We start from the raw sequence: 55,910 nt of genomic DNA, 5'->3' as shown, positions 1-55,910 counted from the left end.
TTCGAGAACGAGGTACTCGATGCCAGCGGCGAGGTGGTGGCAAGGGTGCGCAAGCAGGTCTATGTGCGACTCAAGCCGGACGCACGCAAACCGGACTGAGCCAAGACGGCAACACAGATTTCTCTGAACGCAGCCGCTCCAGCGTTCAGCGGCGCACATACGGAACACACCCGAACGCTACAATTCGCGGATGTCGCCCGAAGCCGTCTCCCCCGCCCCCCGCCCCTCCCTGCAACGTCTTTTCCTTACCGGCCTGCTGACCCTGCTGCCGATCTGGTTGACCTGGGTGGTCGTCAAATTCGTGTTCGTCCTGCTCTCTGGCATCAGCAGTCCGCTGATCGTGCCGTTGTCCGAGCGCATTGCCGCCTCGTTCCCCGATTATCTGGGCTGGATCAAGGTCGAATGGATGCAGGACATCACCGCCCTGCTAGCCACCCTCCTGGTGATCCTGCTGGTCGGCATCCTCAGCCGCCGGGTCATCGGCCAACAGCTGCTGCGCTGGTTTGGTGCAGTGATCCGCCGCATTCCGCTGGCCAGCATCATCTATGACAGCGCCAAGAAGCTGCTGGACATCCTGCAGACCAAACCCGGCAGCACCCAGCGCGTGGTGCTGATCGACTTCCCGCACCGTGACATGAAGTCCATTGGTCTGGTCACCCGGGTGCTCAAGGAACAGGGCACCGGCCGGGAACTGGCTGCCGTGTACGTACCCACCACCCCCAACCCGACCTCCGGCTATCTGGAAATCGTTCCGGTGGAGATGCTCACGCCCACCGACTGGACGGTGGATCAGGCCATGAGCTTCATCATTTCCGGTGGCGCAGTTGCCCCGGACAGCGTCCCATTCACCCGTTCGGTCGACCAGTAGGTCCATCCCATGCCTTGCGGCAGCCGCCGCAGGGCATGGGGCATAACCAAAGCTGTATCACCGGCGCGTGTTCATCCGCGCCACGGCTGGTCGTCTCCGCTGATATCGGGCAAGCTCCCGGGTCGATGTATTTGCGGAACACCTGATGCCTTACAGCCCGTTGCGCCTGCTCGCGCTTGCTATTGCCACGATCATGACGCTGTCCGTCGCGGCCCCTGCCGACGCGGCCAAGAAGAAAAGCCAGCGCCAGTCAGCGCCGCAGAGCCGCGCCGCCAAGCCCAAGCCGCGCAGCACCCCGCGCCCGGCCCCACGCCGGCCGGCAGCCGTGCCATTGCCGATCAAGCAGGACAACGCCGCCAAGCTCAACCGCATCTATGACGAGTACTGGGATGCCTCGATGCGGCTGAACCCGCTGCAGGCCACCTTCCAGGGTGATCCGCGCTACAACGACCAGCTCCCCAACTTCCTGTCCTCGGCCTCGCGCCAGCAATCACATGATTTCATGGTCGAGTGGCTGGGCAAGGTCCAAGCCGTCGGCGCCACCGGCCTGCAGGGCCAGGACCTGCTGAGCTACGAAATTTTCGTGCGCGACGCGCAAGTCTCCTTGGCCGGCGAGCAATACCCGACCTGGATGCTACCGATCAATCAGTACTACAACCTGTCCAGCATCATCGCGGTGTTGGGCTCCGGCGCTGGCGCGCAGCCGTTCCGCACCGTCAAGGACTACGAGAACTGGTCCAAGCGCTCGCTCGGCATTCCGCCACTGTTCGACCAGGCCATCGCCAACATGCGCGAAGGCAAGGCCGCAGGCGTTGTGCAGCCGCGCGCCTTGATGGAAAAAGTACTGCCTCAGCTCGACGCGGTGATCAAGCCCACCGCTGAGGAGAGCCTGTTCTGGGGCCCGATCCGCAATATGCCGGCGGAGTTCTCCGCGCAGGACAAGGCCAGGCTCACTGCCGAATACAAGCGCATGATCGAGAACCGGATCATGCCGGCCTATCGTTCGCTGCGCGGCTTCATCGCTACCGAGTACATGGCCGCCGCGCGCAGCACCGATGGCATGGCCGCCCTGCCCAACGGCAGCGCCTGGTATGCACACAATGTTGCCAGCAGTACCTCGCCGGCCCGCACACCGGCCGAGATCCACGCTCTGGGCGAGCAGGAGGTCAAGGACCTGCAGGCGCGCATCGATGCGGTAATGAAGCAGGCCAAGATCCGCGGCTCGCAGCAGAAAGCCTTCAATGCGATGCGCAACGACCGCCAGTTCGTGTTCCGCGACGCCAATGCCCTGCTGGCCCGTTATGCCGAGACTGGCGTTCGGGTACATGCCGCGGTGCCAGCACTGTTTAACGAACGGCCCAAGGCCAGCTTGGAAATCAAGGCCGTCGAGGCTGAACGCGCCGCAACTTCCAGCGCTGCCAGCTATCAGCCTGGCAGTGCCGATGGTCAACAGCCGGGTGTGCTTTACGTCAATACCAGTGACCTGCCCTCACGCAAGCGCTGGGCAGTGACCATGCAATACCTGCACGAAGCCATTCCCGGCCATCACTACCAGCTGGGTGCGCAGCAGGAACTGACCGCGTTGCCGCGCTTCCGACGTCTCGGTGGCGATGTGGCCTATGTCGAGGGTTGGGGGTTGTACGCCGAGTCCTTGGGCCAGGAGCTCGGCCTGTACAACGACCCCTACGACCAACTTGGCTATCTGCAGACCACCTTGCTGCGCACCGTGCGGCTGGTCGCCGACACCGGTCTCAATGCTGCTGGCTGGAGCCGTCAGCAGGCCACTGAGTACATGGTCAAGAATGCCGATATTCCAGCCGCCGATGCCGCCTCCGAGGTCGAGCGCTTCATGGCCTTGCCCGGCCAGACCCTGGCCTACCGCGTAGGCGAAATCAAAATTCGGTTGTTGCGCGAAAAGGCCAAGGCCGCGCTCGGTGATCGCTTCGACCCGCGCGAGTTCCATCACGAAGTTCTCAAGGACGGTTCCATGCCGCTGGAAATCCTTGAGGCCAAGATCGACCGTTGGATCGCCAGCAAGAAAGCCTGATCACCTGCCAAGGAGCCACCATGCCGCGCTGGAAACCCCGACTTGCCCTGCTCTGCCTGTTCGCGTGCTCCAGCCTTGCCGGGGCAGTGACCTTGGCTCCACCTGATCCGGGTATCGATGGTTTGATGCAGCGCTACGACGGCCAGGTGCCCGGCGCTTCGGTGCTGGTGTTGAAAGACGGCCAGCCCGCGTTCCGCCGCAGCTACGGACTGGCGGTACTGGAAGACGGCACGGCCGCAACTCCGGCCAGCAACTTCCGCCTGGCCTCGGTCAGCAAGCAGTTCACCGCCGCGGCGGTCCTGCTGCTGGCCGAAGACGGCAAACTGGGCATCGACGACCCAGTGAAGAAGTGGCTGCCCAGCCTGCCGGCAGTGGCCGATACGATGACCCTGCGGCAGCTGCTCAGCCACACCAGCGGCCTGCTCGACTACGAAGAGCTGATGGATCCGGCCGATACCCGTCAGGTCCACGACGTCGACGTGCTGCAACTGCTGCAGAAAGAGAACCGTACATACTTCACACCCGGCAGCGACTACCGCTACAGCAACAGCGGCTATGCCTTGCTGGCACTGGTGGTGGGCAAGGCCTCAGGCAGCGACTTCGCCAGCTTCCTGCGCCAACGCATTTTCCTGCCGCTGGGCATGAGCAACACCTACGCACATCAGGACGGCGTCGATGAGGTGCCCAATCGCGCCTACGGCTACAGCCAGATCGATGGTCGCTGGCAGCGCACCGACCAGAGCACCACCAGTGCCGTGCTCGGCGATGGCGGCATCTATTCTTCCATCGACGACCTGGCCAAGTGGGATGCGGCGTTGTACGACGAGCGCCTGTTGAAAGCAACGTCGCTGAAACTGGCCTTCAGCCCGGCAACGAAAACCAACGAACCCGACGTGCCGTTCTATGGCTTTGGCTGGCGCATCAATGGCGATGCGCTATGGCATAGCGGCGAGAGCATCGGCTTCCGCAATGTGATCGTGCGTTACCCCACGCAGAAGCTGACGGTGATCGTGTTGAGCAACCGCAACGAACCCGAACCCTATGCGTTGGCCATCGACATCGCACGGCGCTGGCTGGATGCCGCGCGATGAGTCTGCTTGGCATCCACCATGTTGCGGTGATTGCGGCGGATTACGCGCGTTCGCGGGATTTCTATGTGCGCATCCTCGGGTTGGAAGTGATTGCCGAGAACTACCGCAGCGAGCGTGACTCGTGGAAGCTCGACCTGCGCCTGCCCGATGGCAGCCAGCTGGAACTGTTCTCCTTCCCGAACCCTCCCGCACGCCCCAGCCGACCTGAAGCCTGTGGATTGCGCCACCTCGCCTTCCGCGTTGCAGCACTGGATGAAGTGGTCGCCCATCTGCAGCACGAAGGCGTTGCCTGCGAACCAATCCGCGTGGACGAATTCACCGGCCGCCGCTTCACCTTCTTCGCCGACCCCGACGACCTACCGCTGGAACTCTACGAGACGCCAGCCCGGTAGTGCCGAGCCATGCTCGGCAGAGGCTTTCCCCGCGAAAAGCCCCCCTCACCCCAACCCCCGCTCCGCGCCCCAGCCCTTGCGCCAGCGCAAGGTCGTTCAGAATGGGCACGAACCAGTGGTTCGTACACGCCCCTCCTTCACCCCGCGGGCGGGAGGGGGGCTTTAAGCAGGAGCGGGACCTGTAGTGCCGAGCCATGCTCGGCAGAGGCTTTCCCGGCAACACATCCGCGCAACGGATTGTATGACCGGCGTAAACCTCAAAGCCAAAGCAAGATCAACAGCGATAGAGCTAACCCCTCCCCAACCCTCCCCTACGCCTACGGCGCAAGGGAGGGAGCGTAGAACCATGCTCGGCAGAGGCTTTCCCAGCAACACATCAGCGCCTCAGATTGTGGGAGCGGCGTAAGCCGCGAAGCCAAGGCAAAAGATCAGAAGCGATAAAGCCACCCCTTCCCCAACCCTCCCCTTGGCCTTCGGCCAAAGGGAGGGCGCAACAACAGGTCACATTCCGACCGTAACCACGTCCCTGGTCCTAATGACTTCCGGCGCATTGCCCGGAACCCGGCTGTAGCTGAATGTGACAGCCATCATCCAAGGAGAGGTTCGGTCCCCATGCTGCAGATCCGAGGTTTGTCGAAGACCTACGCCAATGGCGTACAAGCACTGAAAAACGTCGATCTCGACATCCCGCGCGGCATGTTCGGCCTGCTCGGCCCCAATGGTGCAGGCAAATCATCCTTGATGCGCACCCTGGCCACCCTGCAGGAGGCCGATGCAGGCAGTGCCACGCTGACCACCGCCGATGGCGCCAGCATCGACATCCTGCGCGACAAGGACGCACTGCGCCGCAAGCTCGGCTACCTGCCACAGGATTTCGGCGTATACCCGAAAGTCAGCGCGCTCGATCTGCTCGACCATTTCGCTGTGCTCAAGGGCCTGACCGCGCGCAAGCAGCGCAAGGAAGTGGTTGAAGGCCTGCTGCAACAGGTGAATCTGTGGGATGCACGCAAGCGCAAGCTGGGCACTTATTCCGGCGGCATGCGCCAGCGCTTCGGCATTGCCCAGGCCCTGCTCGGCAACCCGCAACTGGTGATCGTCGATGAGCCCACCGCCGGCCTGGACCCGGAAGAGCGCAACCGTTTCCTCAACCTGCTGGCCGAGATCGGCGAGAACGTGGCGGTGATCCTGTCCACCCACATCGTCGAAGACGTCACCGACCTGTGCCCGACCATGGCCATCATGAACAAGGGCGAGGTGCTGCTGACCGGGCGCCCAGCCGACGCCATCGGTGCCTTGCAGGCACAGGTATGGCGCAAGCAGGTGGCCAAGGCCGCGCTGCCGGAGTACGAAGCCCGTTTCACGGTGCTGTCGACACGATTGGTTGGGGGCCATCCGGTGATCCACGTGTTCGCCGACAACTGCCCTGAAGCAGGCTTCGAACCGGTAGCGCCGGGTCTCGAGGACGTCTACTTCCAGCGCCTGCGTCTGCAGGCGCAGACCGCCTGACGGAGACGACCATGACCCTCGCCTTCCTGCGCTTCGAGCTGCGTGAGCAGCTGCGTTCTCCATTATTGTGGCTGCTTGCGGTACTGCTCGCGCTGCTCGCCTTCGGCGCTGCCTCCAGCGATGCCATCCAGATCGGTGGTGGCATCGGCAATGTGCACCGCAATGCACCGTCGGTTATTGCGTTTTTCCTGGCTGTATTTTCGATGCTGGGTTTGTTGGTTGTAACGTTGTTCGTCAGCAACGCCCTGCTTCGCGATTTCGATCTGAATACAGACGAGTTGATCTTTTCAAGTCCCATCAAACGTCGTCACTATCTTCTCGGCCGCATAGGCGCGGCACTGATTGCCAGCCTGATGATGTACGTGGTCATCGCCATCGGCACCTTCGTGGCACAGTTCATGCCATGGATCGATTCCGCCCGACTCGGCCCCGTGTCATTGCGACCGTATTTTTGGTCGTTCTGCATCATGCTGGTGCCAAACCTACTGTTCGCAACCTCATTGCTGTCACTACTAGCGGTAGTTACCCGCAGTATTCTCTGGGTTTACATTGGCGTCATAGCGTTCTTTGTGCTGTATTTCGTCAGCGGCAGCCTTCTGGCAGATGTCGACAACCGCCACATCGTTGCGCTGCTTGATCCATTCGGCCTGCGTCCTCTAGGGCTGGCGATGCGCTACTGGTCGGCGGAAGAGAGCAATACGGGCCTACCCGCTTTCAGCGGATATCTGCTGGAGAACCGCCTATTGTGGTTGAGCGTCACCGCCATTTTGTATGCCGCAACCTTCGCGCTGTTCCGCATCGAGCGCAGTGGCACCGGACGCAAGCGCGGCAACAAAATCGCCGCTGCGATCAGCTCCGAACGCAGGAACACCAGTGTCAACGTTCCAAAGACGACGCCTGCCTTCACAACAGGCACGGGCTGGCGGCAACTGCTGCAACAAGTTGCCTTCGATACAAAAGGCGTCTTCCGCGGCGTTCCATTCCTGGTATTGCTGGCCTTGGCGATGGCCAATTTCATCCCCACCGCCTTGCACCGTCGCACCATGTACGGCACACCCAGTTGGCCGGTCACTTCGCAGATGCTGGAGGCACTGCAAGGCAGCTTCAGTTTCGTACTGATCTTCATCGTGCTGTTCTACGCGGGCGAACTGGTCTGGCGTGAACGCAGCGCGCGTATCGCTGGCATCAGCGATGCCATGCCGGTACCGAACTGGGTGCCGCTGCTGGGCAAGTTCCTGACCCTGATCGCAGTGGTATTGGCGTTCCAAGCGGTCGGCGGAGTTACCGCCATCGCCATCCAGCTGAGCAAGGGTTATACCCAGATCGAGCCGCTGCTGTACTTCAAGACACTGGCGCTGGACTCGGTGGTCTACATCCTGATGGGCGGCATGGCGCTGGTACTGCAGGTACTGAGCAACAACAAGTTCATGGGGTACGCCCTGCTGATCCTGTTGCTGATCGGGCAGTCGGTGCTGGGCATGCTCGACTACACCCAGAACCTGTACAACTTCGGTAGCTGGCCGAATGCACCGTATTCGGACATGAATGGTTATGGTCACTTCCTGACCGGGCAGCTGGCCTTCCAGGGCTATTGGGCGCTGTTCCTGCTGGCATTGCTGTTGCTGTGCGCAGCCCTGTGGGTACGCGGTGTGGATTCGGGTTGGCGGCAACGCCTGCGTCTGGCCAAGCAGCGCCTGCGCGGTCCGCTGGGGGCAGGCCTGGCGGGCGCCACGCTGGCCTTCATCGCCTGCGGCGGCTGGCTGTACTGGAGCACCAACATCCGCAACGAGTTCGTCTCGCCGGACCAGCAGTTGGACCGCCAGGCCCGTTACGAACGCGAATACCGCAAGTACAAGGACCTGCCGCAGCCACGCATCGTCGCCATCGACAACAACGTCGACCTGCACCCGGAAACCCAATCGGTGCGCATCGATGGTGTCTACCGCGTGCGCAATACACATTCGGCGGCGATCCCCGACATCCACGTTGCGATGGGCGATGACCGCACACTGGCCAACATCGAGATGGGCGGTGCCAAGTTGAATACCCACGATGAGGAACTGGGCTACCGCATCTACCATCTGGATACACCGATGGCACCGGGTGAGGAACGTGACATCCGCTTCACCGTCGATATCCATCCCAACGGCATCACCGCCGACCAGGCGCAGAGCCAGATCGTCGACAACGGCAGCTTCTTCAACAGCCGTGTACTGCCGGCCTTCGGCTACGACAGCGGCGCAGAGATCGGCGACCGCAACGAGCGCCGCAAGCGTGACCTCGGCGAACCGACACGCATGCCAAAGCTGGAGGATCAGGCCGCACGCGCCAATACCTATATCTCCAACGATTCGGATTGGCTGGATTTCCGCAGCACCATCTGCACCGCACCGGACCAGATCGCCTTGGCACCGGGCTACCTGCAGAAGGAGTTCAAACGCGATGGCCGCCGCTGCTTCAGCTACGCCATGGACCGGCCGATGCTGAACTTCTACGCCTATCTGTCGGCACGCTGGACAGTGAAGAAGGCCACCTACAAGAACATCCCGATCGAGATCTATTACGACGCCAAGCATCCGTACAACGTAGACCGGATGATCGAAGGTGTGCAGAAGTCACTGGCCTATTACGAGGCCAACTTCAGCCCGTACCAGCACAAGCAAGTGCGCATCATCGAATTCCCGGGCTACCAGTCGTTCGCGCAGAGTTTTGCCAACACCATCCCCTACTCGGAGTCGATCGGTTTCATCGCCGACCTGCGCGACAAGGATGATGTTGACTATGTGTTCTATGTCACCGCGCATGAAGTGGCGCACCAGTGGTGGGCACATCAAGTAATCAGCGCAAACGTCCAAGGTGCGACGATGCTGACCGAGTCACTTTCCCAATACTCGGCATTGATGGTCATGGAAAAGGAATACGGCCGCAGTCAAATGCGTCAATTCCTGAAGACCGAGTTGGATCGGTACTTGTCAGAACGTGGCGGTGAATACGTTGAAGAGCAACCGCTCTATCGCAACGAGAACCAGCAGTACATCCACTATCGGAAGGCTTCGTTGGTGTTCTACCGCCTGCGCGAGGAAATGGGCGAGGAAGCACTGAACCGTGCGCTATCCCGTTTCATCCAGGCCAAGGCCTTCCAGCAGCCGCCGTACACCACCTCGGCCGAACTGCTGGACTTCATCCGAGCAGAAGCCAAGCCCGAGCAGCAGGCTTTGATCACCGACCTGTTTGAGAAGATCAGCTTCTACGACAACCGCGTGGTCGAGGCCAATGCCAAGAAGCGCGCCGACGGCCGCTACGAAGTGACCCTGCAACTGCACGCCGACAAACGTTACGCCGACGGCATGGGCAAGGAGACCGCAGGCACGCTGGACGACTGGATCGAGGTCGGTGTGTTCGCCAAGGGCGCCTCGGGCAAGGAACGCGATGAGAAGGTGCTGTACCTGCAGCGTCATCACATCACCGCCGCCGCGCCCAGCATCACGGTCACCGTGGACCAGCGGCCCGACGAAGCCGGCTTCGACCCGTACAACAAGCTGATCGACCGGGTTTCGGCCGACAACCGCAAGCGGGTGACAGTGCAGTAAACCAAAGAGGCGCAAAGTCCGCGCTCTTGCTCAAAGCCCCTCTCCCGTCTGCGGGAGAGGGGTTGGGGTGAGGGCCGCTTCCAGGGCATTACCGGGAAAGCCCCTGCCGAGCATGGCTCGGCACTACAGCCCCTGCTCTTGCTTAAAGCCCCTCTCCCGCCTGCGGGAGAGGGGTTGGGGTGAGGGCCGCTTCCAGGGCATTACCGGGAAAGCCCCTGCCGGGCATGGCTCGGCACTACATGTCGGAAATCTGCTGCACTGCGGATTCCGTACGGGACCGAATGCGGTTACATTCGGCTCGTAACAGCGCCACCGGCCGCTGACCAAACCCACCCTGGGAGGGGAAACATGCGTACTACCTTCAAGACCCTGTTGCTGGCCCTGCCGCTGCTGGCCGCCGGTTTCTCCGCCAGCGCCAGTGACAGCGCTGCCGGCCGCTGGCGCACCATCGATGACGAAACCGGCCGGGTGAAGTCCATCGTCGAAATCACCCAGGCCGCCAACGGCACCCTCAGCGGCAAGGTGCTGCAGGTACTGCAGTCCGAGCATGGCCCGCATCCGCTCTGCAACAAATGTGAAGGCGCCAACAAGGGCAAGCCGATCGAAGGCATGACCATCCTCTGGAACGTCCGCCCGGACGGCGCCAACAAGTGGGCCAACGGCACCATCCTGGACCCGGCCAAGGGCAAGACCTACAGCTCCAAGGTCGCCTTGGTGGACAACGGCCGCAAGCTGGACGTGTCCGGTTGCATCGCCTTCATCTGCCGCACCCAGACTTGGCTGCGCGACCAGTAAGCGGTTTGAGGCTTCTGCTTGAGGCTTCTGCTTGAGGCTTCTGCTTGAGGCTTCTGCTTGAGGCTTCTGCTTGAGGCTTCTGCTTGGGGCTTCTGCTTGGGGCTTCTGCTTGAGGCCCTTGCTTTAGCCCCTCTCCCGCCTGCGGGAGAGGGGTTGGGGTGAGGGGAAGCTTCTAGCTACGTGAAGTCAAAAGCCCCCCTCATCCGCCCTTCGGGGCATCCCCGCCTTCGCGGGGACAGGCTCTTCTCCCGCAAGCGTGAGAAGGGAAAGCTCTGATTCCGCTCCCTGTCTGGCAAGCGCCAGCCGAAGCCAAAGCCAAGCTCCAGCCCAAAGCCCCAGCCCCGGTCTCCCGGGGCTGCTTCTTTTCAGCCATGCGATAATCTGCAGTCCCCTGCTGCAAACCATCGCCATGACCCGCAACGCCTTAGTCACCAACGCCCTACCCTACGCCAACGGCCCGCTGCACCTCGGCCACCTGGTGGGTTACATCCAAGCCGACATCTGGGTGCGTGCGCGGCGAATGATGGGCGAGAAGGTCTGGTACGTCTGCGCCGACGACACCCACGGCACGCCGATCATGCTGGCCGCCGAGAAGGCCGGGGTAAGCCCGGAAACCTTCATCGCCAACATCCAGGCCGGCCATGAGCGCGATTTCGCCGCCTTTGGCGTGGATTTCGACCATTACGACTCGACCAACTCGGCCACCAACCGCGAGCTGACCGAGGCCCTGTACGCCAAACTCGACGCCGCCGGCCATATCAGCCGTCGCTCGGTGGCGCAGTTCTACGACCCGGCCAAGGGCATGTTCCTGCCCGACCGCTACATCAAGGGCACCTGCCCCAAGTGCAAGTCGCCCGACCAGTACGGCGACAACTGCGAAGTCTGCGGCGCCACCTACGGCCCGACCGACCTGATCGAACCGAAGTCGGTGGTGTCCGGAGCTACCCCGGAAATGCGCGATTCGGAGCATTACTTCTTCGAAGTCGGCCGCTTCCAGGACTTCCTGCGCGAATGGCTGGCTGGCGACGTGGCCCTGCCCGGCGTGAAGGCCAAGCTGGCTGAGTGGCTGGATGCCGAAGGCGGCCTGCGCGCGTGGGATATCTCGCGTGATGCGCCCTACTTCGGTTTCGAGATTCCGGGTGCACCGGGCAAGTACTTCTACGTGTGGCTGGACGCGCCGATCGGCTACCTGTCCAGCTTCAAGAACCTGTGCACCAAGACCGGCGACGACTTCGATGCCGTGCTTGCAGCTGACAGCAGCACCGAACTGCACCACTTCCTCGGCAAGGACATCGTCAACTTCCACGGCCTGTTCTGGCCGGCAGTGTTGAAGGGCAGCGGCCTGCGCACGCCGACCAAGCTGCACGTCAACGGCTACCTGACCGTGGACGGCGCCAAGATGAGCAAGTCGCGCGGCACCTTCATCATGGCCCGCACCTACCTGGATGCCGGCCTGGCACCGGAGGCGCTGCGTTATTACTTCGCCGCCAAGTCCTCCGGCGGCGTCGACGATCTGGATTTGAACCTGACCGACTTCACCGCCCGCGTGAACGCCGATCTGGTCGGCAAGTTCGTCAATCTGGCCAGCCGCTGCGCTGGCTTCATCGCCAAGCGCTTCGACGGCAAGCTGGCCGATGTGCTGCCGGACCCGGCCCAGTACGACCGCTTTGTCGCCGCGCTGGCACCGGTTCGCGAGGCCTACGAGCGTAACGACGCCGCGGCCGCCATCCGCCTGACCATGACGCTGGCCGACGAAGCCAACAAGTACATCGACGACACCAAACCGTGGGTCATCGCCAAGCAGGAAGGCGCCGACGCTGAATTGCAGGCGGTCTGCACCCAGGGCCTGAACCTGTTCCGCGTGCTGGTCACCGCCCTCAAGCCTGTGCTGCCGGCCACTGCGCTGCAGGCCGAAGGCTTCCTCAACGCCCCGTTGAATGGCTGGGACGACATCGCCAAGCCACTGACCGCACACAGCATCGCCGCCTACGTGGCGCTGTTCACCCGTATCGACACCAAGATGATTGACGCAATGACCGACGCCTCCAAGGACACCCTCGCCGCCCAGCCCGCTGCCGAAGCCAAGCCGGCCAAGGCCGAAAAGCCTGCCAAGGTCGAAGTGAAGGCCGAAGCCAAGGCCGAAGGTGAAGCCTCCGCGTATATCGGCATCGACGATTTCGCCAAGCTCGACCTGCGTATCGGCAAGGTGCTGGAGTGCGGTTTCGTCGAAGGCTCGGACAAGCTGCTGCGCTTCCTGCTGGACGCCGGCGACCTCGGCCAGCGGCAGATCTTCTCCGGCATCCGTGGTAGCTATGCCGAGCCGGAGGCACTGGTCGGCCGCAACGTGGTGTTCATCGCCAACCTGGCCCCGCGCAAGATGCGCTTCGGCCTGAGCGAAGGCATGATCCTGTCGGCCGGTTTCGACGGCGGCGCGCTGGCGCTGCTGGATGCCGATGGCGGCGCATTGCCGGGCATGCCGGTTCGCTGAAGCCGGGAATCGTGAATAGAGAATCGGGAGTCGTAGAAGCAGGAGCTTGGCTTCATGGCTTCCGCAGCTCGCCCGGCCCGGCCATAAGTGCAAAAGAACGAAAGCCGTAGCGATGTCGGGAATCACGGCCCTTCCGATTCCCTGTTCCCAACTCCCTATTCCCGGCACTCATGCAACTAGCGCTCTTCGACTTCGACCACACCATCACCGTCTGTGACACCTACAGCCGGTTCCTGCGTCGTGTGGCCACGCCGGAACAGCGCGCGCAGGGCTGGTGGCGGATTGGACCGTGGTTGCTGGCCTACCGGCTGAAGCTGATCTCCGCCGAGCGCATCCGTCGCCGTGTCACCTCACAGGTGTTCACCGGCCGCCATGCGGGTGAAGTCACCCAGATGGCGCGCGACTACGCACGCGAGCACCTGCCGGGCATGGTGCGCCCGGAAATGCTGGAGCAGATCCAATGGCACAAGGCGCAGGGCCACACCGTTGCTGTGGTATCGGCCTCCATTGATCTGTACCTGCAGCACTGGTGCGATTCGCTTGGCCTGAAGATGATCTGCAACAAGCTGGAAGTGCAGGACAATCGCCTCACCGGGCGCTACGCCGAACGCGACTGCGGGCGGCACAAAGTCGCACTGGTACGACGCATGTTCGACCTGGGGTCGTTCCAACGCATCCATGCCTACGGCGACAGCAGCGAAGACAAGCCCATGCTGGCGCTGGCACACGAGCGTTGGTATCGCGGCAAATGCTTGACCTGAGCCCCTCTCCCTCCGGGAGAGGGGTTGGGGTGAGGGCGAACAGCAGGACTCTCCAATGAATACCCAACCCTCATCCGACGCTGCACGCCACACTCTCCCGGAGGGAGAAGGAAGGGCTGCGCTGGTCGAACGTCTCGACCGCCTGCTGCCGCAGACTCAGTGTGGGCAATGCGGCTATGACGGCTGCCGCCCGTACGCCGAAGCCATGGCTGCTGGCGACGCCGGCATTGATCACTGCCCGCCCGGTGGTGATGCCGGTGCGCGTGCGCTAGCCCATCTTCTAGGTGTTGCCGCCCTGCCCTACAACCGCAGCCGTGGTGAGCACAAACCGGCGCAGGTTGCAGTGATCGTCGAGGCCGACTGCATCGGCTGCACCAAGTGCATCCAGGCCTGTCCCGTCGATGCCATCGTCGGCGGCGCCAAATACATGCATACCGTGCTGGCCGACCTGTGCACCGGCTGCGAGCTGTGCATCCCGCCCTGTCCGGTGGATTGCATTGAGCTGCAGGTTGTGGCGAACCCAGGTTTTGTAGGAGCGGCGTAAGCCGCGAAGCTCGTAGAAGCCCCGCGAGCGAAGATCCCAATTTCCGGCGTCAATCCATAACAGAACGTGCGTCGAAGCAGCCACTTCAGATCGTGTTGAACGCTGCAATCCAAACACTGTTGGCTTCGCGGCTCATGCCGCTCCTACAAACAGCTGCAGTGCTCCCTCAATACTCGTCATCCTCGCCCTTCGGCGCCAGCGGCGGCACGGTGTACTGCCGTCCATGCGCCTGGCAATCTGCAATCAAGGCCTCTGCATCGGCGCGCACTATCGCGCGCGTGCCCAGCGGATACCGGTTGTCCTCGACCAGATCCGTGTGCAGATCGGTAACCGGCGAGAACGATGCGGAAACCGCATACCGTTCCTCCGAGGTAGCCAGCGCGTCGCCGCCCCACCAACGGATCAGCCATTGCGCGTTGTCCCAGATCAGCACCGTTTCCACCGTGCCGCCGTCGAGCTGATAGCCAACCGCGCAGAAATGGTTGGGCACGCGGCGATCGCCAAATCGACGTACTGTGTTGCGCAGCTCGGCCTCGATCAGCTTGAACTGCGGATACTCCAACGGATCAATGCGCTGCGCGGGCACCCGCGCGTAGATCATCTTCGCCAGCGGCGCCTGCGCCGATGGAGCAGCAGACGCGGCCGCACTGGCAGCAGTCAGGGCGCAACACATTGCAAACAACAAACTTCCTTTCATTTCCTTCCCTTGCCTCCCTGCAAAGACAGCAACAACCTCAAAGCTTGATCTGCCCGGATGCCACGGCACCCTGAGCAGATCAGCAGTGGTCACTCGGCCCGCTTACGGCACCGCAGCGGTGATCACGATCTCGATCTTCCACGCCGGGTTGGCCAGCTTGGCCTGCACGGTAGCGCGCGACGGCGTTGCACCCTGCGGCACCCACTTGTCCCAGGCTTGGTTCATGCCCGCGAAGTCGGCAAGGTCGGCCAGGAAGATCTCGGCGCGCAGGATCTTGGTCTTGTCGGTCGGGGCCAGACGCAGCAGATCGTCGATGGCCTGCAGCACCTGCTCGGTCTGGCCAACGATATCGGCGCTGGTATCTTCCGGCACCTGGCCAGCCAAGTAGGCCACGCCGTTGTGAATGGTCATTTCCGACATGCGCGGGCCGGTATCGAAGCGCTGGATCATTGGGGTGACTCCGTGTTGTGGGTGTGCCTGCCATTGTGAGGGCAAGCGGAAGTTTCAGGCGTTTCTTTGCGTGAACGCCGCCATGCTGCCGACGCCACCAACAGCAGCCAGCCCACCACCGCGGCAATCACCAGCTTCTGCCCCAGTCCACGCGGGCTATCGCGCCACAGCACATGCAGCCACAGCCCGGCGAAGGCCAGCCATGCCCATATCCATGCCAGCCGGTGCAGGCGCTGCCACCGTGCGTCGCGATCGAAGCACCAGGCCTGCAGCAGCATCGCCACGGTCACGCACAGGAAAGCGGTCTGCGCAGCCAAGCCATGCAGCAAGGGCGCCAACAGCGGTGCATGCTGCGGCAACCAGCTGTCACCAATCGCCACACCGGCCAAACCGAGCCCGGCTACCGCAAACAAACTGGGCGGCAAGCCACGTCGCGCACTCCCATCCGCCTGCCGGTACAGCATCAAACCGAGCGCGGCGATGGCCAAGGCCAGCAAGCAGTAGGCGCCGCGCAGCAGGACACCATATGGGCCGTGCAGATACAGGCTGAGGGTGGCGCGCACCCAGTCCAGGTCGTCTCGGGCAAACTGCAGGCCGATCGCAATGATCAAGAACAGCAGCAACGCCAACACTACCGCCAATGCCGGTACGGCCGATTGTCCCTTTGCACTGCGCTGACTACCGCCCATTCCCACTCCCCAGCGTTTGAGCTGCCAAGTCTAGTCGCCTGCAGCCACCACGCCGACTGAAGCCGGTGAAAACGTCCCAGCGCGCGCATGCAGCCATCATCACGCATGAGGGCTAGTCTTATGCGTCCGCGCCGCGCCAGCGCATACCCCTCAACACCTGCATGACCGCGTCTTCCTCGTCTTCGGAACCTTCAACGCCGGGTTGGCGCCGTATCGCTGCCATCCTCGTCACCTTGGCCATCATGGCGATGGCACTGCATGCATTGGCCGGCGAGTTCAGCGACCACGGCTACCACCAGATCCGCAGCGCCGTACGCGGGCTTTCATGGTCGCAACTGGGCATGGCAACGTTATTGGGCATGGCCAGCTATGCCTGCCTGATCGGTTTCGATGCGATCGGCCTGCGCCGCGCCAAGCATCCGTTGCCGGCAACTCGCGTCGGCATCACCGCCTTCCTGGCGCATGCCGCGGGGCAGACGCTGGGCTTTGCCGCACTCACCGGTGGCGCCATCCGCGTACGCAGCTACGGCCAGGCCGGGCTGAGCCTGGCCGAGATCGGCCAGGTGGTGCTGATGAGCACCTTGGGCTTTGTGTTCGGCGCATGGCTGCTGCTCGGCCTGGCCTTGCTGCTGGAGCCCGGCGCCGCTGCGCTGGCGCTACCTATATCGGCCAGCGCGGTTCACGCATTGGGCATCGCCATGCTGGTTGGCTTCGCCGCGATGCTGCTGCTGGTGGGCCGCGGCGGCCGAAGCGTGGGTTGGGGCCAGCACCGCATGTGGATACCTGACCGGCGCACGGTGCTGGAAGTCACCGCGCTGAGCGTGGTTGAGCTGGGTCTGGCATCGGCCGCGTTCTACGTACTGTTGCCGGCGCAGGCCGAGGTCAGCTTCATGGGCTTCGTCGGCCTGTATCTGGTCGCAGTGGTGGCCGGGCTGGTGTCTACGGTGCCGGCCGGGCTGGGCGTGTTCGAGTGGAGCCTGCTCAAGCTGCTGCCACAGGTGGCACCGGCTGCCATCCTCGCCGCTGCCGTGGCCTATCGCGTCACCTACTACCTGCTGCCGCTGTTCCTGTCGGCGCTGCTCGCCGCCCTGGCCAGCGTGCGGCGCCCGCTGCGCAGCGGTGCTGGCACAGCCTGGTCGATAGTCCGGCCATGGTTACCGCAACTGATCGCGCTGGCGGTGTTCGCCGCCGGTGCGCTGCTACTGATCGACGGCACGCTACCCGTACCGCATCAGCGACTACTGCCGGCATCACTGCCGATCGTGGAAACCTCGCATCTGCTCGGCAGCCTGGGCGGTGTATTGCTGCTATTGATCGGGCAAGGCCTGCAACGGCGCAGCCACTCCGCCTGGATGCTGGCATTGGCGCTGTGTATTGTCCTGCCGGTGCCGGCCTGGTTGCGCGGCGGCCATCTGACCGTGGCGCTGACCTTGCCGCTGGTAGCGGTGGCGCTATGGGCGGCGCGACGCGAGTTCTACCGCGAAGGCGCGCTGCTGGATGAGGCGTGGTCGTGGCCATGGCTGCGCAATGTCGCGCTGGTGCTGGTGGCGACGGTGTGGCTGCTGTTCTTCGTCTACAGCCACGTCGAATACCAGAACGAGCTGTGGTGGCAGTTCGCCACCTCCGGCAATGCGCCACGTGCGCTACGCGCCTTGCTGCTGGTCTGCATCGCGCTGATCGTGTTCGGGCTGGCGCGCCTGCTGCACAGCACCCGCAGCCCACTGCCCTTGCCGGATGCAGCAACATTGGAGCAACTGCGCCCGGTGCTTGCCTTGGCCCAGGACACCCAAGCCTGCGTAGCAATGACCGGCGACAAGGCGATCCTGCGCAGCGAGGCCGGCGATGGCTTCGTGATGCTGCAGCGTTACGGCGGCTCGTTGGTGGCGATGGGGGATCCGGTTGGACCACCGCAGGTGGCAGCGGCCCTGATCTGGCGTTTCCGCGAGGAAGCCGACCGGCTGGGCCTGCGTCCGGTGTTCTACCAGACCAGCGACAAGTATTGGCAACACTATCTGGATCTTGGCCTGACCCTGGTCAAGCTGGGCGAGGAAGCGATGGTGCCACTGCAGGATTTCAGCTTGGCTGGCAGCGAACGCGCGGATCTGAGGCAGGCATGGAACAAGGGCAAGCGACTGGGTCTCAGCTTCAGGCTGGCCGATGCCAGCGAGGTCCCGGCCTTGTTGGGCGAATTGGCGGAAATCTCCGACGCATGGCTGGACGAAAAGGCTGGCGAAGAGAAGGGCTTCTCGCTGGGCAGTTTCGAGCCCGCCTATTTGAGTCGCTTCCCGGTGGCACTGGTCGAGGCAGAGGGCCGCATCGTCGCCTTCGCGAATATCTGGCAGGCACCAGCCGGGCATGAGCTGTCAGTGGACCTGATGCGACATCGCCCGGACGCCCCCAAGGGGACGATGGATTTCCTGTTCATCGAACTGTTCCTGTGGGGCGCGGCGAATGGCTATACCCGTTTCTCGCTGGGCATGGCACCACTGACTGGCCTGGCCCAGCACCGGCTGGCCGGTCGCTGGAACCGTTTTGCCAATCTGGTCGCCCGACATGGTGAGCGTTTCTATGGCTTCAGCGGACTGCGCCGCTTCAAGTCCAAGTTCGCACCGGAATGGCGGCCGCGCTATCTGGCCGCACCCGGTGGTGTGCATCTACCTGCTGCGTTGCTGGATGTGACCCGGTTGATATCGCTGGATCCGAGCCGAAGGTAGGTTTATTGAATTGTGGGGGGGGGGGGGGGGGGGGGGGGGGGGGGGCGGGGGGGGGGGGGGGGGCGCGCGGGGGGGGGCCGGCGCCGCCCCCCCCCCCCCCCCCCCCCCACCCGCCCCCCCCCCCCCCCCCCCCCCCCCACAACAGCCCAGATAAATCGCTACGGCCCCTGCACGTGCTGCAGGATCGCCTTGGCCAGCCCATCGTAATCGCCTTCAAAGTGATGATCGCCGGGCAGCTTGATCAACTGCGCACTGCCGACCGGCAACTTCGGGCACAGCGCATCATCGTCATCGGCGCCGTAGATGCACAGCGTGCGATCAGCAGCCATGCGACGTATCTCAGGTGCAATCGGCAGGCCGTCATCACTACCGCTGGAAATCCAGTTGCTGACATGGAATTCATAGTCGGCAGTTTCACCCACCGACATCAGCGCGGTCATCCGCAGCATCTGTGCGGTGGCCGGCGGCAGCTTGTTGATGGCCGCCGGCAGCACGTCGGCGCCCTGCGAGAAGCCGATCAGCATCAGCTTGGGCCGCTGCCAATGGTTGCCGTAGTAACGCGCAATCCGGTCCAGATCGACAGCAAAGCCTGCCGGTGTGCGCTCACTCCAGAAGTAGCGCAGCGAATCCACGCCGACTACCGGAATCCCTGCCTGCGCCAGCGCACCAGCCACATCCTTGTCCAAACCCGCCCAGCCACCATCGCCGGATACAAATACCGCGAAGGTATCGCCCTGTCCGCTGGCCGGCACCTCCACCAGCGGCAAACCGTCCAGATCCTGCGGCACCGCCGGCAGGCTGACGCCGCGCTGCGCGCCCAGCACCCGGGCCGCGGCAACTTCGCCAGGCACGGCACTGCCTGCGCGGGTACGTTCGAACTGACGCGCCCATGGCACTGCGTCAATGAAAGTCGTCACCGCCGTCGCCGGGCACGCCTGCCCCTTGCCTGCAGCCGCGTTCAACCAGGGGAAGCGCAACGGCTGCGGCAGCAGTGCCTGCCCCTTGATTGCATCGCCGCAGGTCATCGTCGCGTTGCGCAGCTGCGGGCAGAAACCTTCGGTCAGCAAGCCGGCAAATACGTCCGGATCAGCCTGGGTGGCGACCGCATACGCAAGCGCCGCACCGGCAGCATCACCGCCGAGGATAGGCAGGCGGTAAGTCGGCACGTGATAGTACGCCTGCACGTAGCGCGAGAAATTCTCCACATCGCCTGCGGAGAAGCCGCACTTGCCGCCCTCCTTGGCCAGTACCTGGTACAAATGCCGAGTATCTATATCGACCACCATCGCGCCGTCATCGCGCAGGGCCTGCAGCCGCGCCTGATGTCCGGCAGAGGCCACAGCATCACCGAACCACAGCACCACGCGCTGTGCCGGTCCACTGGGCAACAGCACCGGCACATGCTCGAATCGCCCATGGCTGACCTGCTCCACAGCCATTGCCGGCGTCGCCAACAGGCTCAGCGCCAGCACACCCATCCCCCACATCACACGTGCCATGTAAAGGCCTCTAGAAACATGCGGCAAAGCCTACGCCCATAGCGGGCAGAAAGATGTCGAAAGCGCAGGCTCCGGCCTGGCGCTGTTTACTCAAGCAACGCCGCGCCATCAAGTCCCGGCCTGCTGCGAACCTGTGGGAGCAGCGTATGCCGCGAAGTTGATGCTGTTCAAACCTCTCCGTCCGATGATGCCCTGGCTTCGCGGCTTACGCCGCACCCACAGAAGATCCGGCGCCAAGGGCCGAACTCAGGAGGACGCGAATGCTCAGCTGAACTGCATTGCCACTCAGGCCTGCGCTTCAGGGTGACGCGCAGTCCATTCAGCCAGTTTCTGCCGGTAGGCCAGCAACTCATCGGTATACAGATCGAGCACACACAGCGGGCAGCCGCTGCCACAGCATTCGTTCGGACCCGGCGCTTCCGGCGGTTGCGGACGCGGATCGGGATCAGGCGTGGCGGTGGCTTGGACGGACAGTTCGTTCATTACAGCGGCCGGTTCGGCCTGATCAGCAGCGGGACAACCCATATTTTAGCCAAAGCGCAGGCTCAGGCCGTGGTCCGTCGCAGGTTGGCACGCGCCGCCGCGTCGTAGCGTTCATGGAAGAAATCGCTGAAAAAGATGCGCGGCTGCACCAATAGCTTCTTCAGGAAACGCCGCCGGTTGAGCCGGAACAGGAAGCCCGGCACCTTGCCCTGGTATTCCTCGGCAATGCCACGGTCATAGGCATCGAAGACCGCCTCCGGTGCGCCCAGGATCGCCATATCGCTGTCCAGGAACAGCGCGGCATCGGCATCCAGCCCGTCACCGCTCAGGCTGCCATGACGCGCGGTGAGTTCAATCAACGCGGTCACCCGCCCCACATCCACTGCGGTATCCGGCAGCCAGCGCTCAATGCCGGACGCAGCCAACTGTGCGGAGCGCGCCTCGTTGTCGCCACGTCCGGCCTCGTAGATCGCATCGTGGTAGAGCACTGCCAGCAACACTTCCAGCGGCTGCTGCCAGCCGGGCCCGGCGGCGACATCGTGGTAGTGATGTAGCACCGCCTGCACATGACCGAAGTTGTGATACGCGCGCGGCGGCTGCGCGTAGGCGGTTTTCAGCTCGGCCAGCAGCGGTGGCGGCAGGGTCTGCAGCAAGTCATTCATGCCGGCATCTTGGCACGAAGCTGTGAAGCAAACGTGGCGTCGGGCAAACGCAAGAATCCGCAACGAAGCGCTTGCGCTGCTCGCGGCACAGCGCGCTCAGCCCAGCTGCCAACGGCCTTCGATCTGGTAACGCCCTTGCCCGAGGAAACTGCGCACCAGCACGAATTCACGCACGAACCAGCGCAGCGGCTGCACCGGCTGGATCGGCAGGCGGCGGCGGTCGTACAGCAGAGTCATATGCGGGGTGAAACGGGGGTCCAGCTTGCCGCCCACACCTTGCAGGCAACGGGCCAGTTCCTCGTGTAGGCCGTTCAACAGCTCGGCACCGTACTCGCTGCGCAGCACGAACGGGTTCTGCCGGCTGCCGGCAAAGCTGCCCACCTGATCAAAGCAGACCTCGAACTCGGGCATGCGCACCCGCGCTGCCGCCTGCCGCACCTTGGGCAACAGGCTTGGCGGTAGGCCGGCATAGTCGCCCAGATGATGCAAAGTGACGTGCAGACGCTCGGGGGCCAATGGATGCCCGGCCAGGCCATGCTCCTCGCGCAGGCCATCAGCCAACTCGGCCACCCGCTCAGCCGTGAGCGCATCAGGCATCACCGCGAAGAACAGGCGTTCGGTTGGAATGTCACTGCCCAGGCCCAGGGTCATCTGGGCCTCGGTGGAGGAAAGCTGCTTCGTCATGGTCTGGTATCGAAAGCCGGCTGCCGTACCCGCTCCGTCGCGGCGGCCACTACTGTCTTGGGCCGCGGATACTAGCAGACCACGCCGGCCGCGGCCCGGCCATGGCGAAAATTTAGCCACCGCCCGGCAAGCCAAGCCGCACAAGGGCTGCCAATAGTTATCCACATGTTTGCACAGCGCTGGTCCACACCCGCTGTGGATTTGTCCCCTGCCTGCTTCCATACCCCCGTAACAGGCCTACACTGGGCAGGTCGCAGCAAACTCCGGGTGATCGCCATGATCGGTTGGAACGCGTTGGTCCTGCTCGTTGCCAGCAGCGTGGCCTTGGCCGCGCCAACGCCAACGCCAGTCCCCGCTCAGGTCCCCAGCCCGGAACAAGTAATGGCGATCCCGCCGGAAGTGCGGGTGCTACTGCGGGATCGGGTCCTCAAGGTGGCCAATTCACCGGAGCAACGCCTGCAACGATTGGTCGAGCTGGTGTTCCGCCCGGAGGGACTGGGCCTGGAGTACGACACTGAAGCCACACTCACCGTCGCCGAGACCTGGCAACAACACCGTGCCAATTGCCTGTCCTTCACCTTGTTGTTTGTCGCCTTGGCCCGCGAGATCGGTCTGGACGCGCACATGCAGGAGGTGGGGCAAGTGGTGTCCTGGTATCAGGACCAGGGGCTGATCTTCAATGCCGGCCACGTCAATGTAGGCATGCGTGTGGATGGACGCCCGGCAACCCTGGATCTGGACAGCAACGTACTGTACGACCGCCGCGGCCCACAGCCGATCAGCGACCGCCGCGCGCTCGCCCACTTCTACAACAACCGCGGCGCCGAGCAGCTGGCCGCACACGACTACTCCGGTGCCCGCGCCTATCTCGACGCTGCGCTGCGCATGGACCCGCGTTTTGTACCGGCTTGGAGCAACCTTGGAGTGCTGGATTCACGCGAAGACGACCTCAGTGCCTCCGCCAGGGATCTGGAAACCGCGCTGTCGATCGACAGCTCGCACGCCCCGGCCCTGCACAACGCTACAAAGCTCTATCAGCGCATGGGCGACACAAGCCGCGTGACACAAATGCAGGCACGGCTGGAACAGGTGCGCATACGCGACCCGTTCTATCAATTCATGCAGGGAAACACTGCCGAGCGCGACGGCGACTATACATTGGCGGCGCACTACTACCGCGAGGCAGTGCGCCTCTACAGCAAGGCCCACCAATTCCATTTCGGGCTGGCCCGCGCCTACTTCCTCAGCGGCAACAACCGCCTGGCCGAGCGCGAGATGGCGCGAGCTCGTGATCTTGGCGGCGATCAACTACGCGCGGTGTACCAGTCCAAACTGGAAGGCATCCGGCGGCTCGAAGCCCGCCACGCGGCGCGCTGAACGCGCACCGCCGGCGGCTTCAACAGCAAAACCGGCTCAAGCCTTGCGCAGGAAACAGGTCTTCAGCACCAGGCCCTTGATCTTCTCCGAGTTGCCTTCAATGTGCTCGGCATCATCTTCAACCAGACGGATGTTGCGGATCACCGTGCCCTGCTTGAGTGGGATCGACGAACCCTTGACCTTCAGGTCCTTGATCACGGTGACGGTGTCACCGGCCGCCAGCACATTGCCGTTGCTGTCGCGCACCACCAACGTGGATTCGGCGGATTCGCCAGCGGTCCATTCATGCCCACAATCGGCGCAGATCCACAGCGCGCCATCGGCATAGACGTTTTCCAGCGAGCACTGCGGGCAGGAAGTAACAGACATGGGGGACTCCCGTACATTGAATAACCACCTATTGTAGCCGTTCAGCCAAAAACGCTCCCGGCAGCACCAGGCACGTGGCACGGGTCTCACCGAGCGCAAGCCTATGCCCCGCTGCTGACGCACGTCCGTATCCGTGAGCAGCGGCGCACAATTCATCATCCGGGGGGCAGCGATATGAACAGGATGATGGTCACGTTCATTCAGGTAGCGGCACATGCCGGAAAATCGTGACGCGGTTCGTGATCGCGCAGACATGGCGCCAGCGAACAGCCGTTCACGACCAGCATGTGAAGCCAGCCGCGCGGCGGCGTAGTACAGTGCGCGGCCGATTCAGCAGCAAGACGCGCAGGCATCATGAAACTCGGCATCGACTTTGGCACCAGCAACTCGGCCGCCGCCGCACATATAGACGGCAAGGTAGTCCCGGTCAGCTTTGGTGAGGCCCAGCAGTTCCGCACCACGGTGTACTTCCCCGAGGTGATGCGCGACCCCAACGACTTCGAGCTGACCCCGGCACTGGAAGCGCAGGTCGACGACCTGATCGAATCCGGCCGCCGTGACGCCCGTGCAGTCGGCAATACGCGCAGCCATGAGCAGCTGCGCAGCGACGCCATCCGCGTGGTACGCCGGCAATGGATGGAGGAACGCATACGCGAGCCGCGCAGCTCCACCACCCTGCTGCAGAACGCGGTTTATGGTGACGATGCGCTGGAAGCCTATTTCGAAGAGAACGAAGGCAATCTCGTGCAGAGCCCGAAGTCGATGCTGGGCTACAACCTGCATCCGCGCGCCAAGCAGACCATCACCGGCATCGCCACCCATATCCTCGAACACATCCGCCTGACCGCCTCGCGCCAGCTGCAGCGCAATGTGCGCAGCGCCCTGCTCGGCCGACCGGTGCAGTTCCGCAGCTCGATTGGCGCAGCCGGCAACGACCAGGCGCTGGATATCCTGCGCAGCGCGGCAATGGCGGCCGGGTTTGACGAGGTGGACTTCCTCGAAGAACCGGCAGCCGCGGCCATGCACTACCACGCGGTCAGTAGTGAGCGCCACGAGGCGGTGATCGTCGACGTCGGCGGCGGTACCACGGATATCGCCCATGCCAGCGTTGGCGGCAACACCGCGCCGCAGATCCACCGCGCCTGGGGTATCGCACGTGGTGGTACCGATATCGACCTGGCGCTGAGCTTGGCTGGCTATATGCCGCTATTCGGCCGCGGTATCACCCGCGTACCTGCGCACCACTACGTGGAAGCAGCGATGGTGCAGGACATGACCCGCCAGCGTGACTTCCGCCAGCACAGCTACGATGCCGTCGACGTGCCCTATGGCCCGCGTCTGCAAGCCTTGCAGGACACCGGCAATACCGCGCGCCTGTACCGCGCGGTGGAGCAATGCAAGATCGCCCTGAGCAGCCATCCCAACCACCACAGCGTGCTGGACTTCATCGAAGCAGGACTGTCAGTCGACATCGATGCACCGCATCTGACGGCCGCTGCCGGTGGTTATCTGGGCGAGTTGGAGACGTTGCTGCAGCAGGTACGTGCCGATATTGGTCACGACCCTGCGGCGGTGTTCCTGACCGGCGGCATGTCGCGCGCCGGCTATATCCAACAGGCCGCCGCGGCGGCGTTCCCGACGGCCCAGCTGGTGCACGGCGACCCGTCGTTCGGCGTGGTGCAAGGGCTGGCGCTGGCGGCAACAACGAGTGCAGCGGTTGCAGCCTTGTAGGAGCGGCGTGAGCCGCGAAGCCGGAAGCAACGAAACTACGGGCGTGTCTGTAATCTGATTGATTGCGCACTTCGCGGCTCAAGCAGCTCCAACACAAAGCAGTGCCGACCATGGGTCGGCACTGCAGGAGTTGCTTCGAAAAAAAGCGAGGCGATCAGCGATCCAGACTCACGCGCACACCGCCCGAATGCGACTGGATGGAAATGTCGCCATCGCCTCCACCAATCCGCGCATCCAGATTTTTGCCTGGCCCATAACGCGGGGTCTGCACCTGGCCTACATCCGAGCGGATGCTGCCGCTGAAGGTGCTGACCTTCAACTGCGCCGAAGTGTTGGCCGGCAAGCCCAGCGACACCGAGCCACTCACCGTCTCCAGATTGACCCGGCCACCGGGCTGCAAACCAGCGCTGCGCACGCCCAGGCTGCCTGATACCGACTCGGCATTGAGCCGCTGCACCTTGGCCAGATCCAAGGTGATGCCGCCAGACACGGTATTGACCGAGACCTCACCGCCGCTGGCACCGGCCGCATTGATCCCACCGCTGACCGTTCTGGTCTCCAGACGCGATGTCTGCAGCTGCGAGCGGATCGCGCCGCTGACCGTTGTCAACTCGGCCTCAGCAGCGCGCCCATTGGCGGTGATATTGCCGCTGACGGTGCTGCTCTGCAGGCGACGCAGGTCCACATCGGACACATCCACCATCGCGCTGACGGTACTGGTCTGCAGCTGCGCAGCGCGCGGCACGCGCAGCTCCAGCACCGCGCCACGACTGCTGCGGCCGTTCTGCGGGTAAACCACTTTCAAGGCCACCCGGTTGGCACTGCTTTCCACCTCCAGCCGCTGGCCGTCGCCCAGCGAGCCGGTGAGCTGCACTTCGTTGCGGTCCCAGCCACGCACGGTGACTGAACCGGCCACATTGCTCAGCTCCACGCGGCCACCGCTGGACAAGGGCAGATTGCGATTGACCGCGGTCTGCGCAAATGCGCTGCTCAGCGGGGCCAGCAGCAGCGCTGTGGCGATCATATTGCGGATGCAGGCTTTCATCAGGTGCTCCTTCAAGTCGAGAGTCCGGTCGGGTTCACGCCCTTGCGGGTGAGTTCAAGCCGCAGCGCGTAGGTGCGCTGCAACTGTCCAAGTAAAAATGCGGCGTCCGGGCTTTGCGCGATCGCGCTGCGGATGCTGCCGGCGCTTTCATCCAGCTCACGCAGGGCAGGCTGTAGCTCGGTCGCGAGGTTGTCCTGGGGAATCGCCGCCATCGCCTGCCGGTACTGGTAGGTGATGTTGTTGGCCTGATGCTGCAGGGGAGACTCTTCCACAGCCACCGACGCCGCAGGCTGCTGCGGCAATAGCGAAACACTGGCCACACCGACCAACGCGACAACCACCGCCGCTACGGCATAACGCGGCCAGTGGCGCTGCGACGTCCGCCGCACCGGCGCAGCGTTCACAGATGGAGCGGGGGCCGCATCTGTCTGCTGGTTACGCGTGACCTGCTCCAGCTCCGCGGCAACGCGCTGCCACACCGCGGCCGGGGGTACCCGCTCTGCAGGCAGCCCGCGCAGGCGCTGCGCCAACTCATCATCGTGGTCGCGGTCGTCTTCGTAGCTATTCATCATGCGTCTCCAAGCCGCGTGCGCAGCAAACTGCGGGCACGATGCAATTGGGCCTTGGAACTGCCGACAGCCATCTGCAGTTCCACGGCGATTTCCTGGTGTTTCCAGCCTTCAATGTCGTGCAGTACCAGCACCGCGCGGGCGCGTGGCGGCAGCGTCAACAGCGCGCGTTCCAGATCCATGCCGGTGGCATGGCAGCGCGGGGTATCAGCTATTTCAGCCAACAGCTCCATCCCCGAGTCACCGATATCCAGCGATTCAAACGTTGCCGCGCGCAACTCCATCAGCGCCGTATTCACCGCCAGCCGATGCAACCAGGTAGCCAGCGCGCTCTCGAATCGGAACTGCGGCAGCTTGCGCCAAGCCTGGATGAAGGTTTCCTGCAGCACATCCTCGGCACGCGCCGCGTTGCCGCCGCACAACCGCCACAGCAAGGCATACAGGCGCGGCGAGTGGCGCCGGTAGATCCGCTCGTAGGCACGGGTATCACCAGCTGCGGCGGCACGGGCCAGCGCGGCGTCGTCGACGACGGGCGGTGAAGGGGCGGCGGTAGTCACGGTGGCGTCGAGCATATCCATTGGATGCGGCAAGCAGGCAAAAGGTTTAAACCCAACTCAATTCTTTGCCTATCGGGCCTGCCGACACGCCGCGACTGGCGGCAAACGCCACACTGGCCGACAATCGGCGCTCGCCAAACCGTTGCTGCCGATGTTGGGTAGCCCCGTCATTACGCGTGGCGTCGCGTTTGGCGCTGGCCAGCCGCGCCGCCCCCACTGCACTGAAACACTGACGTACCGCAAGGAAACCGCATGAAGCACTACCTCCCCGCCTCGATGCAGCAATGGATTGACCCCATCAACACCGGTCTGAGCATCCTGCTGATCCTGGTCGTGGCCTGGCTGCTGCGCCTGCTGACCCGCCGTCTGCTGTCCCGGCTGGGTCGGCATTACACGCTGCCGGCGCAGATCGAGATGGCGATCCGACGGCTGACCAACTTCGTCATCGGCACGGTAGCCCTGGTCGCCATTCTGCAGACACTGAACGTACAGGCCAGCGTGCTATGGACCGCATTCACTGGCTTTGCGGCAGTGGGTGCGGTGGCGTTCTTTGCCGCCTGGAGCGTGCTGTCCAACATCTTCTGCACCTTCCTGATCTTCACCACCCGCCCGTTCCGGCTCGGCGACCAGATCGAACTGCTGGAAAACGGCGAAAAGCCAGGCCTCAAGGGTGTGGTCACCGACATCAACCTGATCTACACCACCCTGCACGAAGTCGGCGGCCCAGCCGAAGGCACCTTGATGCAGATCCCCAACAGCCTGTTCTTCCAGCGCGGCCTGCGCCGCTGGCGCGGTGGCGATACCACCCCGACCACCGTGCAAGGCGACGGCTGAGCGGATCGCTCTGGCTTTTCTCTGGCTTTTCTCTGGCTTTTCTCTGGCTTTTCTCTGGCTTTTCTCTGGCTTTTCTCTGGCTTTTCTCTGGCTTTTCTCTGGCTCTGCTCCGCCCCTGCACTGGCCCGTCATCCCCGCGAAGGCGGGGATCGCTCTGGCTCTGACTTTGCCTTTGAGTTCGAATCCCGCTCCAGCCCGAGCTTTGCTTCGAAAAGCAAAAGCAAGAACAAGAGCGATCCCCGCCTTCGCGAGGATGACGGCATACGGCAAAGGCCCAAGCAAAAGCCCAAGGCAAAAACCCAAGGCAAAAGCCAGCCCCAGAACCCTCGTCCAACTGAACAAAGATAAGGCAACAACCTGCCGATCCACAGCGTTCCGCTCGCGTCCACACAGCCCGTGCGAAAATTGCCGGCATTGAGCGACCGGCCCGGTCGCAAGCCCGCACGCAATGTCCTCCTCTCCCAATACCTCCTGCCCTGCCCCGCAGGCAGGCGACGCTTTTGCCGTTGCTGAAGCCCAGGATACGCGCTCTGACCGCCAACGCTGGCTCAGCGTCATCGCCCTGGCCCTGGCAGCCTTCGTATTCAATACCAGCGAATTCGTACCGGTCGGCCTGCTCAGCGACATTGGCGCCGACTTCGGCAAGCCGATCGAGCACGTCGGGCTGATGCTGACCATCTACGCCTGGGTAGTCGCACTGACTTCGCTGCCGTGCATGCTGCTGACCCGCAATTTCGACCGCCGCAAACTGCTGCTGGGCGTGTTTGCACTGTTCATCCTCAGCCATGTGCTGTCGGGCTTTGCCTGGAGTTATCCGGTGCTGATGGCAAGCCGGGTCGGCATTGCGCTGGCACACGCAGTGTTCTGGTCGATAACCGCCTCGCTGGCGGTGCGCGTAGCGCCGCAGAACAAGCGTCCGCAGGCGCTGGGGCTGCTCGCCACCGGCACTTCCGTGGCGATGGTGCTGGGCATCCCGCTTGGTCGCATCGTCGGCGAGCTGTTGGGCTGGCGCATCACCTTCATGGCCATCGGCGGCGTCGCCTTGCTGGTGATGCTGGTGCTGGCGCGCCTGCTGCCGGCGCTGCCCAGCCACAACAGCGGCTCGGCCAGCAGCATCCCGCTGCTGCTGCGTCGCCCGGCCTTGATGGCCCTGTACCTGCTGGTGATGGTGGTGATCTCCGCCCAGTTCACCGGTTACAGCTATATCGAACCGTTCGTGCAGAAGATTGGCGGCTTTGATGCGCATGTGACCACGCTGGTATTGCTGTTGTTCGGCGGCATGGGCTTCATCGGCAGCGTGTTGTTCTCGCGCTATGGACTGCGCTGGCCGCGCGGTTTCCTGCTCACCGCGATCGGCACCCTGGCAGCCAGCTTGTTGCTGCTGCGCACCGGCCTGCACAGCAGTTGGCTGCTGTATGCACTGGTCTCGGTATGGGGCGTGGCGATGATCAGCTTTGCGCTGTCGATGCAGTCCAAGGTGCTGAACCTGGCCTCCGATGCCACCGACGTGGCGATGGCTTTGTTCTCGGGCATCTTCAACATCGGCATCGGTGCCGGCGCACTGATCGGCAGCCAGGTCAGTCTGCAGCTGGGCATGCAGCACATCGGCCTGGTTGGCGGCCTGATTGCCGCCGCAGGCTGGCTGTGGTGCCTGTTCGCAATGCTGCGCTGGAGCGGCAGTTTCCAGCTCGGCGGCGCAAAGCACTGATCTGCCGCAACGCACACGTTTACAGCGTGTCAGCCGCGGGTATGCTTCCCTCCACGCCCCTATCTCCGGGGGCATGCTACGGGGGCAAGCTCATGGATCAGGACATCACTTTGCGCGACGCCGAGCTCGCCGATGCCGCTGCGCTGAGCGCGCTGATCACGCCGTTGGCGCGGCATCTGCTGGACGCAGACAGCGGCGCCAGCGCACATGCCTTCCTGGCCTCATTGACCCCGGCCAGCTTTGCCGAACGGCTGGCTGACAAGGACTTCGCGCATTACCTTGTGGAAGATGCCGGCACACTGGTCGGCATGATCGCAATGCGCGGCGACAGCCACATCCATCACCTCTTCGTCAGCCGCAGCACGCGCAGACGCGGCATTGCCCGTTTGCTATGGGAGCATGCGCTGGGCGTGCATGGGCGCCGCGAGTACACGGTCAATTCGTCCGAGGTTGCAGTGCCGGTGTATGAGCGGTTTGGCTTTGTCAGCAAGGCGGCGCCGCAGACGGTCAAGGGCGTGCGGTTTGTGCTGATGGAACGGCCGAGATTGGTGCCGCGGGTGGTGCAGAAGCAGTATTTGAACGATGTGCTGCCGGTGCCGGGGAAGAGCTGAGGCTTTGGGCTTTGGGCTTTGGGCTTTGGGCTTTTTTGCCGTCATCCTCACGAAGGCGGGGATCGCTCTGGCTCTGGCTCTGGCCTTGGCCTTGGCCTTGGCCTTGGCCTTGGCCTTGGCCTTGGCCTTGGCCTTGGCCTTCGACATCAAGCCTGAGCGGAATGACAGCACAAGCCCAAGACACAAACGCAAGCAAATGCAGAGCGATCCCCGCCTTCGCGAGGATGACGAGCAAGAGCCGACGCCAAAGCACCATCAACCACAGCAGGCGCAGCCGCAGCCGGCCCTAGCGCAGCTGACTGTCCTTGCTGCCGCGCCGGTTATAGCCGGCAAATGCCTCATCTTCGTCCTGCGCCTGCTGGCAGGCGATGCACAGCCTCACTCCGGGCACGGCCTTGCGTCGCGCCTCGGGAATCGGCGCATCACATTCTTCGCAGTGTTCCAGCCCCGGGCCGCTGGGCATGCGGCTGCGCGCACGCTTGATCGCGTCCTCGACGGTGGCATCAATCTGATCCTGAACGGCGGTGTCGCCCGCCCAACCGGTGGCCATGATCACTGGCTCCGTAATGACCAGAGCCCAGCCTAGCGCAGTTGCGGCAAGGCTGGGTAAACGCCAGTGGAACTCACCACATCAGGTCGTCAGGCACCTGGAACTGGGCGTAATACGCGTCGTCCTCGGCATTGCCGGTGGAAATCGGCGTGTCCGCGCTCTGGCCGTGATCGAGCACGATCAGGCTGGCGTCACGCTCGCGCACCTTTTCCGCCGCCATGCGTGGCAGCAGTTCGAAACTGTCGCCGTGACGGGCGATCACCAGCGCGCCATTGGCCAGCTGGGTACGCAGCGCCTCGGTGACCAGCATCGTGCGGATCACTGCGCCGTCGTTGAAACGGTATTCCAGCTCGCCTGCGCGGGGCAGCTTGCGATCGGCGATGATCTGCCGGGCCTGCGCGCGCAGCTCATCGGCGCGACGCTGGGCGTTGTGCTCGGCGGCCAGCTGGCGATCCTTTTCAGCCTTCTCGGCACGGGCACGGTCGGCCTCGCGCTGGCTTTCGGTCGCGTTGACCGGGCCCTTGCCGTGGCGCGCTTTGACCTGCTCGCGCGCCACCTGCGAGACCTGTGACTTCTTCACCAGACCAGCCTTGAGCAGCTGTTCCTGCAGTGGATTACCCTTTGCCATCGTCGTTGTTCATGGTTTTGTTGCCGAGGCTGCCATCATAGCGGCCTGCCCGGTCCCGCCCAAATGCCCATGCTTCCGCTGAAATACCTGAATGGCTATCCCGAACACCTGCAGCAGCGCGCCCGCGAGCTGCTGGACGCGGGCAAGCTGAGCGAGGCGGTGCGCAAGCGCTATGCCGAACCAAACATGGTGCGCAACGACCGCCAGCTCTACGACTACGTGCAGGCCATCAAGGAGCGCCACCTGCGCCAGTCGGTGCCGCTGGGCAAGGTGCTGTACGACGGCAAGCTGCAGGTGGTGAAACACGCCCTGGGCACGCATACCGCCATTTCCCGCAACCACGGCGGCAAACTCAAGGCCAGCCGCGAGATCCGCATTGCCAGCGTGTTCCGCGAGGCCCCTGCCGAGTTCCTGCGGATGATCGTGGTGCACGAGCTGGCGCATATCAAAGAGGCCGACCACAACAAGCCCTTCTACCAGCTATGCCTGCATATGGAGCCGGATTACCACCAGCTGGAGTTCGATCTGCGCCTGTACCTGACCGCCTTGGAACATGAACCCGGCTGAGCCGCCCATCGCCGCGCTCCCGCCACAGCGCTACACTCCCCGCCCTTCGTAGAACCCATTGATGCCATGACCACCCCTATCCGTCTCGACAAGCGCGTTGCCGCGCAGCTGCAGTGCTCGCGCTCGCAGGCCCAGCAGTACATCGAAGGCGGCTGGATCAGCGTCGATGGCGTGGTGGTGGAAACCCCGCAGACCATGGTCAGCGAGGAAGTGATCACCCTGGCGGCAGAAGGCAGCACCGAAGCCGCTGAAGCAGCCACCTTCCTGATCAACAAGCCGGCTGGCTGCACCGCCGAGCAGCTGTTTGCGCTATTGGCCGACGAAAACCGTTTTGTCGACGACGCCTCCGGCATCCGTCCGCTACGCCGTCATTTCCAGCGTCTGGACTACCTGATGCCGCTGGACGATGCCGCCAGCGGCCTGGTCGTGCTGACCCAGGATTGGCGCGTGCGCCGCCACCTGCAGGAATCCGGCTACAGCCTGGAGCAGGAGTTCGTGGTTGAAGTCAGCGGCGAACCCACCCCGTGGGCGATGCCCAAACTCACCCATGGCCTGATCTACGAAGGCCGCAGCCTGCCGCAGGCCAAGATCAGCTGGCAGAGCGAACAGCGCCTGCGTTTCGCCATCAAGGACGTACGTCCCGGGCAGCTGCAATACATGTGCAGCCAGGTCGGCCTGAAGGCCGAACAGATCCGCCGTCTGCGCATCGGCCGGATCGGCCTGAGCAAGATGCCCGAAGGCCAGTGGCGCTATCTGGCAGCCGAGCAGAAGTTCTAGGCCAAGGCCCGCGCTGGTTTTGTAGGAGTGGCGTCAGCCGCGAAGCTGACAATGCGCCCGGTTACGGTACGAAACGCCACCACACGATATGCAGTTGCGGCCAATCAGCGCGCGGACGAAACTCCGGCTTCGCGGCTGACGCCGCTCCTACAAGCGGTCGTTCATAGCAATCGAATCACTGCTGCAGCCGCCGCACCAATAATCACCACCAGCAGAAACGGCAGCCGCAGCATCAAGGCAACGGCCGCGGCCAACAACGCGCCGATGCGCGCATCGAAAGCCAAGCCCTGCCCGGCCGACACGGTATTCATCGCGGTCAATGAGGCCAGCAGGCCTATCGTCAAGCAACCGGCCACGCGGTTCATCCGTGGCGATTCCAGCCAACGCACCGGCACCAGGTAGCCTGCGAACTTGATTGCCCAAGCCGCAACGCAGCCCAATACGATCCACCCCCACAGCGTCATGGCAGCGACTCCTGCTCGACCTTGGGCGCAACATCGGGCTCCAACCCCTCATCCGCCGGGCCCCTGCCAAACCAGCCCCAAACCGCGGCCACCGCTGCAGCCAAGAGAATCGGCACACCCGGCGGCACCCACGGCAGCGCCAGCACCGTCACCAAGGCGCAGACCACAGCAATCGCCACCGGCTCACGCGAACGCAGGCGCGGCCACAGCAATCCCAGGAAGGCCGCAACAGCGGCGCCATCCAGGCCCCACTGGCGCGGGTCACCCAGTGCGTCACCAAGCAATGCCCCTAGCAGGGTGAACAGATTCCAGCACAGGTAAACACCCAGCCCGGCCACCCAGAAACCACGCCGCTGCTCCTGCGGATCGCTCTGACTGGCCGCAGTAGCCGCCGATTCGTCGATGGTGACCTGCGCCGCCAACGGCCTCATCCAACCCCGCGGGCGCAGCATGCGGTTGATCTGCGCCCCGTACACCGCGTTGCGAATGCCCAGCAGCGTGGCCGCACCAAACGCCGCTGCACCCGCACCGCCAGCGCCGATCACGCCAATGAAAGCGAACTGCGAGCCACCGGTGAACATCAACAGGCTCAGCGCGACGGTCTGCGCCACGCTGAACCCCGATGCCACCGCCAGCGCACCAAACGAAATGCCATACAGGCCAGTCGCAATCGCTATCGAAACGCCGATGCGTACCGCTGGCGTGATGCGCCCGGCCATGGCCATCAGGCGCGCCCGCGCGCTTGTTCGGCCGCCGCGACGAACACAACGTCGGTAGACGAGTTCAAAGCGGTTTCAGCCGAGTCCTGCACCACACCGACAATGAAGCCGACACCGACCACCTGCATGGCGATCTCATTGGGAATGCCAAACAGGCCGCAGGCGAGCGGAATCAGCAACAGCGAGCCACCCGGCACGCCGGAGGCACCGCAGGCACCAATAGCGGCAACCACGCTGAGCAGCAGCGCGGTCGGCAGGTCCACCGCGTAGCCCAAGGTATTCACCGCCGCCAGGGTCAGCACCGAAATGGTGATCGCCGCACCGGCCATGTTGATGGTCGCGCCCAACGGAACCGCCACCGAATAGGTGTCCTCATGCAGGCCGAGCTTGCGGCACAACTCCATGTTGACCGGGATATTTGCCGCCGAGGAACGGGTAAAGAACGCGGTGATGCCGCTCTCGCGCAGGCAGCGCAGCACCAGTGGATAGGGGTTGCGGCGGGTCACCACCGCCACGATCAGCGGATTGCCCACGAAGGCCATGAACAGCATCGCGCCAATCAGCACTGCCAACAGATGCAGGTAGTCCTTCAATGCACCCAGCCCGGACTCGGCCAGCAGCGACGCAACAATACCGAACACGCCCAGCGGCGCCAACTTGATCACCAGCCGCACCACCCAGGTGACCGCATCGGAGAAATCACTGACCAAGCTGCGGGTAGTCTGGCTGGCATGGCGCAGAGCAAGGCCAAGGCCAACCGCCCATGCCAGCAAACCGATGTAGTTCGCGTTGAGCAGCGCGTGCACCGGGTTGTCGACAATCTGCATCAGCAAGGTATTGAGCACCTCACCAATACCGCCAGGCGCGCTCATGCCTGTCTCGACGGCCTTCAGCGTCAACGTACTGGGGAACAGGAAACTGGCTGCTACGCCCACCATGGCCGCGGCCAAGGTGCCGATCACGTACAGGAACAAAATCATCCGGATATGGGTCTTCTGCCCCTGCTGATGATTGGCGATGGAGGCGGTGACCAGCACCAGCACCAGAATCGGCGCGACCGCTTTCAGCGCGGAAATGAATACCGTGCCGAGCAGGCCAACGGCGGTCGCCCCGGCTGGCCATACCATCGCCAGCACGATGCCGGCGATCAGGCCGATGACAATCTGCAGCACCAGACTGGGCGCTCGGAAAGAGGAAGAACGTTCGGTCATTACAGGGCTCGCGGCAAACGCAAACCCCGATTCTCGCCCACCCGAGGCGTCCCCCGCACCCCCGGAACGTCATGGAATCAGGACAAACTGCCGCAAAGTCACGAACACCGTTAGGATGCGCCCATGGAAAACAAGCATCGCCCCAAACGCCTGCTGCGGTTCCTGGCCTATCTGCTGGCCGTTGTGCTGCTACTGATCGGCAGCGGCCTGCTGCTGGGCGACCACCTCACCCCGAAGGCTGTCGGCACGCCTTCGCAGGCCCTGCCACTGCAGGCGCAACAGACCTTGATCGATCGCCAACTGCAGCCCTTGCTGGCCGAGCACCCAGGCAAAAGCGGCGCGGTGTATCTGTCTGACGGTCTTGAGGCCTACGCAGCGCGCGCCATCATCACCCGCCAGGCCGGACGCAGCCTGGACCTGCAGTACTACATGTGGCACGACGATCTGCTCGGCCACCTGCTGGCCCATGACGTCTACCAGGCCGCCGAGCGCGGCGTGCGCGTGCGTCTGCTGCTGGACGACATGAACGCCGCCGGGCTGGACCCACAGATGCTGGCGCTGGACAACCATCCCAACATCGAGATCCGCCTGTACAACCCGTTCCGCAACCGCGACGGACTATGGCGACTGGTCGAGATGGTGCAGCGGGTTTTCAGCATCAACCATCGCATGCACAACAAGGCATGGATCGCTGACGGCCGGGTCGCCATCGTTGGCGGCCGCAATATCGGCGCCGAATACTTCGACGCGCGCCCGGACGTGAACTTCCGCGACCTGGACCTGCTGCTGGCCGGCCCGGTCGCCAACGACGCCAGCACAATCTTCGATGAGTTCTGGAACAGCGATGCGGTGGTGCCGATCGCTGCCCTGCATCAAAGCACCGACCAGCAGATGGCCAATTTCATCAGCCAGGCCGAACTCGACGGCCGCCAACAGGAAGCCGAACCCTATCTGCAACGCGTGCGAGCGCATTTCACCGATGCCTACCTCAGCAAGCAACTGGACCTGCACTGGACCGACGGCGTAAGGATCCGCTCCGACCCGCCACGCAAACCCAGCGGCGGTGACAGCAGCCAATGGCTGGTCACCCGGCTGGTCGAGGTGCTGAGCAGCGCCGAGCACAAGTCACTGTTGATCTCGCCCTACTTCGTGCCCGGCGCAGTCGGCACCAAGGGCCTGATCCAGCAGGTCCAAAGCGGCGTGCAGGTCGGCATCATCACCAACTCGCTGGCAGCCAACGACGTACCCGCCGTGCACAGCGGCTATATGCACTACCGGCGCCCGCTGCTGGCCGGCGGCGTGCAGCTGTACGAGCTCAAGGCCCGTGGGCACATCGAGAAGGCATCCACCTTCGGCAGCAGTGGTGCCAGCCTGCACACCAAGGCCTTCGTGGTGGATGACCGCCGCGGCTTCGTCGGCTCGTTCAACCTCGACCCGCGCTCGGCCTACCTCAATACCGAAATGGGCGCGCTGTTCGATGATCCGGTGCTGGCTGCACGGCTACGCGAGGAATACCTGCGTCTGTCCAGTGCTGAGCTGAGCTACTGGGTGTATCTCAACAAGGACCACGAATTGCGCTGGTTGGATCGGGCCAGCACGCCACCGATCAGCCTGCGCACCGAACCAGACACCGGGCTGATGCAGCGCGCCAGCACCCAGGTGATCAGCTGGTTGCCGCTGGAGTCGCAGCTCTAGCCTGTGCAGCCTACATTGCGAGGCGGTATTCCATTCGACATCCGGACAGGGACGCCGTACGCGCCGCATCCCGGCGCTGCCCGCCTCACTCCAATGTGCCGTCCGTTTGTGTCATCCGCTTCCACAACCATGCCGCCACGTGTTCGGGCATTTGGCTGGCGAGCGCTGCATTGGCCTCAGCCTCGCTCATCAAACCCTGCGAGTGCAGCATTGCCGCACTGGCGGCCAGCTGCCCAATCTGCAACGAGCGCGCCAGACCGGCAGCAGCGGGCACGTCCACCTGCTTGAGCGCCTGCACGATCGGCGCCGACAACTTCCAATTCCCGGCAATCCGCACCGCGGTCGGCGCGCTGCAGCGCTCCAATACTTCCAACAAGGTACCCGGCTCACGTGCCCGCAGCGGCGGCCGCGCCAATACATCGGCAGCAGCCTGCATCGCCATGGCCGCACTCAGCCCCAACAGCAGGCCAGCCAACTGGGCAGCGAAGCCATCCTCGCGCTCAACGCTGCGCGCATGGTCGGCAGCAGCGAGCGATACCCGCAATGTGTAATCCCATAACAAGCGCGCAAACTCAGCGTCAACGCCGCGCGCCGACTCCATGACCGGCTGCACCAAGGCAGCGGAAATGATCTGACGGATGCCATCGTTGCCGATCAGCGTCACCGCCCGCTCGATGCTTTGGATGTCCTGCCGTTGCAGCCGGTACAGGGAACTGTTGGCGATACGCAGCAGCGTTGCCGCCAGTACCGCATCGCTACCAATGATGCGGGCGATGGAGCGCGACGAAGCCGCACTGTCATTCACGCTTTGGATCAGCTGCGGCAGCAGGTTTGGTCGACGCGGTGTGTAGCGCGAGGACAGGTCGGCGCGGCTCAGTGCCGCAACCACGTCATCCACCACCGCACGCTGCACACGCAGCGCATCAGATGGCGTATCGGCGACACCCAGCGCGCTGAGCAGGAAGCGCCGCTGCAGATCATCAACGCTGACCACGACCGCAGCATCCTCGACTGTCGCTGCACTGACCAACGGCGGCACACGGAGCTGCCGTTGCGGACCTGCCGCATCGCCACCGCGTCGCTGCCAGAGCCAGACCAGGCCTCCGGCAATCAATGCTGCAAACACTGCCGAGATAATCACCATGACAGATACAAATGGTCCACGCGGAAAACTGCCAATTATATCGGCCAACACGAAAATTTCTTGAATCCCTGTTTCGAGAGATCAACGCAACCTCTCCCCACCCCGCTCCAGCCCATGTACCACCTGATGGATACGGAAAACCCCCAAGGGAACCTAAAAGCACCAAATAATATTCAAATAGCGAATAAGTTGAGCACTCAAAATGACAGCTATTCATACCCCACACCGGCACGCACGCCATCCATTGCCGGAACACCGCTTGCCGTCCAACGCGGGCAACCACCGCATTCAAAGAGCATAGGCGACCAAATAGAAGCCGCCTCAGTTTCACCAACTAAACAAAAATTGCACCCAGCACGCGAGCAAAGCCGAGACCGGCTACTCCAATCAACAAGCGAGTCACACTGAGCATCGGATCTGTGAGTAACAGCACACGCAGATGGCAACTTCCCTGATTGCCAGCCCACTTGACGCTGCTATGTTTAATTGCAACTTCCGCAATGACATTTAGTTTCAGACATAAAACCTCACCCTCACCATCCATTGACAGGAAAGGCATCCGCCGGAAAACCACTTGTGTACAACCGCAGATACGTGACGCATATCTCCACGCAACCGATACGGGCGAAAAACGAATCAGAAATTTCGTTGTCAGTGCCGCCTGAACTGCACGCCGACGACCTCCGTGTCAATGCAATCGCGCCGAGGCTTATCCGGCAACAAAACGCCGAATACTTCTCTGCCGAACGCCATGCTTCATGCGAGAACGGGCGCCCCTCGCAGCGGGTGCAATACCCGCCTACATCGACGGCATCGTGAAATACCAGCTGTCAGCTCTTTCAGGTTTCGTCAGCGGGCAGACCCTGCCCGCCAATGACGGCCTTGTCTTCAACTAAAGGGAGGACGGATATGTCGACGCCTCAAGCAACAACGGCAAAAGAACCCAATCGCTACATGGTACCGGCACTGGAGAGGGGTCTGAACATGTTGCTGCTGTTTGGACGGCAACGCGGTGAACTGAGCTTCACCCAGGTCTGCCAGCGCACCGGCATGCCCAAAGCATCCGCGTATCGCACCATGCAGACGCTGGAACAGATGCGCTTTCTGGATCGCAACACCGCCAGTGGCAGCTACCGCCTTGGCATCAGCGTTCTGCGACTGGGCTTTGACTATCTATCAGCAATGGACATCGTGCAGATCGGGCAGCCCATCATTCAACGGTTACGTGATACCACCAGCTACTCTGCGCACCTGTGCGTACTGGATGGACGCGACGTGGTGTACGTAGCCCGTGCCAGCGCGATCGGCGAACTGCCTACCGGCGTCAGCGTTGGCACACGTCTCCCCGCCCATTGCACCGCAATAGGCCGCGTGCTGTTGATGGCGATGCCCGAGCAGGAATTGAGCTCACTGTTCCCGGAACCGGCATTTACACTTACCTCCGAACAAGGGCCAAAGACACCGCAGGACCTGATCGAGCTGCTGGGTGACGACAGTGCGCGCGGCCACGCCATCAGCGAATCGTTCTACCAACCCGGCGTCTCGGCGGTGGCCTATCCATTGCGCGACCGTGATGGCAACGTGCTGGCCTCGATCAGCATCATGGTCCCGCGTTCGGTGCTGCCGGCGGATATGAAAACCTCATTGAGCGCACAAGTTGGGAAAGCCGCACGAGAAATCGAAGGCTACCTGCACGCGTCTTGAGCACGTTCAAGCACAGCTCCGCACCATCCGCGGATGCTGAAAGCGTCAGCTATCCCGCTCCCGCTGGCAAGAGCCTGGGTTTCAAGACCAGCTGCCGGCGTCCACATGAACGGCCAGCATCAGCGCTGATCAATCTGCGCGTACGGCGTCACTTCTTCTGCTTGTGCAGACGTACGCCCATCGGGCCTTGCAGCGAGCCATCTTCGTTGATGGTGAAGTCCACCGACTCTGCTTCGCTGCCAGGCACTGCAACCTTCAGGATGTTGCCGTCGCGGGTATAGCGGGTCTGCTGCGATTTGCCCAGCATTTCAACCGTTACCTTGCCATCGGAGTCAAAGGTATAGCTCAGCATTCCCGCGCCATCATTCCAGGTGCCGCTCAGGCCCTGGCTGCAGGCGGTCAACAAAGTTGCCAAGGCAACGATCAGCAGTTTTTTCATCCACAACTCCCAATAACAACGCAGACCGCCACAGCGGTGTATCTCCAAGCATTCTGGCACACGCCAAATCAGGCTAGGCTGGCGGCCTCTGCCATGGAGCCGAACGTAATGGGTCGCATTCTGCTGTCGCTATGTCTGCTGGGTATGCTCATGGGCTGCAACAGCCTGCCCTCAACCGCCAAAACCGCACAGGCCAAGGGGCAGTTCGTCGCGCGGCAGCTCGATTTCGAGGGCCGTCTGTTCCGTTACCAGGTGTTCGTGCCAGCCACTACTGCCACAGCACCAGGCGCGCGGCCGCTGGTGCTGTTCCTGCACGGCTCCGGCGAACGCGGCGATGACGGGCTCAAACCTACCTTGGCCGGGATTGGCCCCTGGCTCAACCAGAACATGGATACGTTCCCGGCACTGGTGGTGTTCCCACAGGTGCCTGAGGGCGAGGAATGGCGCGGACGCAACGCGCGCATGGCGCTGGCGGTTCTGGACGCGGCCAGCAAGGAGTTCGCCGCTGATCCACAACGCATCTATCTGACCGGCATCTCGATGGGTGGCTATGGCAGCTGGGAGCTGGCCCTGACCCGGCCCAGCCAATTCGCCGCAATGGTGCCCATCTGCGGCGCACTGACAGCGCCGCGTGCCGACCGACCCGGACTGATGGTCGACCAGGTGGCCGATGCCGCCGATCCCTACCAGAGCGCCGTCAGCCGCCTGCGCGACGTGCCTACCTGGATATTCCATGGCGCCCTCGACGAACTGGTGCCAACCACCGACGATCGCGCAATCGCCGCTGCCAGCCGGCAACTTGGGGCGGGTTTCCGCTACACCGAGTACCCCGACGTCCAGCACAACGCCTGGGATGCAACCTATCGCAACCCCGCGATGTGGGAGTGGATGCTGAGCCAGAAGCGCCACTGATATGGGCAGCCATCAGGCTTGCAGCGGGAGCCAGGAAACCAGCTCCCGCAGCGTTATTTACGGGCTTTGCGAACGATGCAAGGGCCTGTGCAGCCAGTCCGTTGCGATAGCGTGACCGCAATCACGCATCGAATGCTGCCACCTACACCCGCTCTGCACGGCCTGAATTGGACAGTGAGGACCAGTGCACAGCCCTCCCTTTTGGCTCCAGCCGTACTTTCCAACCGTACCGGGTTCGTGCCATAACAGCGCCACCCCGCCCGCGGCAGCCACTCGGGGGCGGCTGCCAACTGCACTACGCCGCAACGGTAACCGGAGACTGAGGCTTGGCAACTACCGCATCGGCAGCGCTTGAGCAGTTGCCGCGTACCCGTGGTCTCCATTCCCGACTGCATCTGTTGATCCTTGCCACCCTGCTACCTTTGCTGGTGATCGGTGCCATAGCAGTCTGGAATGCAGCCCGCGACTACCGGCACAGTTCCGAGCAACGCCTGCAGGAAACCGCCACGGCACTGGCACGCGGGGTCGATCAGGGCATCGAAGACAACGTCAACCAACTACGCCTTTTGTCATTGCTGGCACCGCAGCTGCAGGAAACCGCCCCGGAGCTGCGGGCATGGGCACGCGAAAATCCCGACATCCGGCTGATCCAGGACAACAGCGAGCAGGCCCGTACACTGCCGCCTGGCTTGCTGGACGACGCACGCCGCGAAGACAAGGTAAAGGTCTCGGACCTGTTCACCAACGCGATCTCCAATACCCCGGAAGTGGCCATCGCCCTGCCCTTCGGCGATGCCGACGACGTCCGCGTGCTGACCATGGTGCAACCCTCCAATCGCCTGATCGCCAGCATCATGGGTACCGGCAACGACCAACAATTGCTGGCTGCGGTGGTCGACAACAATGGCGTAATTGCTGCGCGATCACTGTCACCGGAACGCTACATCGGCAAGCAGGTACCCGACTGGCGGGTACTGCAACGCAGCGGCGGCAAGCACGGGCTGTTCGATGCCAGCAGCAATGAAGGCACGCCGGTTATCTTCGCGTTCCACCGGTTGCAGGCTGCGCCGGGCTGGACCCTGGTGGTAGGGGAACCACAACAGAGCTTCCAGGCGCGTTGGCAACAACCGCTGCTGGGGATCATTTTCGGCGGCATCGTCGCAGCGGTGATCGCCCTGCTCTGGGCCAACGCCGTCGCCCGCAGCATTCTGCTGCCGATCCGGGCTTTGGCCCAGCGCAGTCACAGCGTCGCTGACAATGTCGCCGCCCTGCCCGACCCACAGCCTTCCCGCATCCGCGAAGTACGCAGTCTGCAGAGCAGCCTCAGCGGCACCGTCGATGCATTGAAGAAGAGCGCCGATGAAGCGCGCGACCTGGCCCGGGACCTCCAGGCCAGTGAGCAGCGTTACCGCGCCGTCGCCGAAGCCGGCGCACTGGTGCTTTGGCAATCTGACCGCAATGGAACGGTGCTGTCGGCGACCGGTTGGCGTGAGCTGACCGGGCAACCCGATGACCATGCACTGGGCAAGGGCTGGCTGCGGCGGGTCAACGAAGATGACCTGCCACAGATAGAAATCGCCTTGGAGCAGAGCTTCACCGCCACCCACGCCGCCTCCCTGGACGTGGAGTTCCGCGTGCTGGACCTGTACGGCAAGTGGCGCTGGCTGCGCGCACGCGGCGCCCGCATCGGCCACAGCCTGAGCAGCTGGGCCGGTGTGCTGGAGGACGTGGACGCGCGGCGTCAGGCACAGGCGCGCATTGCCTACCTCGCACAGCACGATCCACTGACCTCGCTGCCAAATCGCAACATGCTGTTCGAGAAACTTGACCAGGCCCTGATCGCCGCACGCCGCGGTCACCACAGCGCGCTGTTGCTGCTCGACCTTGACCGTTTCAAGGAGGTCAATGACAGCCTTGGCCATCCCACCGGCGACCGGCTGCTGCAGGAAGTCGCCCAGCGCATCCTCGGCTGTGTGCGCGGCAACGACCTGGTCGCCCGACTGGGCGGCGACGAATTCGCCATCTTGATGGCACCGGAAAGCCGCGCCCCCGAGGCAGCAGCATCCTTGGCTGCACGGTTGGTGGAGGAACTGGGCCGCAGCGTAGAACTGGAGAACCACCAGTTCGCCATCAGCACCAGCATCGGCATCGTCCTGATCGACAACCAGGCCAACGCCGACACCTTGATGCGCAACGCCGATCTGGCGCTGTACCGGGCCAAGGACGAAGGCCGCGGCTGCTACCGCTTCTTCGAAGCGGAGATGGACACCCGCATGCAGCGCCGCCGGCAGCTGGAGACCGAATTGCGCGCAGCCCTGCAACAGCAGCAGTTTGAACTGCACTACCAGCCGCTGGTGGATCTGCGCCTGCGCCAGGTCGCCGGCTTTGAAGCACTGCTGCGCTGGAATCACCCGCAACGTGGCCTGCTCGAACCCAGTGAGTTCCTGGCCTTGGCCGAAGATATCGGGATGATGCTGCCGCTGGGCGCATGGGTGCTTCGCCAGGCCGCGCAGGATGCAAGCCAGTGGCCGGAGCAGATGAAGATCGCGGTGAACCTGTCGGTATCGCAGCTGGCCCAGCCCACTCTGGCCGAAGGCGTCGAGCAGGTGTTGGCAGCAACCGGGCTGGCGCCGCCACGGCTGGAACTGGAGATCACCGAAAACGCGCTGATCGCCAACATCGAGGCGGCATCAGCGCAGCTGCTGCGGCTCAAGAAAGCCGGCGTGTCGATCGTGATGGATGACTTCGGCACCGGCTATTCCTCGCTCGGGTACCTGCGTGCGTTCCCGTTCGACAAGGTCAAGATCGACAAGTCTTTCGTCCGCGATCTGGGTGAACAAAGCCAGGGCAGCGCCATCATCGGTGCGGTATCGCACCTATGCGAAAAGCTGGGCATCAGCACCACCATCGAAGGTGTCGAAACCCAGGCGCAACTGGACCAGCTGAAGGAAGAGCACTGTGCCGAGGGCCAGGGCTATGTGTTTGGTCGACCAATGCCGTTGGCAAAGGTGGAGGACTTCATCCTCCAGTGGCCGGCACGCTGGAACACGGACGTTTAGTCCGGAAGCATGCCGCCATTAGCCGGGCAGGGCCGAAGCCTGCCCGGTTGCAAGCTGCTCTCAGTTGACCCCGCGGATCGCCAGGGTCAAGGCGAGCACGCTCAGGATCACCGCGATGGTGCCATCCAGAATCCGCCAGGTGGACGGCTTGGTGAACAACGGCGCCAGTATCCGGGCGCCCAAGCCCTGCACCGTCAGCCACACGCCACTGGCGGTCACCACGCCGATGGCGAAGGCCATGCGCGACTCACCGAAGTTGTCGGCGATCGAACCAATCACCATCATGTCCAGCCAGAAATGCGGATTGATGATGGAGAAACCGGCCGCAGCCATCAGCGCCGTGCGCAGCGACTGCTCGCCGTTGTCATCCAGGTTCATGCCGCCGCCACCCACCACCGCACGCCGCGCCGACTGCGCCGCGTACCAGGTAAGGAAGGCAACGCCGCCCCACAGCAGTACGGTAGTCAGCCACGGCAACTGCGCGGTCAGCTGACGCAGGCCTGCCACGCTGGCCATGATGAACACCGCGTCGATGGCAAAACACGTGGCAATGATCGGAATCACGTGCTGGCGCATGATGCCCTGGCGCAGGATGAACGCACTCTGCGCGCCGACGATGGCAAACAGACCGATACCGACACCGGCACCACTGAGCCAGGCACTGCCGGCAGCTTGGGCGGAAATAACCGAAAACATGGGGAAAAACCTTATTGCCTGGGGGATGGACGCTGCGGGAGAACCCACCGGCACGTCCGGACGCGGCAATTGTCGCAATGCAGCACGGAAAAGTAGAGCTAAACTTCGTTAACCATCATTAGCAGAACTTAATATGCGCATCGATCACGCCCAACTGCGGGCGCTCGCCGCCGTCATCCGCGAAGGCAGCTTCGAGCGCGCCGCACTGTCGCTGAACGTAACCGCCTCCGCGGTATCGCAGCGGATCAAGGCGCTGGAGGACAGAGTCGGCAAACTGCTGATCAAGCGCACCATCCCCACCGAGGCAACACTGGAGGGCCAGGTGCTGGTACAGCTGGCCGAGCAGACCGCCCTGCTTGAGCGCGACGCCTTCGAGCGGATCGGCCTCAGCGATGCCGAGCTGCCACGGGCCAGCATCCCGGTCGCGGTCAACCACGACAGCATGGAGACCTGGTTCCCGGAGGCGGTGCAGAGCTTCTCGCAAAGCACCTCCACCACCCTGGACCTGCATACCGAAGACCAGGACCACACCGTTGCCCTGTTGCGTCAGGGTGCGGTGATGGGCGCGGTCACCACCTTGTCCGAGCCGGTACAGGGCTGCCAGATCCATGCACTGGGCAGCATCCGCTACGCCGCGACCTGTACGCCCGAGTTCCACGCCCGCCACTTCGCCAAGGGCGTGACTGCACAGGCGCTGGCACAGGCACCGGTGTTGGTGTTCAACCGCAAGGACGATATGCAGGCTCGCTACGCCCGCCGGCTGGCCGGTGTGGAGCAGGCGTACAACGCGCCTACCTGGTGGATTCCCTCCACACGAGCATTCGTCCACGCCAACCTGGGCGGGCTGGGCTGGACCATGAATCCATTGCCGCTGGTACGCAGGCACCTGGAAAGCGGACGCTTGGTCTACGTCAAAGCCCGCGCCTGGGAAGACGTGCCGCTGTATTGGCAGCACTGGAAGGGCGAGGTCAAAACCATGGCCTTGCTGACCCGCGCCATCCTGCAGGCCTCCACAATGCTGATACGCAAGCGCAAGTAATCTCGCAGCCCGTGCTGCACTGCAAGTTTCCCTAAAGGACACTGCCTGCCTTGGCGGTCCGGGCGGATGCTGCGTGGGTCACCACGCAAACCTACCGGAGCTGTCAGATGTCGAACACTCGATCTGTCCCCGTCATTTCTTCCTGCCTGCTCAGCGCATTGGCCGCGCCGCTGGCCGGCGCCATGCTGATGCTGGTACCTGGCAGCGCCAAGGCATTGGAATGCGGCAGCAACAACGGCTACACCTGCACCGGCACGGCCAACCAATACGCAGGCGGTTTCAACCCCGGTGTTGGCCAGGGCGGGTTTGGCGGCGGCAGCTGTACCGCGAGCAAGACCCCGGTTGTGTTCATTCCCGGCAATGGAGACAGCGCGATAAGCTTCGACATGCCAGCCGGCGCGGTGACCGGTTACAACACCCCGCCGCGTTCGATGTATGCCGAGCTCAAGGCCGCCGGCTACAACGACTGCGAACTGTTCGGCATCACTTACCTCAGCGCCAGCGAGCGCGCCGCGCCGCAGAACAACTACCACGCACCGGCCACCTATCAGACGCTCAAGACCTTCATCGACAAGGTCAAGGCCTATACCGGCAAGAGCCAGGTGGACATCGTCACCCATTCGCTGGGCGCGACCATGGCCTTGGCGTCGATCAAGTACAACGCCAATCAGAGCAGCGTGCGCCGCTTCATCAACATCGCTGGCGGATTGCGCGGCCTGCAGACCTGCCGCAGCACCGGCTATCAATCCGCGCTGGCGCCAACCTGCAATGCCGAAGCCTATGTTTACCCGTACACCTATTACACCTTCGGCCTGTATCCGAGCACCGGCGTGAGCTACTACGGCTACAACCGTTGGACCGGCAGTGGCAGCGGCAGCCTGCGCACCTTCCCGGCAACCTATACCGGCATCCGCTTCTACACCATCACTGCCGGCTCGCGTGACCAGGTGCATTGCTTCACCACCAGCTACAGCGCCGGTTGCGCCGACGGTGCGTTGTTCAACAGCGCCACCAATGTCTACGCACAGGTCGACATCGGTGCCGGCAGCAGCGCCTACAGCTTCGACTGGGATTGGAGCGATGGCAGTCCGTACAACTTCGGCGGTGGCGATACCAGCAGCGGCGTCGGCCATTTCCGCTCGAAGAACAACGCCGGCCTGATCGTGCGCAACATGCTCACCAGTGATTGCAGCAGCGATTGCGCGGCCGGCTACAGCGGCGTGTATGGGCCGGCGGTCAATCGCTGAACCCTGCGCTCAATTGAAGTACATCGACACGCCGACACCGCCCTGCCAATCAGTGGTGTCGGCGTCCAGCCCGCGCAGGAACGACGCATCCAGTTGCACGCGCGGGCTCATCATCCAGGTCATACCGGCACCGGCCGCGCGCATGTATTGTGCGCCGGTGCCGTAGCCGGCTTCGACGTAGGCCGACAGCTGTGGCCGCAATGCGAAACCATAGCTGGGCGAGAGCAACCAGCCGCTGCCGCCGTCGCCCCATTGCCGATCGACATAGAACGCCACACTGCGCTCGCGCGGTAGCGCCCATGCCACGCTGATGCCCAGATCGTAGTCGTGCCCCACATCACCCAACGGCGCCCTGCCCCAAGGCAGGCTGGCACCGGCCTTGAACGCCAGCGACAGCTGCTCATCGGCGAGTTTCGGCGCCCACTTGAGCGCGACATTGCCGTCACCGCCACCGCTTTCCCGCACCTGCACAGCAGCGCCACGTACACGCAACCTGCTCCAACTGTCCGCACCCAATTGCAGCTCCAAGGTATCGGCAAGCCCGACCCGCAGCAGCGTGTCTGCGGTCCATGCAGTGGTGATCAGCCCATCGCTGTGATCGCGACTGGCATCGGGCAAGCCCTGTTCCCAGACGAACGCGCCCTTGCCAACCGTACTGGTGGCAAAGCCAATACCGGGTCGATCGAATTCCGGCGCGTCTTCGGCTTGGGCCTGGCGCCCGACCAACGCAAGCACCGCAAAAAGAAGGATCGAAGCGTTCATGGTCGCCATGTTGCATAAGCCGCTGCTTGGGGATGTGAACATCGCAAGGCAACACTGCCTTCCGGATACACAACGTGTAGCTGGGTGATGGACAGCACCTACCTGCCGCGTCGCAGACGCACAACCTGCTGCTACGCGTGCTTACCGGGAGCGCTGCGCTTGCCCGGGCTACAAAACAGGCATCCGGCCATGCAAACAAAAAGCCCACCCGGCTACGCCGGGTGGGCCTTCAGCAAACTTACCTGTCCGCCCGCTCAGCGATGCGCCAACGCGTAGTCCAAAGCACCGATCACCGCCGCAACCTGGGCGTCGTTGCACTGCTGCGGCGTTGCCTTGGCGCTGTCTGGATAGACCTCGGTGGTGGTGGTGTAACGCGCACCGCTGACGCTCGCGCACAGGCCCAAGGCCTTGAGCGGGTATTCGATGACGCCTTCGGCCACCACGGCCGATCCAATGATCTCGCCGCGCTCGTCGGCCGGGGCCAGATGGGTAACCTTGACCACTTCGGCATTCACCGCCTGCTGGAACTGCGGCTGGCGGTTCTCGGTGTCATCGACCAGATAGAAGCCGTCAGGAATCTCGCCCGGCTCGAACGGCTTGCCGTCGCGCGCAGCCAGTGCCGGGCGGAATTCGGTTTCGTCGGTATCGGTGGTTTCGTGCAGATCGATATGCATCAGCACGCGCCCCTGCAAGGGAGCAACCAGCGCCATCAGCGCGGCCGACTCCTGCGCCGGACTGTTGTCTACGAAAGAACGGTTCGGGTCCAGTGCCAAGGCATTCCAACGCTGGATACGCTCATAGCCCCACGGACTGACGCAGGGTGCGACTAGCAGGTTGCAGCGGCCGGCGTAGTGATCGGCGTGCTGATCCACGAACTGCAGCGCGCCTTGCACGCCACTGGTCTCATAGCCGTGTACGCCACCAGTAACCAACATCACCGGCAACGCCTCGTCCCAGTTGCGGCTGCGGATCGCAAACAGCGGATAGCGGCCCGACGGATAGTCCAGCTCGCCGTATTGCGTTACGTCAAAGCGCTCGCGCAACGCGTCGATCTTGACCAGCACTTCTTCGGCATAGCTGCGCTGCACGTGTTGCTGGGCCAGCCACTGAGCGCGCTCCGGCGCAGCCCATGCCTGACCGGGGGTGCCAATGGGATAGAAAGCGGCATCAATGCTCATGCGCAGATCTCTTCAATACGGATGTTGGCGCGCACTTTACACCTATGCCGCATCGGCTTCCGGCACGCGCAGATTGTAGGAGCGGTGTAAGCCGCGAAGCTGGCGTATTGTCAGGCTGCACAAATACCCGGTGTCTCGGCAATCTCGGCTTCGCGGCTTACGCCGCTCCTACAAAAACCGAGGGGTTTCTGCAAAACCGATCGGTATCAATCAGGCCTTGTTCTCGAGCAGACGGGCGATGTCTTCATCCTTCTGCAACCACAAGCCATTCATCCATTGCTGGAACTGCGCGCGGAAGTTGCGATCTTCCTGGTAGTTGCGGCCGATGAACTCAGCGGGGATAGGCAGCTTGCGCACCAGCACCCTCACTTCCGGCAGGCGATTGGCCATCAGGTCCATCATCGACGGGATGCCTTTGGGATAGACGATGGTCACGTCCAGCAAGGCATGCAGGCCCTTGCCCATCGCATCCAGCACGAACGCCACGCCGCCGGACTTGGGTTTGAGCAGGTGCTTGAACGGCGAGCTCTGCGAAGCGTGCTTGGCAGCCGTGAAACGGGTGCCTTCGACGAAGTTCATCACCGCCACTGGAATGCTGGCGAATTTCTCGCAGGCCTTGCGGGTCACTTCCATGTCACGCCGCCCCAGCTCGGGGTTTTTGGCGATCTGCTTGCGGCTGTAGCGGCCCATGAACGGGAAATCCAAGGCCCACCAGGCCAGACCCAGCACCGGCACCCAGAACAGCGAGCGCTTCAGGAAGAAGCGCAGCAGCGGGATGCGGCGATTGAACACCTTCTGCAGCACCAGGATATCGACCCAGCTCTGGTGGTTGGCCAGCACCAGGTAATGCCCGTCGCGCTCCAGCCCCTCGGTACCACTGACCGTAATGCGGGTCGCGGTGAAGGCGTGGATCATTGCACTGTTCACCGCTATCCAGCTTTCGGCCAGGCCGGTGAGCAAGGGATTGCAAGCCCGGCGCACCGAGTTCAGCGGGAGGACCGCCTTGAACAGCGCCACCACGAACAACGGCAGGCAATGGGCCAGCGTGTTGATCACGATCAACGGGAAAATCAGAGCTACACGCAACCACACCATGGAAATAACCGCGGGGAGCAGCCCCATAACCCAAAGAAGCACAGGGTAGCAAAACCGTCGCTTCAGGTTCTATCGAAGGTGCTCTACAAGGCCCTACAGCGACGGCCAACTCGCGGTAATCCCTGGGATTTTCGCAGCCGGACCAGCCAGGAGCCGCGCTGATGCGGGCGCCCGCTGGCAAGTTTCCGTGCATCTTTCCAACCACTGCAGACCGGCAGCGATCTCCACAACCGGGTCCCGGCGCCGGCCACCTTCAGCCCCAGGCACTGCAGCGGTCTGCCTCCCCGCCTGCGTGGGCTGCGCCCTGACATACGCGGCAATCTGGACACGGCATAATCCCAGCCTTCGTATTTGTTGTGCTTCCACATGCCCTTCAAGTTGCCACTGCTCGGCGAAGTCCTGGATCTGCTACCCGACGCGGTATGCATGGTTGCCCCTGATGGCGAGATATTGATGGTCAATGCCGCCTTCGAGACCATCTTCGGCTACCCGCCTGCCGAGGCCAAAGGCCGGCAGATCATGGACCTGGTACATCCCGAGGACCGCGCCGCCACCGAGCAATCGGCGCTTGACGCGATGGCAGGCCGGCCACGTCCCAACTTCCGCAACCGCTACATCCGCAAGGATGGCAGCGTGGTGGACATCCAATGGTCGGCCAAATGGCTGCCGGAATACGGCATCCGCATCGGCGTTGGCCATGAAGTAACCGCCCTGCGTGGGATCGAGCGACAGCTGGAGCACCTGGCCAGCCACGACGCACTGACCGGCCTGCCCAACCGCTACCACCTGCGGCGCGAGCTGGAAGCGGCACTGGAGCGTGCGGGGCGCGACGGCAGCGGACTGGCACTGCTCTACATCGACCTGGACGGCTTCAAGGCCGCCAACGACCGCTACGGCCACGAAGCCGGCGATCGCCTGCTGCGTGATGCCGCCCGCCAGTTGCGCGACGGCCTGCGCCAGAACGACTTGATTGCCCGTGTTGGCGGCGACGAATTCGTCGCCGTGCTGCCAGCCTGCGCCAGCCCCGCCGATGCCCTGAATATCGCCACAGCCCTGCGTGCGCGGCTGGCCCTGCTGCAGAGCCTTGGCAGCGATACCCCGCAGATCGACGCCAGCGTGGGCGTGGCCTGCTTCCCCGCCGATGGTGCCGACGCCGATGCGCTGCTGCGCCACGCCGATGCCGCCATGTATGCAGCGAAGGCGAAGAAACGCCTTGCCAACTCCGCGGCGGATCGCGCCTCCAACCCAATTTCCTGATCCAGGTGGCGCTTCCCTTGCGGAAGACAGCGCGCCCAAGGCAAAGAAGACCACGCCACATCCCAGCGTCCATCCAGCCGGGACAGAAATATGACTTGCAGCAAGCGTGCCTTCCCCAGAACCAAGTCCATCTACGGGATCGGTTCTGCTTGAATACGTCACCAGGCCTTATTGGACCGACTGGACCTGAACCTGGACGCCGGGAGTGCGATTTCCCAACTCAATGATCTCGTCAGCATTCAGGTTGGCAACCTTGTCTTTTACCTTGGCGATGCCAAAGCTCTGCAACTCGGGATTAGCCACCAGGTCGTATGCCGAGTTCACACCGGCCAGATTGATCTGAACCATGGCCACCATCAGCTTCTGCCTTTTTGCAGGAGTGGCCGATTCCGTCATTCTTTTCCAGCTGGATTCAGCTGCAGCATCCGAAGACGCATCCACGCGAATGGGTTCCTTGGCGTAGGCGATACCTGTAGCCAGGACGCTGATGAAGAGAACAGCAAGAAAGCGATTTTTCACAATGATCCTCCTTGAAGATTGGCATGACGCCAATTCTGCACTACGCCATTACTTCCAGGGCATTTCGCCCTTGGCAACCTTGGCGCTGAGTTCCAACGATGCTTCGCCCTGCAGGCCCGGGTAGCGCTGCTTCATTGCTGCAATCAACGCGTTCGAGTCCTTGGCCTTGGCAACTTCCTCATCGAAGGCGCGAATGTAGTTGGCGGTGAATTCCACCGCCGCCAGATCCTGTGGCGCACCCTGCGCATAGTGACCGGGAATCACCCGCGCCGGCGCCAGGTCCTTGATCTGCTGCAGCGCGGTCAGCCAATCCTGATGCGATTGCGGTGTCTGCGTATCGGCCATGAACACATGCGAGCCTGCATCCACCAACACCCCGCCCATCACCGTCCTGATCGACGGCACCCACAAGGCTGTGCGCTGCGGGCTCGCACCGTCCAGACCGATCACCTTCAACTCCTGCCCCTCCAACTGCAGGCTGTCGCCCTGCAAAGGTGAAGGCACCAGCAATTGCTTCGGCGCATTGGCACCCAGCTGCGGCCCCCATATCTTCAGCTTCTCGTCCTTGCTGGCCTGGATATGCGCGATGGTCTGCGGCGTGGCCAGAATCTGCGCGTCGGGGAACGCGGCATGCAGGGTCTCCAGGCCGAAGTAGAAATCCGGGTCGCCATGGCTGATGTAGATGGTGGTCAGCTTCTTGCCGGATGCCTTGATCAGTTCGACCAGCTTGGCCGCATCGGCGGTGGAGAACTGCGCATCGACCAGTACCGCATCAGTCGCACCCGTGAGCAGTTCGGAAGACACCGCGAAGATGCCGCTGTCGCCGGGGTTGAACACCTCAACCTTGAGCGCTTGCTGGGCGGCCTGCGGGAGGTCATCCGTTGCTGGTGTAGCTACCGTCGGGGCCGCCGTCGCGGGGCCATCGGCTGTCGACTGCTTGCCACAGCCTACCAACGCCACCGTCACTGCCAGCACTGCTGCCAATGTTGTGTACCGCATGCTTCTGCTGCTCATTGCACTGCTCCAGCAAGCCAAAGACGGGGTTTCATTGCGCACGGTGCATCCAGACAACGACCGATGACCACGCTTCGGTGCCGATGCTGGCAAGAGTCCTGTTATTGGCATGTTAACGCGCAGCCCTGACTACACAGGTGCTGCACCCAGCCGGCGCTGACAACCATTCGGCATATCGATCACATGGCTGTACGCCCGATCCGGAAACACAGTCCGCATGCGATCATCTGCCGCCCCCCAAATGCTGCCGCGCGCAATGACCATCGAACAGCCCGATCTTGAAAGCGTCCACAACAATGCGTACGCCGCAGTTGACGAAGGCGAACTGCAAAGCGCCACACAGAATTTCGACGTATTGCTACAGCAGCACCCGGACAACCCGTTCTATCACTACATGCGCGGACTGGCACTGAAGTACCAGATGGAATGGGCCGGCTCGCTGCGCGACAACCTGCGCGCGATCGAACTGGCGGATGAGTTCAGCCAGGCCCAGCACTGGAACGCCGCCATCGCCGCCACCGGTCTGGGCCAATGGGTGACCGTGCGCGAACTATGGGCCGCCTGCGACATCACCCTTCCCGAAGGTGACGGCCCCATCGATGCCGACTTCGGCGTCGCCGTGGTACGTTTGAATCCCTGGAGCACCGGCGAGACGGTGTTCATGCGCCGCATCGACCCGGTACGCGCACGCATCCTCAACGTGCCGCTGCCGGAAAGCGGCCACCGCTTTGGTGACATCGTGCTGCATGACGGCGCGCCCACCGGCTCCCGCTTCGACGGCGAGCGTGAAGTGCACGTATTCAATGAGCTGGAACGACTGCAGCCGTCCGAGTTCCAGACCTTCGTGGTGTTCGTGCGCGCGGACAGCCGCGACGATATCAGCGCCTTGCTGCGTGCCAGCGCGCCAGGCATCGGCTACGCAGAAGACTGGACCAGCAGCATCCGTCACTACTGCCTGCGGTGCAGCTACGGCGCGCCGCATAGCCATGCGCAGGAATCGGACGAGGAGCAGGTCGAACAATGGCAGGTCGAGCGCAATCTGGGCATTGCCGCGCAGAGCCGCCTATCGGTCGAGAAGCTGTTGAAAGACTGGGTTGCCGGCCAACCTGGCCGTCACCTTGACGCCATCGAGACCCGTGAGTGTCCGCAACCGGTGCGCGAAGACGGCCATGCCTGGTGGCTGTCGCCCGAAGATGAAGATGTGGATGAAAGCAGCGACGAAGAAGAGTAAGCCTTGGACTTTGACGACGTGACGGCATCCCGCCGCGTCGTCCTGACCATCAAGCGCCGGCCAGCACCGGTGCCAGTAGCCGGAACGTACCGGCATCGGCATCCATCTCCACCTTGCCCCCCACCGGGACGATGAACTGTTCCTTGATGTGGCCGATCATCGCACCGCGATAAGCGGGGATCTTCAACGGCACGATGTAGTCGTCGAAGATCTCGTCCAGGGTCAACGAGCCATAACCATCACCCGGCGAACAATCGGTGCACTCACCAAAGATGAAGCCGGCGATCTTGTCCAGCGCGCCCATCAGTTTCAAGGTGCTGAACATGCGATCGATGCGGTAAGGGGCTTCGGCGACGTCCTCCAGGAACAGGATCTTGCCACTGAAATCCGGCAGGTAAGGCGAGCCCGCCAAGGCAGTCAGCACGGTCAGGTTGCCGCCGACCAACTCGCCCTGGGCCTTGCCACCGCGCAGGGTCAGCGTGCGGTTGTCGCGCGGCACCAGCTCGTCGTCGCTCTCGCTGCGGTTCTGGTATTGCATCAGCTCACGCTTGAAAAACACGCGCTCGAACTGATCGACGTTGAAGCGGTTCCAGCTGCCTGCACCGATCTGCCCGTGGAAGGTGACCAGTCCGGTCTTGGCCTGGATCGCGCAATGCAGCGCGGTGATATCCGAGTAGCCGAGCAGCACCTTGGGGTTGGCGCGGATGCGCTCGTAGTCCAGCAGCGGCAACAGCCGTGCAGCACCAGAGCCGCCGCGCACACAGATGATGGCCTTGACCTGTTTGTCGCCGAACATGGCATTGAGATCACCCGCGCGTTCGGCATCGGTGCCAGCAAGATGACCATGGCGGGCGGCGTAATGCGCGCCTGTCTTGACCACGAAGCCAAAGGCTTCCATCGCCTCGCGCGCCAGCTGCAGGCTGAGCCGCCCGCTGCTGGCTGAGGACGGACTGACCAGGGCGACCGTATCGCCTTTGTTTAGGCCAGCAGCGAGCAATTGCCCGCGCGTGGCAGCCATCGCGCCTTGCATGCCGATAAGCGGCAAGGCCGCCGCCAAGGCCGTACCACCGATGAAACGACGTCGATCCATGTTGCTGCCTGTTGCCGGAAGTCGGCCCAAGAGTAGCAGCGCAAAGCTCCACCTGTAGTGGGGGGGGGGGGGGGGGGGGGGGGGGGGGGGGGGGGGGGGGGGGGGGGGGGGGGGGGGGGGGGGGAGGGGAGGGGGGGGGGGGTGGGGGGGGG

The 55,910-nt window shown here is 63.3% G+C and carries 53 protein-coding genes (1 of these 53 running past the window's edge); 27 read left to right on the top strand and 26 right to left on the bottom strand.

Going from position 1 to position 55,910, the window contains the following annotated elements:
- From ACVOLZ_RS12800 to rnfB, 11 genes are all read left to right on the top strand, one after another.
- Positions 1-99, top strand: partial view of a DUF4442 domain-containing protein gene (locus tag ACVOLZ_RS12800; protein ID WP_481516484.1) — the end only. The gene continues 363 nt to the left of window position 1, outside the view; the window shows 99 of its 462 coding nt (coding positions 364-462); its start codon lies off the left edge, out of view; the stop codon is at positions 97-99.
- A 91-nt stretch (positions 100-190) separates the two neighbouring features.
- Entirely contained in the window at positions 191-868 is a 678-nt protein-coding gene (locus ACVOLZ_RS12795) for a DUF502 domain-containing protein (RefSeq protein WP_481516483.1), read from the top strand.
- A gap of 145 nt (positions 869-1,013) precedes the next feature.
- Entirely contained in the window at positions 1,014-2,915 is a 1,902-nt protein-coding gene (locus tag ACVOLZ_RS12790; protein ID WP_481516482.1) for a DUF885 domain-containing protein, read from the top strand.
- 20 nt (positions 2,916-2,935) lie between these two features.
- Positions 2,936-4,006, top strand: coding sequence for a serine hydrolase domain-containing protein (locus ACVOLZ_RS12785; RefSeq protein ID WP_481516481.1), 1,071 nt, complete (start codon positions 2,936-2,938; stop codon positions 4,004-4,006).
- Complete coding sequence (gloA2, locus tag ACVOLZ_RS12780) at positions 4,003-4,398, top strand: SMU1112c/YaeR family gloxylase I-like metalloprotein (protein WP_481512571.1); 396 nt, start codon at positions 4,003-4,005, stop codon at positions 4,396-4,398. Before ACVOLZ_RS12785 ends, gloA2 begins: the two co-directional genes overlap by 4 nt.
- Before the next feature lie 612 nt (positions 4,399-5,010).
- Positions 5,011-5,904 carry an ABC transporter ATP-binding protein gene (locus ACVOLZ_RS12775; RefSeq protein ID WP_481516480.1) on the top strand — a complete coding sequence of 298 codons (894 nt, stop codon included), beginning with the start codon at positions 5,011-5,013 and terminating at the stop codon, positions 5,902-5,904.
- An 11-nt stretch (positions 5,905-5,915) separates the two neighbouring features.
- Positions 5,916-9,494 carry an ABC transporter permease/M1 family aminopeptidase gene (locus ACVOLZ_RS12770; RefSeq protein WP_481516479.1) on the top strand — a complete coding sequence of 1,193 codons (3,579 nt, stop codon included), beginning with the start codon at positions 5,916-5,918 and terminating at the stop codon, positions 9,492-9,494.
- Between the two features lie 348 nt (positions 9,495-9,842).
- Positions 9,843-10,289: a DUF2147 domain-containing protein gene (locus ACVOLZ_RS12765; RefSeq protein ID WP_481516478.1), complete on the top strand. Its 447-nt coding sequence runs from the start codon at positions 9,843-9,845 to the stop codon at positions 10,287-10,289.
- Positions 10,290-10,698: 409 nt separating this feature from the next.
- Positions 10,699-12,777, top strand: a complete 2,079-nt coding sequence (gene metG / locus ACVOLZ_RS12760) for a methionine--tRNA ligase (protein ID WP_481516477.1) — start codon at positions 10,699-10,701, stop codon at positions 12,775-12,777.
- Between the two features lie 170 nt (positions 12,778-12,947).
- Positions 12,948-13,538, top strand: a complete 591-nt coding sequence (locus ACVOLZ_RS12755) for an HAD family hydrolase (RefSeq protein ID WP_481516476.1) — start codon at positions 12,948-12,950, stop codon at positions 13,536-13,538.
- A 55-nt stretch (positions 13,539-13,593) separates the two neighbouring features.
- Positions 13,594-14,082, top strand: a complete 489-nt coding sequence (gene rnfB / locus ACVOLZ_RS12750; protein ID WP_481516475.1) for an Rnf electron transport complex subunit RnfB — start codon at positions 13,594-13,596, stop codon at positions 14,080-14,082.
- Positions 14,083-14,248: 166 nt separating this feature from the next.
- Here the strand turns inward: rnfB and ACVOLZ_RS12745 are convergent, their stop codons facing one another.
- From ACVOLZ_RS12745 to ACVOLZ_RS12735, 3 genes are all read right to left on the bottom strand, one after another.
- On the bottom strand, positions 14,249-14,755 hold the full coding sequence (locus tag ACVOLZ_RS12745) for a hypothetical protein (protein ID WP_481516474.1): 507 nt from the start codon (positions 14,753-14,755) through the stop codon (positions 14,249-14,251).
- A gap of 126 nt (positions 14,756-14,881) precedes the next feature.
- The gene (locus ACVOLZ_RS12740; protein ID WP_481516473.1) at positions 14,882-15,229 is read right to left on the bottom strand and encodes a RidA family protein; all 348 of its coding nucleotides are present in this window, start codon (positions 15,227-15,229) and stop codon (positions 14,882-14,884) included.
- Positions 15,226-15,918, bottom strand: a complete 693-nt coding sequence (locus ACVOLZ_RS12735) for a DUF998 domain-containing protein (protein ID WP_481516472.1) — start codon at positions 15,916-15,918, stop codon at positions 15,226-15,228. Before ACVOLZ_RS12735 ends, ACVOLZ_RS12740 begins: the two co-directional genes overlap by 4 nt.
- Before the next feature lie 161 nt (positions 15,919-16,079).
- Between ACVOLZ_RS12735 and mprF the strand changes: the two genes are divergently transcribed.
- Complete coding sequence (mprF, locus tag ACVOLZ_RS12730; RefSeq protein ID WP_481516471.1) at positions 16,080-18,632, top strand: bifunctional lysylphosphatidylglycerol flippase/synthetase MprF; 2,553 nt, start codon at positions 16,080-16,082, stop codon at positions 18,630-18,632.
- A 158-nt stretch (positions 18,633-18,790) separates the two neighbouring features.
- Here mprF and ACVOLZ_RS12725 read toward each other — a convergent pair whose 3' ends face one another.
- The 4 genes from ACVOLZ_RS12725 to thpR all read right to left on the bottom strand — a co-directional run bounded on the left by ACVOLZ_RS12725 (position 18,791) and on the right by thpR (position 21,960).
- Complete coding sequence (locus ACVOLZ_RS12725; RefSeq protein ID WP_481516490.1) at positions 18,791-20,119, bottom strand: virulence factor family protein; 1,329 nt, start codon at positions 20,117-20,119, stop codon at positions 18,791-18,793.
- A gap of 297 nt (positions 20,120-20,416) precedes the next feature.
- Entirely contained in the window at positions 20,417-20,614 is a 198-nt protein-coding gene (locus ACVOLZ_RS12720) for an oxidoreductase-like domain-containing protein (protein WP_481516470.1), read from the bottom strand.
- A 62-nt stretch (positions 20,615-20,676) separates the two neighbouring features.
- Positions 20,677-21,276 carry an HD domain-containing protein gene (locus ACVOLZ_RS12715; protein WP_481516469.1) on the bottom strand — a complete coding sequence of 200 codons (600 nt, stop codon included), beginning with the start codon at positions 21,274-21,276 and terminating at the stop codon, positions 20,677-20,679.
- Positions 21,277-21,372: 96 nt separating this feature from the next.
- Positions 21,373-21,960, bottom strand: coding sequence for an RNA 2',3'-cyclic phosphodiesterase (thpR, locus tag ACVOLZ_RS12710; protein WP_481516468.1), 588 nt, complete (start codon positions 21,958-21,960; stop codon positions 21,373-21,375).
- Between the two features lie 276 nt (positions 21,961-22,236).
- Here thpR and ACVOLZ_RS12705 point away from each other — a divergent pair, with 276 nt between their 5' ends.
- Positions 22,237-23,337, top strand: coding sequence for a tetratricopeptide repeat protein (locus ACVOLZ_RS12705; protein WP_481516467.1), 1,101 nt, complete (start codon positions 22,237-22,239; stop codon positions 23,335-23,337).
- Between the two features lie 36 nt (positions 23,338-23,373).
- On the opposite strand, the gene ACVOLZ_RS12700 is transcribed toward ACVOLZ_RS12705, so the two are convergent.
- Positions 23,374-23,706, bottom strand: coding sequence for a zinc ribbon domain-containing protein YjdM (locus ACVOLZ_RS12700; protein ID WP_481516466.1), 333 nt, complete (start codon positions 23,704-23,706; stop codon positions 23,374-23,376).
- 354 nt (positions 23,707-24,060) lie between these two features.
- Here ACVOLZ_RS12700 and ACVOLZ_RS12695 point away from each other — a divergent pair, with 354 nt between their 5' ends.
- The gene (locus ACVOLZ_RS12695) at positions 24,061-25,437 is read left to right on the top strand and encodes an Hsp70 family protein (RefSeq protein WP_481516465.1); all 1,377 of its coding nucleotides are present in this window, start codon (positions 24,061-24,063) and stop codon (positions 25,435-25,437) included.
- Between the two features lie 154 nt (positions 25,438-25,591).
- Here ACVOLZ_RS12695 and ACVOLZ_RS12690 read toward each other — a convergent pair whose 3' ends face one another.
- From ACVOLZ_RS12690 to ACVOLZ_RS12680, 3 genes are read right to left on the bottom strand one after another with little or no spacing between them, the layout of a single operon-like run.
- Entirely contained in the window at positions 25,592-26,482 is an 891-nt protein-coding gene (locus ACVOLZ_RS12690; protein WP_481516464.1) for a DUF4097 family beta strand repeat-containing protein, read from the bottom strand.
- A gap of 11 nt (positions 26,483-26,493) precedes the next feature.
- Positions 26,494-27,051: a hypothetical protein gene (locus ACVOLZ_RS12685; RefSeq protein WP_481516463.1), complete on the bottom strand. Its 558-nt coding sequence runs from the start codon at positions 27,049-27,051 to the stop codon at positions 26,494-26,496.
- The gene (locus ACVOLZ_RS12680; RefSeq protein ID WP_481516489.1) at positions 27,051-27,623 is read right to left on the bottom strand and encodes an RNA polymerase sigma factor; all 573 of its coding nucleotides are present in this window, start codon (positions 27,621-27,623) and stop codon (positions 27,051-27,053) included. The genes ACVOLZ_RS12685 and ACVOLZ_RS12680 overlap by 1 nt, the downstream gene beginning before the upstream one ends.
- 237 nt (positions 27,624-27,860) lie before the next feature.
- Here ACVOLZ_RS12680 and ACVOLZ_RS12675 point away from each other — a divergent pair, with 237 nt between their 5' ends.
- The 3 genes from ACVOLZ_RS12675 to ACVOLZ_RS12665 all read left to right on the top strand — a co-directional run bounded on the left by ACVOLZ_RS12675 (position 27,861) and on the right by ACVOLZ_RS12665 (position 30,761).
- Positions 27,861-28,442 (top strand): mechanosensitive ion channel domain-containing protein, encoded by a 582-nt coding sequence (locus ACVOLZ_RS12675; protein WP_481516462.1) that lies wholly within the window; start codon positions 27,861-27,863, stop codon positions 28,440-28,442.
- 448 nt (positions 28,443-28,890) lie between these two features.
- Positions 28,891-30,150, top strand: a complete 1,260-nt coding sequence (locus ACVOLZ_RS12670; protein ID WP_481516461.1) for a sugar transporter — start codon at positions 28,891-28,893, stop codon at positions 30,148-30,150.
- A 92-nt stretch (positions 30,151-30,242) separates the two neighbouring features.
- Positions 30,243-30,761: a GNAT family N-acetyltransferase gene (locus ACVOLZ_RS12665; protein WP_481516460.1), complete on the top strand. Its 519-nt coding sequence runs from the start codon at positions 30,243-30,245 to the stop codon at positions 30,759-30,761.
- 286 nt (positions 30,762-31,047) lie between these two features.
- Here ACVOLZ_RS12665 and ACVOLZ_RS12660 read toward each other — a convergent pair whose 3' ends face one another.
- Both ACVOLZ_RS12660 and ACVOLZ_RS12655 read right to left on the bottom strand, forming a co-directional pair.
- On the bottom strand, positions 31,048-31,311 hold the full coding sequence (locus tag ACVOLZ_RS12660; protein WP_282265397.1) for a DksA/TraR family C4-type zinc finger protein: 264 nt from the start codon (positions 31,309-31,311) through the stop codon (positions 31,048-31,050).
- 73 nt (positions 31,312-31,384) lie between these two features.
- A complete protein-coding gene (locus ACVOLZ_RS12655; protein WP_481512592.1) occupies positions 31,385-31,939 on the bottom strand; it encodes a DUF2058 domain-containing protein in 555 nt (184 codons plus the stop codon).
- A 69-nt stretch (positions 31,940-32,008) separates the two neighbouring features.
- Here ACVOLZ_RS12655 and ACVOLZ_RS12650 point away from each other — a divergent pair, with 69 nt between their 5' ends.
- Both ACVOLZ_RS12650 and ACVOLZ_RS12645 read left to right on the top strand, forming a co-directional pair.
- Entirely contained in the window at positions 32,009-32,506 is a 498-nt protein-coding gene (locus ACVOLZ_RS12650) for a M48 metallopeptidase family protein (protein WP_481516488.1), read from the top strand.
- A gap of 66 nt (positions 32,507-32,572) precedes the next feature.
- Positions 32,573-33,283: an rRNA pseudouridine synthase gene (locus ACVOLZ_RS12645; RefSeq protein WP_481516459.1), complete on the top strand. Its 711-nt coding sequence runs from the start codon at positions 32,573-32,575 to the stop codon at positions 33,281-33,283.
- Between the two features lie 161 nt (positions 33,284-33,444).
- Here the strand turns inward: ACVOLZ_RS12645 and ACVOLZ_RS12640 are convergent, their stop codons facing one another.
- From ACVOLZ_RS12640 to sstT, 3 genes are read right to left on the bottom strand one after another with little or no spacing between them, the layout of a single operon-like run.
- Positions 33,445-33,747, bottom strand: a complete 303-nt coding sequence (locus ACVOLZ_RS12640; protein ID WP_481516458.1) for an AzlD domain-containing protein — start codon at positions 33,745-33,747, stop codon at positions 33,445-33,447.
- On the bottom strand, positions 33,744-34,466 hold the full coding sequence (locus ACVOLZ_RS12635) for an AzlC family ABC transporter permease (protein WP_481516457.1): 723 nt from the start codon (positions 34,464-34,466) through the stop codon (positions 33,744-33,746). The genes ACVOLZ_RS12640 and ACVOLZ_RS12635 overlap by 4 nt, the downstream gene beginning before the upstream one ends.
- A gap of 5 nt (positions 34,467-34,471) precedes the next feature.
- Positions 34,472-35,677 carry a serine/threonine transporter SstT gene (sstT, locus tag ACVOLZ_RS12630; RefSeq protein WP_481516456.1) on the bottom strand — a complete coding sequence of 402 codons (1,206 nt, stop codon included), beginning with the start codon at positions 35,675-35,677 and terminating at the stop codon, positions 34,472-34,474.
- Between the two features lie 123 nt (positions 35,678-35,800).
- Here sstT and ACVOLZ_RS12625 point away from each other — a divergent pair, with 123 nt between their 5' ends.
- Positions 35,801-37,372, top strand: a complete 1,572-nt coding sequence (locus tag ACVOLZ_RS12625) for a phospholipase D family protein (protein WP_481516455.1) — start codon at positions 35,801-35,803, stop codon at positions 37,370-37,372.
- Between the two features lie 85 nt (positions 37,373-37,457).
- Here ACVOLZ_RS12625 and ACVOLZ_RS12620 read toward each other — a convergent pair whose 3' ends face one another.
- Both ACVOLZ_RS12620 and ACVOLZ_RS12615 read right to left on the bottom strand, forming a co-directional pair.
- On the bottom strand, positions 37,458-38,516 hold the full coding sequence (locus ACVOLZ_RS12620) for an HDOD domain-containing protein (RefSeq protein ID WP_481516454.1): 1,059 nt from the start codon (positions 38,514-38,516) through the stop codon (positions 37,458-37,460).
- A gap of 334 nt (positions 38,517-38,850) precedes the next feature.
- On the bottom strand, positions 38,851-39,075 hold the full coding sequence (locus ACVOLZ_RS12615) for a hypothetical protein (RefSeq protein ID WP_481516453.1): 225 nt from the start codon (positions 39,073-39,075) through the stop codon (positions 38,851-38,853).
- A gap of 350 nt (positions 39,076-39,425) precedes the next feature.
- On the opposite strand from ACVOLZ_RS12615, the gene ACVOLZ_RS12610 reads away from it, so the two are divergent.
- A complete protein-coding gene (locus ACVOLZ_RS12610) occupies positions 39,426-40,220 on the top strand; it encodes an IclR family transcriptional regulator (protein WP_481516452.1) in 795 nt (264 codons plus the stop codon).
- A gap of 148 nt (positions 40,221-40,368) precedes the next feature.
- On the opposite strand, the gene ACVOLZ_RS12605 is transcribed toward ACVOLZ_RS12610, so the two are convergent.
- A complete protein-coding gene (locus ACVOLZ_RS12605) occupies positions 40,369-40,659 on the bottom strand; it encodes a hypothetical protein (RefSeq protein ID WP_481516451.1) in 291 nt (96 codons plus the stop codon).
- Positions 40,660-40,767: 108 nt separating this feature from the next.
- Between ACVOLZ_RS12605 and ACVOLZ_RS12600 the strand changes: the two genes are divergently transcribed.
- Together ACVOLZ_RS12600 and ACVOLZ_RS12595 are read left to right on the top strand one after the other, a co-directional pair.
- Entirely contained in the window at positions 40,768-41,571 is an 804-nt protein-coding gene (locus ACVOLZ_RS12600; protein ID WP_481516450.1) for a carboxylesterase family protein, read from the top strand.
- A gap of 326 nt (positions 41,572-41,897) precedes the next feature.
- Entirely contained in the window at positions 41,898-44,630 is a 2,733-nt protein-coding gene (locus tag ACVOLZ_RS12595; RefSeq protein ID WP_481516449.1) for a bifunctional diguanylate cyclase/phosphodiesterase, read from the top strand.
- Between the two features lie 60 nt (positions 44,631-44,690).
- Here the strand turns inward: ACVOLZ_RS12595 and ACVOLZ_RS12590 are convergent, their stop codons facing one another.
- Positions 44,691-45,326 (bottom strand): LysE/ArgO family amino acid transporter, encoded by a 636-nt coding sequence (locus ACVOLZ_RS12590; RefSeq protein ID WP_481516448.1) that lies wholly within the window; start codon positions 45,324-45,326, stop codon positions 44,691-44,693.
- Positions 45,327-45,459: 133 nt separating this feature from the next.
- Here ACVOLZ_RS12590 and ACVOLZ_RS12585 point away from each other — a divergent pair, with 133 nt between their 5' ends.
- Together ACVOLZ_RS12585 and phaZ7 are read left to right on the top strand one after the other, a co-directional pair.
- Positions 45,460-46,365 carry a LysR family transcriptional regulator ArgP gene (locus tag ACVOLZ_RS12585; RefSeq protein ID WP_481516447.1) on the top strand — a complete coding sequence of 302 codons (906 nt, stop codon included), beginning with the start codon at positions 45,460-45,462 and terminating at the stop codon, positions 46,363-46,365.
- Positions 46,366-46,472: 107 nt separating this feature from the next.
- On the top strand, positions 46,473-47,612 hold the full coding sequence (gene phaZ7 / locus ACVOLZ_RS12580; protein WP_481516446.1) for an extracellular native short-chain-length polyhydroxyalkanoate depolymerase PhaZ7: 1,140 nt from the start codon (positions 46,473-46,475) through the stop codon (positions 47,610-47,612).
- A 9-nt stretch (positions 47,613-47,621) separates the two neighbouring features.
- Here the strand turns inward: phaZ7 and ACVOLZ_RS12575 are convergent, their stop codons facing one another.
- From ACVOLZ_RS12575 to ACVOLZ_RS12565, 3 genes are all read right to left on the bottom strand, one after another.
- The gene (locus ACVOLZ_RS12575; RefSeq protein ID WP_481516445.1) at positions 47,622-48,374 is read right to left on the bottom strand and encodes a transporter; all 753 of its coding nucleotides are present in this window, start codon (positions 48,372-48,374) and stop codon (positions 47,622-47,624) included.
- A 254-nt stretch (positions 48,375-48,628) separates the two neighbouring features.
- A complete protein-coding gene (locus ACVOLZ_RS12570) occupies positions 48,629-49,552 on the bottom strand; it encodes a M14 family metallopeptidase (protein WP_481516444.1) in 924 nt (307 codons plus the stop codon).
- 210 nt (positions 49,553-49,762) lie between these two features.
- Positions 49,763-50,647, bottom strand: coding sequence for an acyltransferase (locus ACVOLZ_RS12565; RefSeq protein ID WP_481516443.1), 885 nt, complete (start codon positions 50,645-50,647; stop codon positions 49,763-49,765).
- 366 nt (positions 50,648-51,013) lie between these two features.
- Between ACVOLZ_RS12565 and ACVOLZ_RS12560 the strand changes: the two genes are divergently transcribed.
- Positions 51,014-51,904: a diguanylate cyclase domain-containing protein gene (locus ACVOLZ_RS12560; protein WP_481516442.1), complete on the top strand. Its 891-nt coding sequence runs from the start codon at positions 51,014-51,016 to the stop codon at positions 51,902-51,904.
- Positions 51,905-52,072: 168 nt separating this feature from the next.
- On the opposite strand, the gene ACVOLZ_RS12555 is transcribed toward ACVOLZ_RS12560, so the two are convergent.
- Both ACVOLZ_RS12555 and ACVOLZ_RS12550 read right to left on the bottom strand, forming a co-directional pair.
- Positions 52,073-52,423, bottom strand: a complete 351-nt coding sequence (locus ACVOLZ_RS12555; protein ID WP_481516441.1) for a hypothetical protein — start codon at positions 52,421-52,423, stop codon at positions 52,073-52,075.
- 48 nt (positions 52,424-52,471) lie between these two features.
- The gene (locus tag ACVOLZ_RS12550; RefSeq protein ID WP_481516440.1) at positions 52,472-53,437 is read right to left on the bottom strand and encodes an MBL fold metallo-hydrolase; all 966 of its coding nucleotides are present in this window, start codon (positions 53,435-53,437) and stop codon (positions 52,472-52,474) included.
- Between the two features lie 256 nt (positions 53,438-53,693).
- Here ACVOLZ_RS12550 and ACVOLZ_RS12545 point away from each other — a divergent pair, with 256 nt between their 5' ends.
- Entirely contained in the window at positions 53,694-54,668 is a 975-nt protein-coding gene (locus ACVOLZ_RS12545; protein ID WP_481516439.1) for a tetratricopeptide repeat protein, read from the top strand.
- A 49-nt stretch (positions 54,669-54,717) separates the two neighbouring features.
- On the opposite strand, the gene ACVOLZ_RS12540 is transcribed toward ACVOLZ_RS12545, so the two are convergent.
- Entirely contained in the window at positions 54,718-55,758 is a 1,041-nt protein-coding gene (locus tag ACVOLZ_RS12540; protein ID WP_481516438.1) for a S66 peptidase family protein, read from the bottom strand.
- Between the last annotated feature and the right edge of the window lie 152 nt (positions 55,759-55,910).

It is taken from the genome of Stenotrophomonas sp. STEN020 (assembly GCF_056760195.1).
The sequence above is the reverse complement of the archived record's forward strand: the minus strand, read 5'-3'. Positions and strand labels throughout refer to the sequence as shown.

Excerpts from the sequence above, each read along its gene's own strand:
- ACVOLZ_RS12715 (WP_481516469.1), bottom strand. The coding sequence starts at position 21,276 with ATGAATGACTTGCTGCAGACCCTGCCGCCACCGCTGCTGGCCGAGCTG.
- ACVOLZ_RS12635 (WP_481516457.1), bottom strand. The coding sequence starts at position 34,466 with ATGGCCGGGCGCATCACGCCAGCGGTACGCATCGGCGTTTCGATAGCG.
- ACVOLZ_RS12790 (WP_481516482.1), top strand. The coding sequence starts at position 1,014 with ATGCCTTACAGCCCGTTGCGCCTGCTCGCGCTTGCTATTGCCACGATC.
- ACVOLZ_RS12615 (WP_481516453.1), bottom strand. The coding sequence starts at position 39,075 with ATGCCTTTCCTGTCAATGGATGGTGAGGGTGAGGTTTTATGTCTGAAA.
- sstT (WP_481516456.1), bottom strand. The coding sequence starts at position 35,677 with ATGACCGAACGTTCTTCCTCTTTCCGAGCGCCCAGTCTGGTGCTGCAG.
- ACVOLZ_RS12725 (WP_481516490.1), bottom strand. The coding sequence starts at position 20,119 with ATGTGGGGGATGGGTGTGCTGGCGCTGAGCCTGTTGGCGACGCCGGCA.
- ACVOLZ_RS12675 (WP_481516462.1), top strand. The coding sequence starts at position 27,861 with ATGAAGCACTACCTCCCCGCCTCGATGCAGCAATGGATTGACCCCATC.
- ACVOLZ_RS12640 (WP_481516458.1), bottom strand. The coding sequence starts at position 33,747 with ATGACGCTGTGGGGGTGGATCGTATTGGGCTGCGTTGCGGCTTGGGCA.
- ACVOLZ_RS12685 (WP_481516463.1), bottom strand. The coding sequence starts at position 27,051 with ATGAATAGCTACGAAGACGACCGCGACCACGATGATGAGTTGGCGCAG.
- mprF (WP_481516471.1), top strand. The coding sequence starts at position 16,080 with ATGACCGCGTCTTCCTCGTCTTCGGAACCTTCAACGCCGGGTTGGCGC.
- ACVOLZ_RS12745 (WP_481516474.1), bottom strand. The coding sequence starts at position 14,755 with ATGTGTTGCGCCCTGACTGCTGCCAGTGCGGCCGCGTCTGCTGCTCCA.
- ACVOLZ_RS12740 (WP_481516473.1), bottom strand. The coding sequence starts at position 15,229 with ATGATCCAGCGCTTCGATACCGGCCCGCGCATGTCGGAAATGACCATT.
- rnfB (WP_481516475.1), top strand. The coding sequence starts at position 13,594 with ATGAATACCCAACCCTCATCCGACGCTGCACGCCACACTCTCCCGGAG.
- ACVOLZ_RS12670 (WP_481516461.1), top strand. The coding sequence starts at position 28,891 with ATGTCCTCCTCTCCCAATACCTCCTGCCCTGCCCCGCAGGCAGGCGAC.
- ACVOLZ_RS12600 (WP_481516450.1), top strand. The coding sequence starts at position 40,768 with ATGGGTCGCATTCTGCTGTCGCTATGTCTGCTGGGTATGCTCATGGGC.
- ACVOLZ_RS12605 (WP_481516451.1), bottom strand. The coding sequence starts at position 40,659 with ATGAAAAAACTGCTGATCGTTGCCTTGGCAACTTTGTTGACCGCCTGC.
- ACVOLZ_RS12565 (WP_481516443.1), bottom strand. The coding sequence starts at position 50,647 with ATGGTGTGGTTGCGTGTAGCTCTGATTTTCCCGTTGATCGTGATCAAC.
- ACVOLZ_RS12785 (WP_481516481.1), top strand. The coding sequence starts at position 2,936 with ATGCCGCGCTGGAAACCCCGACTTGCCCTGCTCTGCCTGTTCGCGTGC.
- ACVOLZ_RS12690 (WP_481516464.1), bottom strand. The coding sequence starts at position 26,482 with ATGAAAGCCTGCATCCGCAATATGATCGCCACAGCGCTGCTGCTGGCC.
- ACVOLZ_RS12545 (WP_481516439.1), top strand. The coding sequence starts at position 53,694 with ATGACCATCGAACAGCCCGATCTTGAAAGCGTCCACAACAATGCGTAC.
- ACVOLZ_RS12540 (WP_481516438.1), bottom strand. The coding sequence starts at position 55,758 with ATGGATCGACGTCGTTTCATCGGTGGTACGGCCTTGGCGGCGGCCTTG.
- ACVOLZ_RS12680 (WP_481516489.1), bottom strand. The coding sequence starts at position 27,623 with ATGCTCGACGCCACCGTGACTACCGCCGCCCCTTCACCGCCCGTCGTC.
- phaZ7 (WP_481516446.1), top strand. The coding sequence starts at position 46,473 with ATGTCGAACACTCGATCTGTCCCCGTCATTTCTTCCTGCCTGCTCAGC.
- ACVOLZ_RS12625 (WP_481516455.1), top strand. The coding sequence starts at position 35,801 with ATGGAAAACAAGCATCGCCCCAAACGCCTGCTGCGGTTCCTGGCCTAT.
- ACVOLZ_RS12645 (WP_481516459.1), top strand. The coding sequence starts at position 32,573 with ATGACCACCCCTATCCGTCTCGACAAGCGCGTTGCCGCGCAGCTGCAG.
- ACVOLZ_RS12585 (WP_481516447.1), top strand. The coding sequence starts at position 45,460 with ATGCGCATCGATCACGCCCAACTGCGGGCGCTCGCCGCCGTCATCCGC.
- ACVOLZ_RS12650 (WP_481516488.1), top strand. The coding sequence starts at position 32,009 with ATGCTTCCGCTGAAATACCTGAATGGCTATCCCGAACACCTGCAGCAG.
- ACVOLZ_RS12765 (WP_481516478.1), top strand. The coding sequence starts at position 9,843 with ATGCGTACTACCTTCAAGACCCTGTTGCTGGCCCTGCCGCTGCTGGCC.
- ACVOLZ_RS12655 (WP_481512592.1), bottom strand. The coding sequence starts at position 31,939 with ATGGCAAAGGGTAATCCACTGCAGGAACAGCTGCTCAAGGCTGGTCTG.
- ACVOLZ_RS12695 (WP_481516465.1), top strand. The coding sequence starts at position 24,061 with ATGAAACTCGGCATCGACTTTGGCACCAGCAACTCGGCCGCCGCCGCA.
- ACVOLZ_RS12550 (WP_481516440.1), bottom strand. The coding sequence starts at position 53,437 with ATGAGCAGCAGAAGCATGCGGTACACAACATTGGCAGCAGTGCTGGCA.
- ACVOLZ_RS12700 (WP_481516466.1), bottom strand. The coding sequence starts at position 23,706 with ATGTCTGTTACTTCCTGCCCGCAGTGCTCGCTGGAAAACGTCTATGCC.
- gloA2 (WP_481512571.1), top strand. The coding sequence starts at position 4,003 with ATGAGTCTGCTTGGCATCCACCATGTTGCGGTGATTGCGGCGGATTAC.
- ACVOLZ_RS12665 (WP_481516460.1), top strand. The coding sequence starts at position 30,243 with ATGGATCAGGACATCACTTTGCGCGACGCCGAGCTCGCCGATGCCGCT.
- ACVOLZ_RS12570 (WP_481516444.1), bottom strand. The coding sequence starts at position 49,552 with ATGAGCATTGATGCCGCTTTCTATCCCATTGGCACCCCCGGTCAGGCA.
- ACVOLZ_RS12590 (WP_481516448.1), bottom strand. The coding sequence starts at position 45,326 with ATGTTTTCGGTTATTTCCGCCCAAGCTGCCGGCAGTGCCTGGCTCAGT.
- ACVOLZ_RS12720 (WP_481516470.1), bottom strand. The coding sequence starts at position 20,614 with ATGAACGAACTGTCCGTCCAAGCCACCGCCACGCCTGATCCCGATCCG.
- ACVOLZ_RS12575 (WP_481516445.1), bottom strand. The coding sequence starts at position 48,374 with ATGAACGCTTCGATCCTTCTTTTTGCGGTGCTTGCGTTGGTCGGGCGC.
- thpR (WP_481516468.1), bottom strand. The coding sequence starts at position 21,960 with ATGACGAAGCAGCTTTCCTCCACCGAGGCCCAGATGACCCTGGGCCTG.
- ACVOLZ_RS12610 (WP_481516452.1), top strand. The coding sequence starts at position 39,426 with ATGTCGACGCCTCAAGCAACAACGGCAAAAGAACCCAATCGCTACATG.
- ACVOLZ_RS12705 (WP_481516467.1), top strand. The coding sequence starts at position 22,237 with ATGATCGGTTGGAACGCGTTGGTCCTGCTCGTTGCCAGCAGCGTGGCC.
- metG (WP_481516477.1), top strand. The coding sequence starts at position 10,699 with ATGACCCGCAACGCCTTAGTCACCAACGCCCTACCCTACGCCAACGGC.
- ACVOLZ_RS12795 (WP_481516483.1), top strand. The coding sequence starts at position 191 with ATGTCGCCCGAAGCCGTCTCCCCCGCCCCCCGCCCCTCCCTGCAACGT.
- ACVOLZ_RS12660 (WP_282265397.1), bottom strand. The coding sequence starts at position 31,311 with ATGGCCACCGGTTGGGCGGGCGACACCGCCGTTCAGGATCAGATTGAT.
- ACVOLZ_RS12560 (WP_481516442.1), top strand. The coding sequence starts at position 51,014 with ATGCCCTTCAAGTTGCCACTGCTCGGCGAAGTCCTGGATCTGCTACCC.
- ACVOLZ_RS12770 (WP_481516479.1), top strand. The coding sequence starts at position 5,916 with ATGACCCTCGCCTTCCTGCGCTTCGAGCTGCGTGAGCAGCTGCGTTCT.
- ACVOLZ_RS12755 (WP_481516476.1), top strand. The coding sequence starts at position 12,948 with ATGCAACTAGCGCTCTTCGACTTCGACCACACCATCACCGTCTGTGAC.
- ACVOLZ_RS12775 (WP_481516480.1), top strand. The coding sequence starts at position 5,011 with ATGCTGCAGATCCGAGGTTTGTCGAAGACCTACGCCAATGGCGTACAA.
- ACVOLZ_RS12735 (WP_481516472.1), bottom strand. The coding sequence starts at position 15,918 with ATGGGCGGTAGTCAGCGCAGTGCAAAGGGACAATCGGCCGTACCGGCA.
- ACVOLZ_RS12620 (WP_481516454.1), bottom strand. The coding sequence starts at position 38,516 with ATGGTGATTATCTCGGCAGTGTTTGCAGCATTGATTGCCGGAGGCCTG.